Genomic DNA, 48,104 nt, shown 5'->3' on the forward strand with positions numbered 1-48,104 from the left:
CCGCCACGATTGAAGCCCGGCTCCAGGCCTGAAAGCCACAGGATGCGCGTAAGGATCCAGTCTCGCTCGGGGTGCTCGGCACCAAGCGCCTCGTCATAGACCTCACCGGTCGGGCGACGTCCACGAAACACTGCCCCTCTCGGCTGATCACCGCCAATCGCGGCACGGATGACATGCCAGCCAAGGGGAGTCTGGCCACTACCTTCACGCTGACCAGTCCCCGCCTCGCCCGTGGAAACCGAGCAGTGCCAGTGCTGCTGTTCACCCTGCCAGAGTGTCAGCCGCTGGGCCGAGGTATCAACCTCAACCCAGATGCCATCATTCGGTGGCAGCGCATCAAGCCCTGGAGTACACATCAACCGGTCGCTCCTGCCCTGACGTTCAACTGATCCTCGCCGCCATCACATGGCCCTGCTTCCGGCAAGGGAGCCTTCATGGCTGCCACCACTACCGGGCTCATGCGCCGCACAAGGTCCCGAACCGACACGTGCTCACCATAATCCTGCTCAGAGATGTCGCGCAGCGCATCAAGACCGGAGAAGGTGAAGATCACCGTACCCAGCACAAAATGCAGGCGCCAGAACCGTTCCGCGTCCGGAAGCTCCGGAGTGGCCTTGCGCACCAGCGCCACGAAACGCGTAAACACGGTGCCGTACTCCTCCTGGATATAACGTCGCAGGTGGCCCTGAGCCTGGCTGTAGGCCAACCCCAACAGGCGCATGAACACCTTGAGGCTATGCTTTTCGGCAGGGACTTCCAACACGGTGCGTGCCATGGTCTCCAACAGCACCTCAAGAGGAATGACCTTGTCACCATATTCCGCCTCGAGCTCATCTATCGCGGCATGAAAGCGCTTCGAAAATGGCTCGAGGTAACGCGCAAACACTGCCTGTATCAGTGATTTCTTGGAGCCGAAATGATAGTTGACCGCCGCCAGATTAACCCTGGCCTTGCCGGTGATATTGCGCAGCGAAGTCTCGGCGAAGCCACGTTCAGCAAAGAGCACCTCGGCGGTGTCGAGGATGCGAGTCATGGTATCAGGCTGGGCCATAGGCAGGCTCCGTCACGGAAGAGAGCTGACGGTAGAATGACGGAAGTGACATCTGTTGACGCCGCCGTCCCCTCCTACCGGTTGGAAACAATTGTTTGAATTCTCTCCAAAGTGTATGCGAGCGACTGCGATGCCACAATCCATTCAATTGAGATGATGTTTGAAACGCCCTCCCATGTCGCAGGCTGTACATCAAGCAATGCCTCAAGCGAGGAACATTTTTACTGGATGGGCGTCCATACTGTATACTTACCCACGTATTGCTTTTGACCAGCGATGACAGCCCGGCGATAACTTGCTTGATAGCGTCCGCGGTGTGTGGCTTTCGCCACAGCATCATCTTCATAACCTCGCCGCCTGAGGGAGGCCGAATGACACGTCCCCTGACTCCTCGCCAGCAGAACGTCTATGACTTTATCGTCAAGACCATGAACGAGCTTGGCTACCCGCCGACTCGGGCAGAGATCTCCCGCGCACTTGGCTTTCGCTCGCCCAACGCTGCGGAAGAGCACCTGAGAGCGCTGGAGCGCAAGGGAGCCATCCGCGTGATTCGCGGGACCTCCCGCGGCATTCGCCTGCCCGCCCAGGAAAGCGAGCCGGCCAGTGGAACCGACGCTCAGCCGGAAGCCAGCTCACCACATGGACTCCCGATCATTGGTGAAGTCGCCGCCGGCAGCCCGATCCTCGCCGCCGAGCATATCGATCGCTATTGCCCACTGCCTCCGGAATACTTCACGCCACGCGCCGATTACCTGCTGCGGGTGCGGGGCCTGTCGATGAAGGACATCGGTATCATGGAAGGCGATCTACTGGCAGTGCATCGCACCGAGCGGATTCGCAACGGCCAGGTCGTCGTGGCTCGCCTGGAAGACGAGGTCACCGTCAAGCGCTTCCAGCGCGACGGCTATCGCGTCACCCTGGAGGCCGAGAACGAGGAATTCAAGCCGATCCGCCTGGACCTGCGCCATGACAATCTGACCATCGAGGGTATTGGCGTCGGCGTCATCCGGGGTGGAAATGGGCAGGCGTTGTCGTGAAGCCGTAAGCCGTAAGCCGTAAGCCGTAAGCACCGAGCTTCGAGCCCCGAGAAACGAGCTGTCCAGTGCCGCTCCATGGACCACAGACAAATGCCAAGGTTCGGGGTTACTTTAAGCTTACAGCTTAAAACTTATCGCTTATGGCTTATGGCTTACCGCCCGCCGGGAGACTCAGTCCCATGCCCCCGTCCGTTCGAAAAATCCTCCATGCCGACTGTGACTGCTTCTATGCAGCGGTCGAGATGCGGGACAACCCGGCACTGCGGGACATACCCCTGGCGGTGGGCGGGTCGGCGGAACGGCGCGGGGTTATCACCACCTGCAACTATCCGGCTCGCAAGTTCGGGATCCACTCGGCCATGCCCACCGCAAAAGCGCTGCGCCTGTGTCCCGAGCTGACATTGGTGGCACCTGACTTCGACAAGTACCGTGCAGTATCGGCACGGATCCAGGCGATCTTTCATGAACTGACGCCGCTGGTCGAACCTCTCTCGCTGGATGAGGCCTACCTGGACGTCACTGATGTTGAGCAGTTCCAGGGCAGCGCTACCTGGATGGCGCAGTGGCTGAAAGAGGAGTGCCTGAAACGCACCGGCATCACCCTCTCGGTCGGTGTGGCCCCGGCCCGGTTTCTGGCCAAGATCGCCAGCGACTGGGAAAAGCCCGACGGACTGACCGTCATTCGCCCGGATCAGGTCGATGACTTCGTGCGCAGGCTGCCAGTCAACAAGCTACATGGCGTCGGTCCGGCGACCAGTTCACGACTCGACGCCATGAACATCAAGACCTGCGAGGATCTCCGAGCCCTGCCCATCGACAGGCTGCTGGATGACTTCGGCAAGTTCGGCCGCCGCCTGTACGAGATGTCACGTGGGATTGATGAGCGTCCGATCAGCGTCGAGCGTCAACGCAAGTCGATCAGTGTCGAAACCACCTTCGACCGCGACCTGCCCGACCTGGCAAGTGCCAGAGAAGCACTGACACCACTCTGCGAGAAGCTGCTGGAGCGCATCTCACGCAATGGCGACCCACCTCTCGCAGGCCTGTTCGTCAAGGTGCGATTCGACGACTTCACTACCACCAACCTGGAAACCCGCGGACTCATCCCGGTGCAGGAGAGCTACCAGCAACTGCTTGAGCAGGCCTGGGCCCGCGCTCACCGGCCAGTGCGTCTGTTGGGCGTCGGTGTCCGACTGTTGCCCGACGAAGCTCGCCAACAGCTATCGTTGCCGTTATAGACAATTGCCGCTATAGACAATTGCCGTTATAGACGTAGCCGCTATAGAGGGTTGTTGTACCCACGTTTGCTGCGCTCACGCGTATTGGTCGAGCTCAGGGCTGAACTCAGATTGCCGAGTGGCATGCCCAACAGGTAACGCCGCAGCGCATGATGGTCCGTGTGACTCATGGCATCCGGCCACAACCATTGAGTGCGCCCATTCCAGCGCAACGCGATCAGAGAGCCGCCGACGGCAACACGTTGCAGGTGAACCAGCTGCCAGTCAGCCTGCTCCTCGCCGCGCCACTGCCATATGCCAGGCACCTGCGGAGCTGCCGCCGTTCCCAACCAGCGCCGAAACATGCGCTGCATCCGACGCGAATCCAGTTTCTCGCCAGGGGGCAACTTGCCATCGTCATCGACCAGACAACGCAACTGCCCCACAGGCTGCTGCCGTCGCGCTTGAATCACCGTCGCTGCAGCACATGCGGCCAGCACCGCTCCAACAGGGGATGGAGTAATCCAGGCGGCGAGTACAGAGATACCCGCCGCCAGCCCACCCTGAACGAGGTGCTGGGCCTCAGAGGCCGCGATTGTGACCGTGACCGCTACTTTCGGCATAGTCCACAATCATCTGCACGATTCGACGACGTCTGGGTTCTTCAGGCCATTCGCGGCGCATCAACCAGGCGAACAGATCCTGATCTTCCTCTGTGATCAGTTCTCGGTAGGACGCCTGATCATCCTCGCCCAACTCGTCATAACGATGTTCGAGGAAAGGCAGCAGCAGCAGATCCAGCTCCCACATGCCACGGCGTGAATGCCAGTACAGGCGCTTGCGGTCGGCCTCGGCGGCGGAAGCCGCAGTTGATGATTGCTCCAAGGGAAACCTCTCATTGGCCATGGGGTGATGTGGCGACATTGTACCGTAGAATGCTGCCTTGCCGCCGCCAGAGCCGTCGCAATTTTGCTGAAACGCTGAAACCATCCCCTGGATCATATAGGTGTGTGTAGTGCGTTGTTTTATCAACAGTTGAAAAGTATGCTATCCAATAAGGGATGCGATGACGCTGAACCATGTAAAGATTGCACCAGGTAAAGATTGCACCAGTTGCATAGCCGCCCAGTCTGGCGGCGACAATTGACAACAAGCGGCAACCCCTGCGCTCAGCCCCAGGCGGGACTCACGGAGAAGACCGATGACAAAGTCCGAACTGATAGAGCAGATTGCAATGCGACAGCCCGAGCTGTCGGTCAAGGACGTCGAGGCCGCCGTTCGCCTCATTCTCGACGACATCACCGATACACTTGCAGAAGGCGGCAGAGTCGAGATTCGTGGCTTCGGCAGTTTCTCTCTGCACTACCGTGAACCGCGTGTGGGCCGCAACCCGAAGACCGGGGAAGCAGTCGCACTCGACGGCAAATTCGTGCCACACTTCAAGCCCGGCAAGGAGCTGCGCGAACAGGTTGATGCCAGTCGCGCACTGGGTTACTGAGTCCAGCGGTAATGCCCGCTCGACTTGATGTCTAGACTTACAATGGGAATTCGCTCATGCGTTGGCTCAAAGGCCTGATCACGGCCATCATTCTGCTGGTGGTGCTGATCGTTGGTATTCTCTTCGCGACCAATAACCAGCAGACCGTACCGCTGGACTTGATCTGGGCGGAGCTTCCTGAGGCATCGCTGTCTGTCTGGCTGTTGAGTTCACTTGCTGTCGGTGTGCTGCTGGGCATGCTCGCCATGAGCGGTGTTTACCTGCGCCTGCGTGCGACTCTGACCCGCGCTCAGCGCCACAATCAGCAACAGCGCAAGGAACTTGATCGACTGCGCATCCAGGAGATGAAGGAACTCCCCTGAAATGCCCGATCTCCTGCTGCTGGGTCTGCTGGTTGCCGCCCTGGCCATTGGCTGGGGCCTCGGTCGACGGGAAAGGAGAACCCATCACGATTCTCCCAAACCCAGTCTGTCGCGAGACTATTTCGTTGGCTTGAATTACCTGCTCAATGATCAGCAGGATCGGGCGATAGAAACCTTCATCGCCGCCCTCGAGGTCAACAGCGACACCATCGAGACCCATGTCACCCTCGGCAACCTGTTTCGTCAGCGTGGCGAAGCGGATCGTGCGGTCAAGGTCCACCAGAACCTGCTGGCACGCCCCTTCCTCAATGCCGACCAGGGGGCTCGCGTTCAGCTCGAGCTGTCACGCGACTTTCTTCAGCTCGGCCTGCTGGATCGCGCTGAACGCCTACTGCAGGGTCTGATTCGTGACGATACCAACAGCGATATACGCCACCAGGCCAAGCGACTTCTCGCTGACCTTTTCGAGCGCGAGGGTGAGTGGCAGGAAGCGATCAATGTCGCCGTCCCCCACCTGGTACGTCAACACGACGACCTGCGTCGAGCTGCCGGCCATTGGTTCTGTGAATTAGCCGAGCAGGAACGCAAGAATGCCAGTCTCGGCCTTGCCCGCAAGCATCTCAAGCAGGCGTTGTCGATCGATGACCGCTGTGTGCGCGCCAACCTTCTGTACGCGCAGCTCTACCACGACACCGGCCAGTATCGCCAGGCCATCAAGCACCTCGAACGCATCCCGCTGCAGGATCGGGCCTTCATCCCCACCATGCTGGAGCCGCTGGAGCGCAACTACCGGCTGATGGATGACATCGAGGGCCTGATCAGTCATCTCAAGCGTCTTCTTGATGAAGCTCCCTATACCAGCGTAATCGTCCTGCTGGCCCAGACGCTCTGTCGCCACCATGGCGATGATCGCGAGGCCATCAACCTCGTCACCGAGCAACTCAACCGAGAGCCTAGTCTGGGCGGTGTCGACTTCCTGATGGAGCTCTATCAGCGTGGTGAGCGGAACAACCCGGCCCTCGAAGGCAACGCGTCGAACACTATTCAGCGCCTTGATCTATTGCGTCACCATACACAGACCCTGCTACAGGAGCTGCCTCGCCATCGCTGCAAGCGCTGCGGTTTCTCGGGCGATCACCTGCACTGGCAATGCCCTCGCTGCAGAAGCTGGGGCACCACCAGGCCGATTACCGGGATTGAAGGAGAATAGCGGCGAGCCGGCATAGGGCGTTATAGCATGAGGGGTGTTATAGCGTGAGGGGAGCCATAGCGGGGAAGCCACGGGAGGAAGCGACGCGACCTCGCCCCGCCCCAGAGCTCATGCCACTGCTATCCTATTCCGCCAACTCTCTTTCGATAGCGTCGAGAGCCGCCATGGGATCTTCTGCCTGGGTGACTGGACGCCCCACTACCAGATGCGTACTGCCCGCCTCCATGGCCTCGCGCGGCGTCATGATGCGGCGCTGATCGCCTGCCTGGGCGAAACTCGGACGAATCCCGGGTGTCACCTTGAGGAACTCCTCACCGCAGGCTTGCTTGAGCATGGCGGACTCCCGGGCAGAACAGACGACCCCATCCATACCGCTATCTTTCGCCAGACGCGCCAGACGCTCCACATGCGCCTCAAGGTCATCACTCACACCTGTTGCGGCAAGCTCATCCTGAGTCATGCTGGTGAGCACCGTGACAGCAATCAAGTGAGTGCCAAGTCCGGCCTTGTCCAACCGCTCACGTGCCGTCTGCATCATACGAGCCCCGCCTGAGGCATGTACATTGACCATCCACACGCCAAGTTCGGCGGCGGACAGTACTGCTGCCGCTACGGTATTGGGAATATCGTGGAACTTGAGATCGAGAAATACCTCGAACCCACGCCCGTGGAGTGCCTCGAGCACATTGGGGCCGCTACGAGTGAACAGCTCCTTGCCCACCTTCACCCGGCAGCGTTCCGGGTCCAGACGGTCAGCCATGCACAGGGCTGCGTCCAGTGAAGGGTAATCGAGGGCAATAATCAGCGGGGAAGCTGTGGTCATGGAATAATCAACCTCAGAGTTGTCGTGAAGCCGCCAGCCTCGATATTGCCATGAGGCCTTCAGCATTGGCGCTTGTGCTGTATGTACAGATACTACTATGTGCAGATTTTACATGTATCGATGTTGCATGTGCCGCTGTCGTGGCAGCGAAATGCTCGAGAAAGGACGCTCGACGAAGCCTTCCTTATTGCGCTGGAACAGCACGAGTGTGCAGCTTGAGTGCCTGTTTCTGCGGTATTTTCCCGATTTTCGTCAGTATATCAGCTATGGAAGACGTCAGCTTGGCTGACGTCTTCACCTATAAACACTTATTTTCTTACATTAAATTAAGCGATATTTCATACCGAAAGCCCCCCATAACATCCAGGCTGGAAGGTGAGCGTCGAGCAACCACGCTGTTGCCGACACTCACTCGCTCTGACCAGTGTCTTGCGGAGACCAGTCTCAGGGATAGTTGGCCGAGGCTCGAGGGCAGGAAGCCCTGTCGACTCAGGGATGGGTCGACCAGACCTCAAGGATGGAGGCCAGCAACGGCCAGGCTGGAGCAGTCACTCATGACTTTCAGGAGCGACTGCCATTGGTCAGAGCGCCTCGCAGGATGCGAGCAATAGACAACAGCGGATCGACATTGGAGGTCGACTGACGATGACTACCGTATACGCTTCTCCCGTTCGTTCATTCCTTTCTTCCACCCCATTTTCTGCATCTCCGGCGGTTCGCTGGGCTGGTGTCGCTATCGCGGCTCTGTGGCTGGCGGTAGCGCTCCCCGCCAACGCCCAGGACGGTATGGAAATCGTACCGATCAATATCAACGAGGCCAGTGTAGAGGTTCTGACCGAATTACCCGGCATTGGCCCCAGCAAGGCGCAGACCATCGTGACGGACCGTGAAGCCAACGGCCCCTTTTCCTCGCTTGAAGATCTCACCAGGGTTTCAGGCATCGGTGATACCACCGTCGCGCAACTGGAGGGCGAAGTGAGTTTCTGACCCTGCTCTCTTGCCCCTACCGCCCCACCGGCACCTCCGGTGGGGTCTTACGCACGGCATCAACACCGAAGCCACTCCACTGGAATGACCTCGGAGCCTCTTTCAGTCCCGGCTCTCGACTCTGGTTCTCGACTGCTGCCCAGAGGCTACAACCGCAGACCACCATCCACTTCGATCACTCGGCCAGTAAAGTAATCATTGGCCATGATGAAGGTGACGGTCTCGGCAATTTCGGCCGGCTCGCCCAGACGACGCAACGGCACGCCATTGGTCAGCTTCTCGAGCATATCGTCACGCATGGAAGCGGTCATCTCGGTTTCGATAAAGCCAGGCGCAACAGCCCCGACACGAATACCATAGCGCGCAAGCTCCTTGCCCCAGGTAACCGTCAACGCCGCCACTCCGGCCTTGGCAGCAGCGTAGTTACTCTGCCCCATGTTGCCCGCTCGTGAAATGCTCGAGATGTTGACGATCACGCCATGGCGACCATCTTCCACCATGGCCGCCGCCGCGGCACGGCCGCACAGGAAGACACCAGTCAGATTGACGTCGATCACCGCCTGCCAATCGGCCAGTCCAAGGGTCTTCTCGACCTTGCCGTCACGTGCCTTGACCAGCAATCCATCGCGCAGAATCCCCGCATTATTGACCAGCCCATCGAGCGGCCCCATTGCAGAGCGGATATCTGCAAAAGCCTGACTAACAGATGTCTCATCAGCGACATTGGCGACGAATGCCTGCGCAGATACGCCAGCATCAAGCAACAGATTCACCGCCTTGTCGAGCTGTTCTCCATCGGTATCAAGCAGCGCAATTCGCGCGCCCTGCTCCCCCAGATGGCGAGCCATCGCCAATCCAAGGCCACGTGCCCCACCGGTGATCGCAATCAGCGCATCATCTAGCTTCATGGACGGTCCTCACTGCTGGTTCATTTCGGTTCATTCATTCCGAGCGGTTCATTCCGAGCGGTTCATTCTGGCCTGTTCATTCCGCCCCAGCCCCATTCGTCACCCTGGCGGTTCCTCGCCTGCCGGTGGTGCAGGTGTACAAATGGCAGCAATGCTTGACGACACATGCATCATTGATGCCGCAATGCATCATACAAACTGTATCCTGAAAGCACTCTCCTTCCAATGAGGCAACTGCCAACGCAAGGCATCTTGTTGCGACGCAGCACAGAGGGGCGTCATAACGTGACAACGCGCACCAGGCGCTGGCCACGCAACGAACCATGCTCTCCTGCAGTACGCTCCTTCCGGCTCCGGCCCCGACGTCGGCATACTCCACATGGCACAATGGGGCTCCCTTGAACTATCCCGACAACATCCCCACATAATCGAAAAGCCTTTTGCGGAGTGACCATGCCGTTTCTCTTGATTTTCACTATTTTCGCCCTGCTGGACTTTGCCGTTCTGTTTTCGGTAGGCAGCGAAATCGGCCTTCTACCCACGGTAGCGCTGGTGCTGGCGACCGGCTTCATCGGCCTCCATTTGATCCGCCGCGAAGGCGTCGCCACCTTTGCCCGTGCCCAGCAACGCATGGCCAACGGTGAAATCCCGTCTTCCGAACTGCTGACCGCCGCGGCACTGATCTTCGGCGGTGCATTGTTGATGGCTCCCGGCTTTCTATCGGACGCCCTCGGCTTCATGTGCTTGATCCCCAGCGCTCGCCGTCTGATGGGCAAGGTACTGGGCAAGGCAGGTGTACGCATGAAGGGATTCTCGATGGGAGGCTCCTTTGAGCAGCCCGGCAGCCGGAACACGGATGACTGGGGGCAGACACGCACTGGTCACGAGTCCGAGGAAGCACCTCACCAGTCCAGCACCGCCGGTAGCGAGGATGAGCCATTGGAAGGCGAGTTCATCAGCCGCGACGAGCGTCGCCGCTGATTCTATCGCCTTGCTTCTCGGAAAACCTGATCCCGGATAACCTAGTGTCGGATAACCTTGCCTGAAACAGCCTTGGCTCCGATACCGCGCAAGCCCTGTGATCATCCTTGCCCCCTGCTCTTTTCGCCAACGAGTCAAGAAAAATGCGAAGGGTCAAAAAAAATTCCACTGATGCCCTTGAAAGCCCGTTGACGGACCCCACTTACCTGACAGCACCAAGCTCCGGCACCGGCCATACGGGCGGTGCCATCAACAGGAGGGTCCTGTCCAACAGGCCAGGATCTCCACCCTTCGCTGATTGGCGGATCTGCTATCGGCGAGAGTTGACAACGAACCGCTGCGGGCGGATTGCCCCCAGCACAGCAAAACCATCAGGAGAACGTGAGCAATGAACATCCGTCCCTTGCACGATCGCGTCGTCATCCGTCGCGTTGAGGAAGAGCAGAAGACCGCAGGCGGCATCGTGCTTCCGGGCAGCGCCCAGGAAAAACCGACTCGTGGTGAAGTCCTCGCCGTCGGTAACGGCCGGATTCTCGAGAGCGGTGACGTTCGTCCGCTGGACGTCAAGGTCGGCGACACCGTGATCTTCAAGGATGGCTTCGGCGTCGAGAAGCAGAAGATCGACGGCGAGGAAGTGCTGATCATGAGCGAGGCCGACATCCTGGCGGTCGTCGAAGGCTAAGCGCCACTCTCGGAGGGATGCGCTTCACCATCATTCCCGACGTTCACTTTTGACGCATAGATTCTTCAAAGGAATTCAAGAAAATGGCAGCGAAACAAGTCAAGTTCTCTGATGATGCCCGCAAGCGTATGGCTCGCGGTGTCGACGTTCTGGCCAACGCCGTAAAAGCGACTCTGGGCCCGAAAGGCCGTAACGTAGTGCTCGAGAAGTCCTTCGGCGCCCCCACCGTCACCAAGGACGGTGTCAGCGTCGCCAAGGAAATCGAACTCAAGGACCGGTTCGAGAACATGGGCGCTCAGATGGTCAAGGAAGTGGCTTCCAAGACCTCTGACGTTGCTGGCGACGGTACTACCACAGCCACCGTGCTGGCTCAGGCGATTGTCAACGAAGGCCTGAAGGGCGTGACCGCCGGCATGAACCCGATGGACCTGAAGCGCGGTATCGACCAGGCCGTCATCGCCGCCGTCAAGGAAATCCAGGCTCTGTCCGTGCCGTGCACTGACTCCAAGGCCATCGCCCAGGTCGGAACCATCTCCGCCAATGGCGACAGCCGCATCGGTGAGATCATCGCCGAAGCCATGGAGAAGGTCGGCAAGGAAGGCGTCATCACTGTCGATGAAGGCCGTGGCTTTGAAGACGAGCTGGACGTCGTCGAAGGCATGCAGTTCGACCGTGGTTACCTGTCTCCGTACTTCGTGACCAACCAGGACACCATGGCAGTGGAACTGGAAGATCCGTTCATCCTGATGGTGGACAAGAAGATCTCCAACATCCGCGAACTGCTGCCTACGCTGGAAGCCGTGGCCAAGGCAGGCAAGCCGCTGGTGATCATCGCTGAAGATATCGAAGGCGAAGCTCTGGCGACACTGGTGGTCAACACCATGCGCGGTATCGTCAAGGTCGCTGCGGCCAAGGCACCGGGCTTCGGTGACCGTCGCAAGGCCATGCTGCAGGATATCGCTATCCTGACCAATGGCACCGTGATCTCCGAGGAAGTGGGTCTGAGCCTCGAGCAGGCGACTCTGGACCACCTGGGCACCGCCAAGCGCGTGACCATGTCCAAGGAAAACACCACCATCATCGATGGTGCCGGCAACGATGGCGACATCGAGGCTCGCGTCAACCAGATCCGCGCTCAGATCGAGGAGACTTCCTCTGATTACGACCGTGAGAAGCTGCAGGAGCGTGTTGCCAAGCTGGCTGGCGGTGTCGCCGTCATCCGCGTCGGTGCTGCTACCGAAGTGGAGATGAAGGAGAAGAAGGCTCGCGTAGAGGACGCCCTCCACTCCACTCGCGCCGCTGTCGAAGAAGGTGTCGTGCCTGGTGGCGGTACTGCTCTGGTTCGCGTCCTCGGCACGATCGCCAACCTCAAGGGTGAGAACGAAGACCAGACTCATGGTATCGCCATCGCCCTGCGCGCCATGGAAGCTCCGCTGCGTCAGATCGCCACCAACGCTGGTCAGGAAGGCTCTGTCATCGTCAACGCCGTCAAGGCTGGCGAAGGCAACTACGGCTACAACGCCCAGACTGGTGAGTACGGCGACATGTTCGAGATGGGTGTTCTGGACCCGGCCAAGGTGACTCGTTCTGCTCTGCAGTCCGCTGGCTCCGTTGCTGGTCTGATGATCACTACCGAAGCCATGATCGCCGACGATCCGGAAGAGAAGGATGCTGGTGGTGACATGGGTGGTATGGGCGGCATGGGTGGTATGGGCGGCATGATGTAAATCAGCCCCCTGCTCTCCGAGCTGCATAGCCCCGCCGGGATTTTCCCGGCGGGGTTTTTGTTTGTGGGTGATTTAGCTTCGAGACACGAGCTTCGAGTACGCTACGCTCGAGCTTGAACCCCGAAGAGAGGCACGTAGCCATCAGGTTGGCACCGAGCAGCTCGCCGCTCGTAGCTCGTACCTCGCGGCTGGTGAGGTTACAATGCCGCCCCACGACCATTTCACCCACTACGATATCTTCATGCTCTCCAACATTCGTGTCGTCCTTGTCCAGACCTTCCATCCCGGGAACATCGGCTCCACCGCCAGAGCGATGAAGACCATGGGGCTTTCCGATCTGGTGCTGGTCAATCCCCGCGCCTTTCCGGATGCTGAAGCAACACGACTGGCCGCAGGTGCCAGCGATGTCATCGAGTCGGCACGTGTAGTGACAACGCTGGAGGATGCCGTCAGCGACTGTGTTCGTGTGGTCGGTGCCAGCGCCCGCCTGCGCAGCCTTCCCCTGCCCCATTACGACGAACCGGACACCATGGCGACCGCGCTGGTGGAGGACAGCCATCACGACAAGGTTGCCATTGTCTTTGGCCGTGAGCGTTACGGGCTCACCAATGATGAGATTGCCTGCTGCAGCCATCAGGTCAGTATTCCGACCAATCCGGATTACGGTATTCTCAATCTGGCCCAGGCCGTCCAGGTGCTCGCCTGGGAAGTGCGTCGCGCCTGGCGATGCCAGTCCCGCGGCAACAGCAGTCGACCGACCGAGGAGCGCTCGCCAACACGCGAACAGATGATTCACTTCCAGCAGCATCTGAGCCGCGTTATGCACATGAGCGGCTTCATTACCCAGCCCCATGCCCGTACCGAAGCACAGTTACAGGCGTTGTTCGCCCGTGCCGAGCCTTCGCGCAAGGAGCTGTCGCTGCTGCGGGGGTTACTGGCTTCACTGGAAGGACAGATCGACCAGCAGCCATGACCCGTCATCAGCCATCTTGAATAGAGCTGTGCCGAGCTGAGCTGGCCGTATCTGGCTATTAACATGGCAATCAAATAGCTCATCCTGATCGATTTGATTGTCGTCCGCACCACACTGGCGCAGATGCGTGGATCTGCTGGTGTGGTGCGGTCTCGCGTCGGCCTGATGGCCGACGGCGGCACGTCCATGTGCCGCCATTAACCCAACATGAAAGCATGCCGGGTTAATAACCGAGGATGATATGCGGCAGGTAGCGTGACAGGTCCTGGGTGATCACGGAGCGATCCTCACGCAACGAAATCCCCGCGGGCTGATCGTCGATCAACCAGGAGCCGATCAGAGTATGGTTGCCGGCGAATTTCGGTAACGGGCAGTAAGCCTGATAGATGAACCCCTCATCGCCATAGGGCCCCTCCGACGCCAGCACCTCCTCACCATCGATATGAATGCTGACATTGGCGCCCTCTCGGGCAAAGATCGGCTTCTTGACGAAGCAGGTCAGAGCACTCGAGGCCAGCTCTTCCTCGAAGTATGAAGGCAGCAGGTTGGGATGGTCGGGGAACATCTTCCACAGCATCGGCAACAATGCCTTGTTGGACAGCAGTGCCTTCCAGGGCGGTTCGAGCCAGCGAGTGCCTGAACGCTCCAGCAGAGCGGAATACGACTCGCGGAGCATGAACTCCCAGGGATAGAGCTTGAAGATCCAGCGGATCACCTGGTCATCCAGGTCGGTGAACAGGTCCCCTTCACCGTGGCCGATATCCTCGATGTAGACGAAGCGTGTGGTAATACCTGCCTCGTTGGCACAGTCTTCAAGGTACTGCACCGTGCCACGATCCTCTTCGGTATCCTTGCAGCAGGCCAGGTGCAGTGTCTCGCCCGGATGATGCTGCTTCAACTCGGCAAAGCGATTGACCAGCTTCTCCTGTACTGAAGTGAACTGATCCGCCGAACGAGGGATATCGCCGCTGTTGACCTTGTCCTCGAGCCACAGCCACTGCCAGAAACCTGTCTCATAGAGACTGGTGGGAGTATCGGCGTTATTCTCGTAGAGCTTCGCCGGCCCCTGTCCGGAGTAGGCCAGGTCGAGACGCGAATACAGACTACGCTCACCGGCCTGCCAGGAATCCGCGACCAGATCCCAGTGATCCCGAGGAATCCGGAAGCGGCGCATCAGTTCCTCGTCCCTGACCGCACGCTCCACCACCGCCAGGCACATCTGGTGCAACTCCGCGGTAGGCGCCTCCAGATCGTCCTCGACCTGTTTCAGGGTGAACTGGTAATAGGCGCTTTCGTCCCAGTAGGGCTCGCCGTGCATGGTGTGGAAGTGAAAGCCGAACTCACGGGCCCGGTCGCGCCAACCGGGCCTCTCGCGACTGATGAGACGAATCACGTCAGAACCACCTCAACCACCCCAGCTACGGCTGCCGGAGCTCGAACGAGAGCTACCGCCGAAGTTGGACTTCGCCGCTACCACGGAGCCGAAGCCACCGCGAGACATGGTACGAGTGGCCGCCGGCTTGGGCTTGAAGGCGTCATTATCAACAGTGACACGTCCCTGACGTCCGTTGCCGAACACCCGACCATCCGCGGTCGACCATTTGCCATAGATCGGCGAGCGATAATAGCTGGAGGTGTAGAGTGCCGATGACTGGTAGCGGTTGCCGTCCAGTGCCCGGGCAAACAGGAATCCGGCCATGGCCGGTACAAACCAGGAGCCACTGGCATTCTGCGGCTGATACACCTGGCAACTGTCGTCACCAAAATCCGACTCACAGGCCAGCTCCGAATCGTAGCGCGGCCCACTGGTGGCGGCCTCGGCCAGCGCACTCTCGTAGGCAGTCCGGCATTGCTGCGCGAGCTCGGGATTATCCTCGATGCAGTCTTCCAGATCGCTGTAGGCCGTGGCTTCACGGCTGTCACTGCAACCCGATACGGCCACGGCGATGGCCGCTACCAGCGCCAGACGGCAGGGCTCAACGGGAGCCTTGCGCATACGCGCCAGGTTGATCGATGCTGTGCGTTTCATCGCTCTCTCCTCAATACGTCATGCAGGCAGCGTTGAGCAGACCCACAGCGATCGATACACCACACAGCACGACGCCTGCCGGAATCTCGTTATCGTTGATGCGCTGCACGATACGCGGCATCAGCAGGAAACGGACCAGTGCGAAGGCCAGTACCTGAGCGATCAGCGCCACAACCCCCCAGATGACGAAATCCACCAGCCCCACGGAGTTGGCAGCCGCACTGGCCAGCGCCAGCGCGAAACCGACCACGGCACCGACGAGCCCCAGGGCAGCCGCTGTATTGTTGCCGTCCTTGACCAGCTTCCACTCATCATGCGGAGTGATGAAGGTATAGACGTACTTGAACACCACCAGCATCACCAGTGAAATGGCGAAGTAGATGACAAAGCTCAGCAGGCCTGCCAACGATGAAGAGAGATCAACCATGATTATTGCTTCCCTGTGCTTGAAGAGGTGTTTACAAAATGCCTGCCCTTGTTCGGCGGTTTTGTATCCCCCTATGATTTCAGATGGAAAAATACCGACCGACTAGCACTTGCACCTTGGATATCGACGCTTGCCTGGTTAACTCTCTTGAAGAGAGAACGACGACATTGCCCATCAAATAAAGGTGAGGTCGGCGGGTTCAATATCGAACCCGGTACTGATCACCAGACAGCGGTCCAACCGACTACCCTCGAGCTTTTCCTCGCCTACCTTCATCAGATACTCGAATCGCTGCGGCGCAATTTCGCGCTCGTACAGCATGGCGAACTGATCCGTGGACGACACGCCTCCATTGGCCTGCCAGGTCGTTTCCGTCATGGCCACCGGCGGTGACGAGTCTCCCGTACCTTCCCAGACTCGCAGCCATTCCCGATCCTCGAAGGTGAAATTCGCCTGGCTGATGCCATTCTTCAGCAGGCTGTTCCAGTCAGCCTCAGACCCCACGCCCCGGGTTTCGTAGAAATACCAGAGCTTGACGTCACGAATGTCACTTTCACTACCGCCACCATCCAGCAGTACCTGCAGAAAGGCATCGTCATCGGTGTAGAAGCGCAGCACTCGGCTGTTGGCATCGAGCTTGATCTCCCCCACGGCCTGGATGATCTGATGGCTGGCCATACCCTCCGGCACGATGTCCGGCTCGAGTAGACGCAGCTTCAGCTCATCCAGCGAGAAGCTTCCGCCCAGGTGAAGCCCCATGACTTCAGGCGCCCTTGGCTCGGTCTGCGCCGGGCGTTTGCCGAACAGGCGTTCAAACATCCCCCAGCTCCCAATCAAAATCGTTGATGCGTTCATCGGCGATGTAATAGATCACCGCTCCCGGCTTCACCTCCCGGGAAAGTGCCGGATTGATCTCCGCAGGCAGACGGCGACCGGCAGACACACCAATGATGGTCGCTTCGTAACGCTCCTTGAAGGCCAGGAACAGCTGCCTGAGCGGCACGTCTCGGCTTCCCGCATACTCGATGGAGTATTGGGTCATGCCCTTGTCGACATTGAGCAGCTCATGCAGCACCGCACTGGAGCCGGGGTCCATGGCCGACTTGGCAAGCATCTCGGTGGCCACCGATGGCATCGCTTCGATATTGGGGAGGTGGCGCTTGAGCAACTGCCCCATGCTCTCGTTATTGAAATAGGTGATGACATGGGCATCGGGGTTGGCATTGCAGACGTACAAGGCCGCCGAAGAAGTGGCGTCATCGTCCTGGCAGTCGATGATGATACGCGAGGCCGTGCTGACGCAGGCGCGCTGCATCTCCTCGTCATTGGTGAAGCTCGATACCCGCACGAAGCCGATGCGTTCGGGCATGGGGTTTTCCATCTCCGCCCGCACACAGAGTGCCACCTGGCACTTCTCGGCGTGGTAATCGAGCTCGCGCAGCAACAGCTTGAGCAATTGCAGTGTATGTTCCTCGTGCCAACCAATCACGAGAATATGCTGGTTGTAATCGAGTGACTTGAAACCCTGCACACCCTTTCTCCACTGGAAGGAAAGAGACGCCGCCAGGCGCCCAAGAGTCAGGCCAAACAGGCCCAACCCCAACGGAATGACGAAGAACGAAGCGGCCAGACGGCCTGCTGGGCTGACGGGCGACAGATCGCCGTACCCGACGGTCGAAGCCGTGACAACGATCCAGTAGACAAAGTTATCGAGCCTGACAATGTCCTGCTCGCCACAGAGCCACATCAACAGCCAGCTGGCGACTAGATAGAACAGTAGCGCCAGCAGGAGGTTATGCCACCTGAACTCAATGAAGTGACGAGCGAATACCCGCTTCAGCCTCAGCAGAATGTGCATATCGGCAGTTATTTCCCGAGGATTCTGGACAGCTCATCATCGGCGTTGGCTTTGCCGCCCTTGATTCCTGCCTGAGCCAGGCGCTGCTCAAGTGCATCACCGGACTCCTCGGATGCCAGCTCCGAGGCGGCTTCCAGCTCGGCCTGACGCTGTGTCTGGCGCTTCTGAATACGATCCAGCGATTCTGTCGCCGTCTTCATACGACTGTTGGCGCCGAGATGGCGCGACGACACGGAAGTCTGTGCTTTCTGCACCGACTCGGTGGCCTTGACGATATCGACCTGCTGCTCCATGCGGCGCAGGTTGTCCTTGGCCTGACGGATGTTGTTACGCAGCGCCTTCTCGGACTGAGCAAACTGCTCGGAGAACTTCTGCTCGGCTTCCAGTTGACCACGCAGCTCAACAACCCTGGAAGCACACTCCAACGCCAGCTCATTGTCGCCCTTGGCACTGGCGGCACGTGCATGCTGCTCATACTCGGCAATCGAACTGTTGAAGCTGGCAACCTTCTGGTCCGCCAACTTGCGCTTGGCGATAATCTGGGTCAAGGAGTGATCCGAGCGACGCAACTCGTCCTTCGCTTCACGGATCTCCTGGTCGAGGATACGCAGTGCCTGACTGTCAGCAGCCGTTTCCGCTGCTTCATTGACGCCACCCTTGACTGCGGTGAAAAGCTTCTTCCATACGCTCATGTCTGCTGTATCTCCGATCAGTTGAGGTATTCGGCGTAGGCCTGCAGGAACACCGGCACATTGGCAAACAGGGTCTCGACCTCGAAGATCACACTCTCCTCACTGGAACGAGCCGATAGAGCGCCGAAGGCCATGTAATAGTCCTGCCCGTCGATGGTGGTGACAGCGACGGTGGTCAAGGGCACAAACTGGTGGGTGCGCAGCACCTGCTCGTTGAGAGCCGCTACGTCCTTGACTGCGTCGGTGGCAAACAACAGCGTCTCGACCACGATCTGGTCGCCACTGACGGCCAGATAGGCATCCAGGCCATCCTCGTTGGTAATACTCAGGCATTCGCCGTCGGCGTTGACGGTCCAGCTGTCGTGACTGGACAGACACTTGCTCAGGGATTCCAGCTCCCAGGCCATATTCATCGCTCCTTCAGGTAATCCTACCAGGGCTTTCCGGGATCAAACCAACGCCTTGCCAACAGGCACCGGTCCACCAGCATCGTGCCATCTTGCCACGTATTGGCGGGCAGACCAGCCCCTTTGGGCAAACTCAGCCTCTTTGGGTGAACACAGTGTGCTCGTTACTGGAATATATTCAACCAGTGCCTGTAAAGCTCATGACCACGCTCTGCCGAAATGCGCACAAACAGGTTGGATCCCGAGATACACGGACTGAATACTACGCTGACGATATGCTATGTCGGCTGGATAACGGATGAATGACACCAGCACTCCCATACAACAACGCCTCCGCCTTCAGGTGATATCGACCTTGAAGGCGGAGGCGTTGTAGAAAATGAATCCGTATATTCCTACAGCATCATGGCTGCCAGCCAACCAAAGCCGATCAGAGGAATGTTGTAGTGCAGAAAGGTTGGTACCACGCTATCCCAGATATGGTCATGCTGGCGATCGACATTGAGGCCTGATGTTGGCCCGAGCGTTGAGTCCGACGCAGGAGAACCCGCATCCCCCAGAGCCGCTGCAGTCCCCACCAGCGCGACGGTCGCCAACGGAGAGAAGCCGAATTCGATGGCCAGCGGTACAAATAGCGCCGCAATGATCGGAATCGTCGAGAACGATGAACCGATGCCCAGAGTGATGAACAAGCCCACCAACAGCATCAGTAGAGCAGCCAGCCCGCGATTGTCGCCAATCACCTCGACACTGGCGGCCACCAGTGTGGTCACGTCACCAGTGGCGGTCATCACCGCGGCAAATCCCGACGCCGAAATCATGATGAACCCGATCAGCGCCATCATCCGCATGCCGCTGGTAAACAGGTCATCGGCCTCACGCCATTTGAAGATCCCGCCTACTGACAACAGCGAGAAGCCAACCAGGCCACCGAGAATCATCGAGCCGGTATAGAGCTGGATCGCCAGAGCCGCGGCAATCGCCACCAGCGACATGACCAGACCCAGGGTATGTGGCTGTGGCGGTGCCTGATCATCCTGCTCGGCATGGGCGTGGCCTTCCGCCAGCTCCGCCATTTCGTAATCACGTGGACGTCGATAACTGATGAATACGGCGACCAACAGACCCAGGAACATACCGCCGACCGGAACCCCCATTGCCACCGGCACAATGCTGCGGTCGATCTCGAGCCCCAGGGCAGCGCCAGCCGTGTTGATGTTGGCCAGCAGGATGTCGTTGAGGAAGATCGCCCCAAACCCCACCGGCAACAGCATATAGGGTGCCGTCAGCCCGAAGGTCAGCACACAGGCCACCGCACGACGGTCCATGCGCAACTCGTTCATGACCTTGAGCAGTGGCGGGATCAGGATCGGGATAAAGGCAATATGTACCGGAATCAGGTTCTGGGAGGAAATGGCCACCAGCAGCACGCTACCCATCAGCAGGTACTTGACGGTGGCCTGGCGCGTCGCTGACGCTTCTCCGCCCAACATGCGAATCAGCCGGCCAGCCAGCAGATCCGGCAGTCCCGAGCGAGAGATGGCGACAGCAAAGGCGCCAAGAGTCGCATAGGCCAACGCCACCTTGGCACCGTTGCCGACACCATCGTTGAAGGCCGCCAGAGTGTCCTCGATCGACAGACCGCCGACCAGTCCCCCCACCAGAGCGCCGACCACCAGCGCCAATACCACAGAAACTCTTGCCAGCGATAGGCCAACCATCACCAGCACAGCAATTATGACAGCATTCATGGAGTGTCCAGTTTTCACCTGCGCCAATGCCGATCAGGGTCGCCGAAAGTCTTCGCCCCTAGTGCACCGCGCTTCATTGTCTTTGAGACTGTCCTCAAGGGCTGTCCTCAAGAACTGTCCTTGAAAACAGCTCTTGAGATTGTTCTTGAGATAGCTCTTGAGACCAGTCCTCGAGCGATGAATGCTTCGAATCCCGCCATCCCGCCATCCCGACACGCCTGTGCGCAAGGAAGCTCAGAAACAAAGCGGCACAGATGATACCAGAATCGTCCTGCGGAGATGCCGTCACACCATCGTCATATCGTTGAGACGTCACTGTCATGTCAGTCGGCGATAGTGTGCTTGTGCCTTCAGGAGGCGCAGGCAAAGGACACTGCCCACGTACGTCACGGACGCGCTGACGCAAGGAGCGTCACAGGGAGTAAAGGGCGTCGGATGACGCCTCAGGGAGGAAACCTGCCCATTTCACGCCACGGCAACCGCCGTGGCGTTTTTCATGCCGCTTTTTCATATCACTTTTTCACCGTGCTGCGTGTTCATCGTGTTGCGTGGCCCCGGCTCACCGTGACGACGCAACGCCGCTTTCTGGCACCACGCTTTCCCATACCTCAATGGCTGCGGCCAGATCCTCCAGCGACGCCCCCACCGACTTGAACAGGGTGATCGCTTCAGGCGACGACCGACCAGGCTTCTGCCCTCTCAGCAGTTCCGCCAGCTCTGCCCGCACATCCTGTCGGGTGAACTCCCCCTCATCCATGGCCTGCAGAATATCGCCGGCCTCACCAAAGGCACCGGCATAGGTATCAACGAATACTTCACTGCGCGTCAGACAGCGCGCATCCGTCTCACGCATCGAGTGACGAAAGGCACCGACCAGATCAAGGTGGGTGCCTTCACGCAACCAGTCTCCATGCACCAGCGGCTGCGTCGATAGCGTGACGCAACTGATGATGTCGGCTTCGCTACAGGCAGACCGCAGGTCCATTACCGCATCACAGTCGAATCGCTGACGGTATTCTTCAGCCAACGTCTGCGCCTTGTCCGGGTTGCGTCCCCAGATACGCACCCGACGAATCGGGCGCACGGCGGCATGTGCTTCGATCACCATGGGAGCCAACCTGCCGGTTCCTACCACCAGCAGGCTCTCGGCATCCTCCCGCGCCAGCTCGCGTGCTGCCAGCGCCGATGCGGCTGCGGTACGACGCCGAGTCAGCTCTGCGCCATCGATGGCCGCCAGCGGTTGCCCGTGACGCCCTTCGCTGAGCAGATAGACCCCGGAGATGGCAGGAAGGCCATGATCGGCGTTCTGTGGAAAGACATTGACCATCTTGACGCCAATGTAACCACGATCCGCATCATCGCCCTTTTCCCAGGCCGGCATCAGTAGCATTGTCGCTTCGCCATCGGGCCGCTGCATCGCATGGTGATGCCTCGGCGGCGACTCGATTCCCTGACGAAATGTCGCCGCGAGGCGCTCAACGAGCGCCTGCCAGCCCAGTCCACGGGCGACCTCCTGTGCGGCAATGAATCGCATCTCAGCCCTCCGGCAACGCCGCCACCACCATGATTTCCACCTTCCACTCAGGTTTGGCCAGGCGGGCTTCTGTCGCCGCCCGTACCGGAGGCCTCCCCGGCGCTACCCAGGCATCCCAGGCGGCATTCATCTCATCGAATTCCGCCATATCCGTCACCCACACCAGAGCAGAAATCAGGTGCTGCTTCGAGGAGCCGGCCCGCGCCAGCAGGTCATCAATGCGTGCCAGCACCTGCTCGGTCTGACCACGCATGTCCTGACTGGCATCTGTCGGCACCTGACCTGCGAGATACACGGTGCCGTTGTGCACGGCGATCTGACTCATGCGCTGGTTGCTGTCATGAAGTGTCGGTAACATCATTTTCTCCTTGATGAAGATAGGTCGGACAAGGCTGACTCAGGAATGGCTGAAGCCACGCAGGAATGCCGCAAGGTTATGCGCCAGCGCGGGAGAGGGATAGCCCCCTTCCTGCACCAGCACCGTTGGTAGTTTCAGTGCACCGATCTGGCGGCCAATGGCAACGAAGTCCTGTGTCTCCAGCTGCAGCCCGGCCAATGGATCTTCCCGGTGAGCATCCAGCCCCAGCGCCACGACCAGAGCGTCCGGGCTGAAGCTGGCCGTGGCATCGAGCAGTTGATCGACACCAGCCTGGAAAGCGTCAATGCCACTGCCCAGCGCCAGTGGCACATTCATGTTGGCCCCCTCCCCGGGCCCCGCGCCGAGCTCGTCCGCCCCACCCCAGTAGAACGGATAGAACTCCGTGGTATCAGCGTGCAATGAACCGGTCCAGACATCGCCGCGCTCATAGAAGATGTCCTGAGTACCGTTACCGTGATGCAGGTCGACGTCGAGGATCGCTATCTGCGAGAACTGCTCGCGCAAAACGGTTGCCGCCAGCGCAGAATTGTTGATGAAGCAGAAGCCACCGGCGCGGTCCGGGCCGGCATGGTGCCCCGGGGGACGGCACAGCGCATAGGCAGCGCCACCATCAGCGACAACACTTTCAGCGGCCGCTTGAGCCGTTGCCGCACTGGCGAGAATGCCGCGAAAGCTATCCTCGGTCATCGGGCAGGCCATGTCATGCAAGTGCCACCCTGCCTGCCCCACCGGGTGGTTTGGGTACTGTCGGCCACCGCCACAGGGATGAACATTGGGCGCCACGATATCCGACGCATTGGGCATGGCGCTCCAGCGCGCATGAATGGTTTCCAGGAACGTCAGGTAACGTTGGGTATGAATCTGTGCCAACCGCTCCCGCAGTCTGACGCTGTCGACCTCTGGAGGCGTACTCAGCGCCAAACCGGCCTCGGCCACGCCCTCCATCAATCTCTCTGCACGTCCAGGCCCTTCAGGAGACTCGACAACAGCGCCGCGGCTGATGAACTGCGGAGGTGCATGGCAGCGTTGGTCGGGGTGATAGAACAGTTTCATCCAGGCAGATCTCCGATCTTGATGTTTTCACGCTATCGATCAGTCCAGCAGCGAGGGTATCCAGGTGGAAAGGGCCGGAACGCCCGCCAGCAGTACCACGACCGAGATGAAGGCCGCGTAGAACGGCAACGATGCCACAATCGCCCTTTCATAGGGTACCTGGGCAATGCGCGCCGCCGTCATCAACGTCATGCCAACCGGTGGCGTGACATTGGCAATGTTGAGCGTCACGATCATGACGATAGCAAAATGCAGTGGATCGAAGCCCAGGCTGACCATGGCCGGTACGACCACCGGACCGATCACCACCAGTGCGGGCAGCACATCCATGACCGTACCGATGACGATCAACAGCAGACATACCAGTAGTATCTGCACAAAGGCAATATCACTCATGGTGGTAATCAATGCCGCCGCATCGCGGGCGATGCCCGAACGTGTCACGAACCAGCCCAGTACTGCCGACGTCGCGAGCAGAAAGAACACCACACCGGAAAACTTGACCGTAGTGACCAGCGCATCCATCACCTTGGCCAGAGTCAGATTGCGGTAGAACACCATGCCAATAACAATGGCATACACGGCTGCAAAACCGGAGGCTTCTGTAATGGTGGTCATGCCCGACAGGATGCCGCCGAGAATGATCAATGGCACCAGCATGGCCGGCAAGGCCGACAGAAAGGCCAGCAGTGCCACGCGCAATGGCGTCGGTGCCTGTTTCGGGTAGCCCCGCCGCCAGGCCAGCACCATGCTGGTAATCAGCAGCGCCAGAGTCATCAGCACGCCGGGGATGATGCCTCCAGCGAACAGGTCAATCACTGACACATCACGCAGCAGGGTGGCATAGACCACCATCACTACGCTGGGAGGGATGATCGGGCCAATGATCGACGAACAGGCTGTGATCGCTGCGGCATATTCTGCGTCATAGCCCTGGCGCTTCATCTCGGGAATCATGATCTTGCCGATCGCCACGGTGTCGGTTATCGCCGCACCGGTCAGCCCGGCAAAGAACAGCGATACCGTCACATTGACATGGGATAGCGCCCCTCTGATCCGGCCGAACAACGCATTGTTGAACGCAATCAGCTTCTGCGTCAGCCCGCCCTGATTCATCAACTCCGCCGTGAAGATGAAATATGGCACCGCAATCAGCATATAACCTGACACCCCGGAAAACATGCGATCCGCCAGGATGCCTACCAGGCGTTCACCACCCAGCTCGTACACGCCAGCGACACCGGATATGGCCATCACTACGGCGACAGGTGCGCCAATCGCCAGTACAACAATGAAAGCTACAATGGCGGCAGTCATCAGCGGCCCTCCTCGGCGATGGCACCGGTATCCGCGTCATGCAGCACCTTTTCGATGATCTCATCGTCGTCGAGAAAGTGCTCCAGCAGTCGGAATCCCTGACTCAGATGAAGCAGGATAATGGCGCCGGACAATGGCACGGCAAAGGTCGTCCACTTGTAGGAAATCTGAATGTTGTCGGACACCATGTAGCTCTGCCGGGAATGGATGAAGAAATCCCAACCGTAAACCATCATCAAGACGGCAAAACCTGCCATTACCACCATGGTCGCCACTGCAGCCACCACCACAAGGGAGCGAGGCAAACACTTGACCAGCAGCGTCATCGCCACATGTTCGCCTGAATGCAGCGCGATGGTTGAAGAGATCAATCCGATCCAGGGCAGAAACAAGCGCGCCAGTGAGTAGGTCCAACTGAGCGCCCCGCCGGTCACCAGGGTATACAGGAAGCCACTGAAGGAAATCCCGAGCATGGCCAGCACACAGGCAATGCAGAACAGCGTGGCGAGATAATTGACGCCATCACTCAGGCGTTGAAGCGAGCGAACTAGAGGCATGATGAATTCGACTCAGGCAACAGGCATGGAGAAGGCTCGGACGCCACCAACAGCGTGGCATCCGAGCTCGGCCATCACTGACCGTAACGCTGGTAGGCTTCCTGTGGCAGCGACTCAGCCAGTGACTCGACTTCGGCCAGCAGATCGTCGACCAGTTGAGCATCCAGCCCGAAGTCATCAACGATCCAGGCTCTCCATGCTGGGCGCGCGGCTTCGGACATACGCTGACGCTCGGCGACCGGCATGATGTAGCACTCGCTGAACTGTTCACAGGATGCCTGCCAACTGGCCGTCGCCAGCATGGCCGACGCCCCATGACTCAAGGCCACTGCCTCACGCGCGGCATCGGTGATCACGCTTTGATATTCCTCGGACAATTCCTGAAACCAGCTGTCGCTGACGACCCAACTGGCACTGTTGTACACATGTCCGGTCAGCGTGGTGTAGTCGGTGACTTCGTCGAGGCCAAAGGTGGTGTTGATCACCGGTGCATTGAACTGACCATCGGCCAGTCCGGTCTCCAGTGCCGTAATCAGCTCCCCCCATGGCAGCGGCGTGGCCGATGCCCCCAGCGCCTCCATGGTGGCCACGTGGGCAGGGTTCTCTTCGGTGCGGATATTGAGGCCTTCAAGGTCTTCCACGGTCTTGATCAGACGCTCATTGTTGGTGAAGGCCACAAAGCCACCACCATCATCGAAGGTGCCCAGATAACGCATATCGGCCTGTTCGATGGCCCCGTGCATGAAATCGGCGAACCATTCACCATCAAAGAACGCCCATGCCTGACGCCAGTTGTCGAACAGGAAAGGAGCCGTCACCGCCTGGTACTCGGGGTAGAAGGATGACATGGCCCCGGAGGTCAGCACCGTCGATTGCAATGCGCGGCCACCGGCCTGCACCTGAGACCCGGTCTCGACTTCGGAGCCCATCTGGCCGCCGGGAAAGATCGTCACCACCACATCGCCATCTGTGCGACTCTCGACCAGCTCCTTGAAGTGCACCAGCGCCGGATAGATGCTGTTGTTGGTCAGGCTTTCCGGGATCAGCGTGGCAATTGCCATCTCGTGGCTTTGCGCCTGGGCTTGCCCGGCTCCAGCCAGTACCAGTGGCAACGTCACCGCTACCAGCCAACGATGCGTGAATCCGGCATGACTCGTACCTTGCGTGAAAGTCGGCATGACTGCCTCCTGTTGTCATTATTGTGGAGCCGTCGGGAGTGCGCGAGCCGGGGGCACACAGCCCGCCTGCATTGTTTCAGCCTGGTCGCTGACTGCAGCCGGCGCTTGCCCGAGACTGCGCAGAATTTGCCCAGGACCAGGGTGTCAGTACAGCGACTTCCCAATGGGCTGTTCCAGCAGAGGCTCTTTCTAAAGAGGCTCTTTCTGAAGTGACTCTTGCCTGGCGTGGCTCCTGGTTACAGGGACAAGGCGGTGAAGGAGGCAAAGGGAGCGAAGGAGACAGGCGCTGGACCGGCCTTGCGGCCAGATATTATTAACATGGCAATCAAATAGCTCGTCCTGATCGATTTGATTTTCGTCCACACCACACTGGCGCAGATCCGCGCATCTGCGCCAGTGTGGTGCGGTCTCGCGTCGGCCTGATGGCCGACGGCGGCACGTCCCTGTGCCGCCATTAACCCAACATGAAAGCATGCCGGGTTAATATCGTGAAATGTGGCGGGAGGACAGCCGGAACGCGCGCTCAGCCCTTGCTGCCGAGAGCCCGTCGCTGACATGAAGGGGGGGCGCCGAATTGCCGCCGGTAGGCCCTGGAGAAACTCCCCTGATCCCGAAAGCCCACCTGGACACCGATCTGTCCCAGGGACAGGTCACCGCGCTCGACAAGTACCTGCGCATGCGCCAATCGGCGGCTCTGCACATAAGACTGGGGGGTCGTCCCGGTGGCAAGGCGGAAACAGTGATGGAAGTGGCCCGGACTCAGGGCACACTGTCGAGCGAGATCATCGACTCGAATCTCATCGGCCAGATGACGATCAATCCAGCTGTCGATACGCTCGAGGTCAAGGCGTTCACTGACCGTTGTCGGAGCCTTCAAGGTATGTAGCGCGGTATCATCGTCGCGTAGCTGCAGAGACAGTGCACGCAGCAACAGTACGGCGATCTCATTGCGCAATACGGGGAATTGCTCGAGCTGCGGCATGAGGCTATCCGCCATACGCTGCAGACCATTCGGGACGACAAAGAAACGCGGCTGATCGAATAGACGATCGATCAACTCACGTTCCCCTCCAAGGCCAGTAACCGGCACATCGAGGACGAAGGTACGATTCTGGCCGTCCCCCTGATACTCATGGTGACGGCCGCAGGGAATCAGGCATCCACGCGCCCCGGTAATTCGGTCGCCACGACCTTCTATCGCCAACTCGGTACTGCCGCAGGTGGCAAGAATCAGTTGATGATGGCGGTGAACGTGGGCCACGTGTTCCCGGGTCAGGGTACAAGCCCGAAGATCGATGACGGACATGGCATCGCTCTCCATGAGGCCAGGGGTGTCTCAATGATAGGTGCTTCAATACCAGTTATTTCAATACCAGCTATCGCGATAGCAAGGTGTCTCAACAGCAAGTGTATCTCAACACCCTGCACCTCAAACCATGCCCCTATTCACCAGTACTGGCAAGACAGCAAGGTGGTCAGTAATCACGGGGGATCAACGCAGTCATGTCGGTGACGAACGACAGGATCGCCACCGTCGCGATCGGGTTGGCGCGGCATCAACCCGGCAGAGGCCTGTGCTGTACCGCGCACGCTTCGTGTCATCCGCATCAAACGTCGGTAAAGCCTCGCAGGAAAGCCGCCAGATTGTGACTCAGCGCCGGCGTCGGATAACCACCCTCCTGAACCAGCACCGTTGGCAAGCCCAGCTCACCGATCTGGCGGCCAATGGCGACAAAATCCTGGGTCTCCAACCCCATACCCGCCAGGGGATCATCCTTGTGAGCATTGAAGCCCAGCGAGACCACCAGAGCATCCGGGCTGAAGCTCGCCATGGCATCGATCAAGTGGTCGATACCCGACTGGAATACCTCTCCGCCACTGCCGACCGGCAGTGGGATATTGACGTTGGCGCGATCCCCCGGCCCCATGCCTTGCTCTTCTGCCGTACCCCAATAGAACGGATAGAAGTCGCTGGGGTCAGCATGCAATGAGCCGGTCCAGACATCACCGCGATCATAGAAGATTTCCTGGGTGCCATTACCGTGGTGCAGATCGATATCGAGAATCGCTACCTGGGAGAATTTCTCGCGCAGTACCACGGCGGCCAGCGCCGCATTGTTGATGAAGCAGTAACCGCCTGCACGATCCGGGCCGGCATGATGACCTGGCGGACGGCACAAGGCATAGGCGGAACCACCACCATCGACAATACTCTCGGCGGCGGCCTGAGCGGTGGCCGCACTGGCCAGAATTCCGTGAAAGCTGTCAGCGACCATCGGGCAGGCCATATCATGCAGGTGCCACCCTACCTGCCCGGCCGGATGCCTTGGATAGTGCTTGCCAGAGGCTGTGGGGTGAACGCTGGGAGCAACGACATCACTGCCATCCGACAGGTCATGCCAACGACGATAGATGGTCTCGAGAAACTCCAGATACCGCTCGGTATGGATTTCCTTGAGCCGCTCACGAAGCCTGGGGCTATCGACTTCTGTCGGCTCGGTCAGGGTGAACCCGCCCTCTGCCACTCCCTGCTTCAGCAATTCCGTCCGCTGGGGCCCGTCTGGGGACTCGGACAGTGCACCGCGCCTGAAGAAATACGGCGGCGCATGACGCTCCTGGTCAGGGTGATAGAAAAGTTTCATCGGCATGGGTCTCCTGTCAAAACAGCCCCCGTGAGCTGTCAGTCCGGCATAACCGGATACCTCTCGTCGAGAGGTCAGCTACACGGGGATCCCTGTGATATTGCAGGAAAACCGGCCTGAAATACCAGCATTCAGTTCAACTCAATGCGAGCATTTCTCGGCTTCTATGGCCTGCTCAACTCCGCCGTACCACGCTATCGACGCCATCGAACATCAACCACACAGCATTTGAAAAGTTGCTGTCACGCAACAGATCTTGATCCTGGTCAGCAGCGTCCCTTCTTCGCCTGCCCCGGCGGACAGAAGCCTCCACGGCCACGATCGTAGTAACGATCATCATGGCGATGATCGTCATCGAGGATGATCAACGGCTCAGGGCTGATACGTGCGGGATGGTAACTGCACCCCGCCAGCAGCGTTGCGCCCAGCAGTACCGCAACAGGCAACAGGATTCGCATGGTATTCTCCTCATCATTGATGCACATAGAATACCAGGTTTTTGCCCGCCCCCCATGTCGACCCATGGAGACACTCGATGTCTCCATAAAGAGACACTCCAGAGGTCGCGGGTACAGACTCAGGACATGCAGACCTTGCCTCGTCTCTCACGGGATGAGGATGCGATCGTGCAGACAAAAAAATGCGCGAACCCAAACAGACCGATTCGCGCAGGGCCAGCTTCCTGCCGGCACGGGACAACGGCCGCAGGCAAGGGGGCACCCAACCCACGACCGAAGTTCCGGCATAATTGTTCCCGACAAGTACACGCACGCCCCACGTCCATGTGGGTCGGCTACATTCATTCCCGACGAACCCACGCACTTCCCACGTCCATGTGGGTCGGCTACATTCGTTCCCGACGAATCCACGCACTTCCCACGTCCATGTGGGTCGGCTGCATTCGCTCCCGACGAATCCACGCACTTCCCACGTCCATGTGGGTCGTATGTTGTCGGGTTAGATCAAGCTGCCTGAATCATCAGCCTGTACTCCCTGCAGGCCTACATCATCGCTGATCGGCAGATCATCCACCGCGGGTGTCGCGGCTGCTGCATCATCCTGTGCCAGCAATACATTCAGCGACTGAGTATTGGCCTGAGCACCGCCATCCCGTGACAACTCGAACGAAGCCAGGTCCTGGGAACCCCCGCCGAAGCTCAGACGCAACACCTGGACACCGGCTTCCAGCTCCAGACTGACCGATGCATTGTCGGTGTAGGTACCCCAGGCACCAGAGTTCGGAGTGACGGTCGTAGCCTGGTCATAGACCGCTTCATTCTTCTCCACCGAGGCGGTGATACTGCGTCCGTTGTTCGGATTCGAAGTCACGAAGTTCAGCGTATGACTACCAGCCTGTTCAACGTTGATGGTGTATTCCACCCACTCACCATCCTCGATCCAGCCAATCGCTTCACCCTGCCCGACGATGTCCACGGGGGTATCCCGGAAACTGGAGCCCAGCTGCGAACTGGATAGCTCGTTGTAGGACTCGCCCTGCTCTCCTTCGTCAAACAACACCGCATCCAGTTCCAATCCAGCATCGGCATCCACTTGCCAGGGCATTCCACCGGCATTGAAGGCCTGTTGACCATCACGGGACAGGCTGAATGACGCCAGGTCCTGAGATCCGCCATTGAAGGTCAGGCGCAATACCTGTTCACCCGCCTCCAGCGCAACCTGAGTCGGCGATGAGGACTGGAAGTTGCTCCAGTTCCCGGTTGGCTCTACCTGAACCGACTCACTGGTCACATAGGGAGAATTACCGGGTTTGCTGAAACTGGCGGTGATGGTGCGCTGCGCCCCAGAGCTATCCCCCAGTGCCGAGAGGAAACTCAGGTCATAGACGCCAGCCTGGGCAATATCAAGGGTGTACTCGACCCACTCACCATCATCAACCCAGCCGATGGCATCACCATCGCCAACGATATCCACACCATCTCCCGGGCGTACCGGAGTACCAATCTGAGCGGCATCGGCATCGTTGTACGCCACATCCTGCCCGCCTTCGTCATAGTTGACGGCCTCCAGGTTGAAGTCGCTGCCCACCTGCCAGGCCTCACCGTCGGGCGTGAATGCCTGCTGTGCATCATCTACCGGCGGTACCTGGTCGAGACTGAACGAGGCCAGGTCCATGGCGCCGACGTTGAATGTCAGCCGCAGTACCTGCTCACCCTCCTCCAGTTCGAAGGTCAGCGGAGTCGTATCGCTATAGGTGGTGTAGGCACCGGTATTGCTGATATCCACGGTCTGGCTGGCATAGAAGCTGCCACCCTGCTCAAAGGCGGCTGTCACCGAGCGTCCGTCAAGCGGTGTAGAGGCTGACAACGACAGGGTGTAGGTGCCGGCTGTCTCGACATTCAGCGTGTATTCGACCCACTCGCCCCCCGTCACATAACCGATAGCCTCGGTACCGAAGGAAATATCCACGGCTTCATCGCCGCGCAGCGCTGCTCCCTGGTGAGCCGCAGTGGAGTCGTTGTAGGCCACTCCCTGACCACCGTTGTCGTAGAACTTCGCCTCCAGTGTCAGGCCATCAGCTCCCACCGCCCAGGGCGTCTCATCGGTATTGAAGGCCGTCTGCTCATCCGTGGTCGGATTGTCGATGAAGTTGGGTATTCCGTCTCCATCGTCATCATCGTAGAGGTCGACGCGGCCATTGGCGTCAGCATCCTCGGCGCCAGTGGGGTCATAGGTCGTGACATTCTCGACCAGGAAGATATTGTCGTTGTAGTCGTAATTCACCCCGGCATAGTCCTGGATGACGATATAGGTATCCGGGATGACATTGCCCTGAGCATCCTTCGCCACGTAGACACGTATCAGATGTCCATCATTCTCGTCCCAGTTGAGGTTGGTACCGGGATTGCCGATGGCATCGATGCTGTCCTCGTAGAGGTTGGCATCCGGGTCGGACCATGAAATGTAGCCCTGGCGACCGGAAATCTCGGCGAAGAAGCCAAACGGGTCATCCCGATCCAGGCTGATGCTGGCCAGTTGATTGCCGTTGTCCAGTGTGCGTGGCAGCAACGTCTGGCCATCATCTTCATCATGGGCAATGATCTCATCGAGATTTCGGCTATCGACATCATGGATGAACAGTCGCGCGATATCGCCCTGGGTATGATAGGCCGCCAACTGAGTGATCTTGATCGGAGAGGCGCCATCGGCACGCTGGAAGTACGGCGCAAGGATCTCGTCGCCATTGGCCTCCACCAGCCCTCCCTGATTCATCTGCCCCTGGGCGACATCGGTGGAGTAGCCGAAGGCGTTGACAATCTCCTGCACCGTCGGCTCCTGGCCATTCTCTGATTGCCCCTGGGCGATACCTGCCAGCTCAATGATCTTTTCGCCTTCATCCGGGTCACTGGAGTTGATGATCAGATTTGCCTCATACAGGCTGCCGTCATCCGAGTCGGTTGCGATGAATCGCACCTCGACGCTGATCTCCTGCCCAGGCTCCAGCACCAACGGATCGAACGCCGACACCAGTTCGAACAATGCCGGGTCACTGACCTCGACACTGTTGATGCTCAGGTCCTCGAAGCCATCATTGCGCAGCGTCACCGTGGCCACATCATGCACCTGCTGAGCGGCATTGGCGGGATTCTCGATCCGAGACATCACCAACCGGTCATCGGCTGGCACACCGTCATTGTTGATGACAGTCAGGTCACCACCGGTGACCGGTGACACGCCCTCGATGAGGAACATATTGTCGTTGTAGTCATAATTGATGCCGGTGTAATCCATGATCCCGACATAGGTATTCGGAATCACGTTGCCATCCGCATCCAGGGCGCGGAACATGCGTACGGTATAGCCCCGTTCGATGCCATCGGCATCCGCCGGAGGTGTGCCACCGCCAGTCGGGTTGAGTGACGGGTCAGTGGACAGATTGGCCACCTCGAAGCCGAACACACCATTTCCCTGCCAGTCGGACGGGATATCGGAGAACTCGAAGTTCGTGGTCGCAAACTCACCATTGCTCAACAGCGGAAGAATGGACTGGTTGTTATCGCCAGCATGGTTGCTGAAGATAATGTCCTGTCCCTTGTTGCCGGGATTGTGAATGCCCAGTGTCGCACCGCCACCGCCGTGAAACGCCGCCAGTTGGGTGATCTTCGCCTCTCCCACTCCATCGGCAAGCGTCCAGTAACGTGACAGCACCTCGTCGTCATTGACGGGCCGGTAGAGATCAAAATCATTGAGTACGGAGTTACCGCCTCCGTCCACGGTCGGGAGACCGTCGATTCGGTTACCGAAACCGAACACCTCCCAGACTTCATTGACATTGGGTTCCCAGCCGCCTTCATCGCGTGCCTGCCAGAAGCCGGCCATATGAACTTCTGCAACCGGCGAGTCAGCATCGTTGGTGGTCAGGCGGATACTACCCTCGAACACGCCGTCGCCGGCATCCGTGGTCGGTGCTACATAGGCATCTCGATCAAACAGTACCTCGACCTCGATAGACGCCCCTGCGGCCAGGCTCAGCCCATCGAAGATGGTCGGATCTGCCAGTACGAAGGGCCCTTCGATCACAGCGTCAAGAATATCCAGCGTCTCACTGCCACTGTTGCTGATGGTGACAGTGGCACTTTCCTTGAAGTCACGGTCGGGGTTGGAGGCACTGTTGTTCTCCAGGTAATTGAAGTGCAATCGATTGGCAAAATAGGCGGGATCACCGCTCTGCACCTCGATATCGGCGTTGTCGTTACCGGCAATCGGTGTGACATCCAGATAGTCGATATCGTCGGCGCCATCTGCCGCGGACACCGCGCGCAGGTTGTATTGCTGCCCCGCTTGCAGCTCGACCCAGAGGCCTTCCTCGCCAGTGTCTCCCGCTCCCGGGTAAGCCACCGTGCTCAACGTTTGACCGTTGAGAGTCAACGCAAGACTGCCGCCATCGTCAGCCCCCACATTAGCGGCCAGATCGAGGCGATACAGCCCATCTGCATCAACGCTGAAATAGAAGTCCGCCGTCACCTCGTTGATCGAACGGGCACTATCCCCACTTTCCAGTTCAATGCGTGAGCCATCTGTCACATCGGCGTAGACCGGCACGAAGTTGTCAGCAGCCCCCGTGGGTACGCGCAGCAGATCGATATTCGGGCCCACTCCATCCGGTGCGGTTACCGTAATGGTGTTACTGCCAGGCTGCAGATTGACCAGTACATCCTGATAGAACCAGTCATCCTCCGCCGCATTGCTCTGGCCAACAAAATTGACCTGGCCGATATCAACGCCGTTGATCGTCAGCCCCAGAGGTCGATCTGCCTTGGTCGCGGCCAGCGCATAACGGATGCCAATCTCGTAGCTACCGGCCTCATCCACATCAACCGTCCAGGTGATGGTCTGGTCACCACTGCCGTCGAAATCGACAAAGCCATCGCCGGAGGCATTACGGTTATCATCACTGGCCAGAACCACCACGGGGCCATCCAGTTGGGCGCCTTCGGCTTCGTATTCCGCGAAGCCTGACGCCGAGTCGGGATCCTGTAGTACTTCCAACTGATCGATGTTGGGGCCGGTATTGTCAGTAGCCTGCAGGCGTATCGTGTTCTGCCCGCTGACCAATGCTGCCGGGATATCTACCGTCAACCAGTCCGCCCATCGCTCGTCAGCAGTCGCCAACGAGCTGGGAGGGAAGCTCACTACGCCGACACTGACATTGTTGACGAATACCTCCAGCGGACGGTCGGCATCACCGCCATTGGCATAGCGAATCCGCAGTACCGAATCTCCGGCCTGATCCGCCTCGAGATCAAAGGTAAAGGTCAGGAAGTCGACGTTGGTGGCACCAAAGTCCGCATAGCCGCCCGGGACACCGTCATTGCCGTTGGTGTTGCCATCCACTCCATAGGCACCGGGCCGTAACCCATTGGGAAGATCCTGATTGGTCTCCGGGTTATCGACATCACGAATCTCGATTTCCGCGCCCGCCTCGGTGGCAATGCTCACGGCAGTACCATCATCCGGTGTCACATCCTCCGCCTGAATGGCCAGTATCGACACCAGATCATCGGTGCCGGGATCTGGATCCACCGTGCCACCCGGCACCGGGTCGAGACGAATGATCTGACTCTGGCCATTACCGCGGTTGAGGGTCAGCAGATATAACTGGCCAGTGGCCGGATTCTCGATGATATCCAGTGGATCGATGTAGCTGATGACATTGCCGTCGACGTCACGCAACACATCATCGCCAATCACATTGCCATTGGCGTCAAGGGTGATCGAGCGAATGTCATCACCACCGGAATACTCAGTGAACAGCACATTGCCCTGCAGATTGCCGCCGAATATGCCACTGGTGTATTCCACTGCACCGTTGGGGGAACGGTTCTCGCCCAGTGAATAGACTCCGGCAAGGTCGTAGGTGCCCTCCGGGCTGGTGCCACTGGGATACTTGTCTACCTGGTTGGGATCGGTGCCCGAGGTCGGGTTGCCACCATTGAGGATGTACTCATCGCGCAACGGGTTGGGATGACCGTAATAGCCATCTTCCGAAATGCGGAACAGGTAATCATCCTGTTTCTCGACGTTGGTGTAACGCTCGTCCTCTGGGGTATTCGGATTGTCCGGTACATTACCGCCAGCCGCCGAGCCATTGGTCGGCACGTACAGGAACCCGTTGGAGTGCCAGACCAGGTCATAGGCATTGCGTGCACCGGTGGCAAAGATTGTCAGTACTGCGCCATCGGCATAGGGGTCGTAGAAGTCCTCGAGTACATTACCGTCGGCATCCTGAACGGTGGCCACCCCCTGAGCATTGAAGACCAGGAATTCCCCGTTGCCCATCGGAATCGGATCGTCCTTCACATTGGTATCGTCGTCGGCGAAGCGGCGGTTGAGCCCATCGTCCGGCAGCGGTTCGGTGGTCACATCGAAGCCACCAGGAGGCGCGTCACGCGTCGGATCTATCTCCAGCACCGCCGCGTTGAGCAGCCGCTCGGGGCGATCACCCCAGGCACTGTCGGGTTCCCCCATGGCCGAGTTGGAGCCCTGAATCAGGTACAGCAGATGCGTAGGGGCATCCGGATTGGTGAGCGGGTCGTAATCGGGGTTTTCACGGAACTCGAGACTGTTGGTCACGTGGTCGCCGTTGGAGCGCGGCAGACCTGTGATGTAGGGCTCTGCCACACCCGAGAAACCAGGACCATCATCCAGCGTGATCTTCGTCACCCGACCACTGAAGTCCGGCACGCCGTTGTCACGCCCGGACAGCGGAATCGGATAGTTGTCGGTGATCCACAGCACATTGGGATCCGTGGGATCGACGGTCAGTCCGATGATACCGCGACGGTCGTTGCTGCTGTCGGCACCCGGTTCGAAGAAGTAGTCACTGGGCAGGCTCAGCTCAACACGATTGTCGAGCGAACCATCCACCGGGTCGACGTCATAACGCAGTAACTGGCCGCCGATGGTCGCCACATACATGTGTGTGCCATCGGCACTGATCTCCAGTGACGTAAAGCCGAAAGCCCCATCCGCAGCACCATCCAGCTCAACCACATCATCGAAGGCCACGTCACGCGGCACGACCTCGGGTTCCTCACCGGTGACAAAGGTATTGGTGTACTTCTGGAACTCGCGCGTCGGCGCATCCGGATCATCATTGGGACCACGATCCTGGAAGCCTTCGATCACCAGGGTATAACTGGTGAACGGCTTGAGTGCCTGACTCGGTGAGATAGTCAGCGAGTCGAAGCCCCCAGTAGTGTTGGCATTGAAGGTGACTTCCTCTCCCGACACCGTTTCGAACAGCCGGATCGAGCCATCGGCCAGACTCTCCAGCAATGCCCCTCCACGGCCATCGACCACCGAGATACCAACGAAGATGTCTGAGGTCGGATCGACGCCGGAGGGTACTCCGCCATCGGTCGAATCGAGGTCGACTTCCACCTCGTTCTGACCGACACCGGCAATCGCCCGAGCATCAGTGAAGAAGGCATAGTCCTGTGGCGCCTCCCGATCATCGTTAGGCGTCAGGTCCGGCAGTGACTGGATCTCGATGTACTGGATTTCCGTATTCTCGTTGTCCAGTCCCATGGAATCCAGCGTCAGGCGGCCATCGGTGACCTGCACGATGCGTGTCACCAGATCCGAACGCGCCCCTTCGGTATCGTCGGCCGGAGCGGCATCCGCCGGGAAATCATCCGGACGGAACGGGGTGAAGGGATCATTGAACAGCTCACCCTCGGCATTGAGTACATTGTGGCTATCGTAGGGTCCCGAGGTATCACCGATCGAGATGGTGACCTCGTAGTAACCATCCTCGAGTTCAATCTCCCAGCCTGCCCTTACATAGTCGGCAGACGGCTGATCGAAGTGCGCATAGGTCCCCTGGCGAGGGTCCAGCCCGGCAATATCATCAGTACGATCATTCACCGCCACGCTGGTCAAGGCGCTGATATCCAACGGGATGGTGCCGTTGGCGGTACCATCGGCAATGGACGCTTCTGTCACCCAACCGTACTGGTAGCTCTGACCATCGACCGTCAGCGACTGCGTGCCGAAGGCCTTGCCGGTGTCAGCCACATAGCCATCCGGTACCGCCACGCCCTCCGGCTGGAAGTTGATCTTCACCGAGAAGCGGTCCCCCGGCTCGACGTCACGGGGAGGCACGTCACCATCTCGAGAGACCTGGATATTGTCGATATTGGGACCGGCGGTCCCGAGGTTCTCGAGGCGAATGGTAGTGGTCCCTGCCGCGAGCTCAACCTCGATGGTTTCTTCCTGCCAGTTCTCCCAGCCGGGATTGCCGACACCAGTGGAACCGAACGCCAGGCTACCCTGACTGGCGCCATCGACCAGAATATTCATGGGGCGATCAGCGCCAGCACCGTCACCATTGGTATAGCGTACTGTCAGTTGATACGTACCCGCTTCATCGACACTTACCTCGAAGGACCCGGCATCGCCGACATCTCCTCCCATGTCCAGATAGCCGGTACCGGTAAAGCCATCCCACAGACCATCGGCACCTGTCGCATCGTTGGTTTCAGGGTTGGAGGGGTCACGTACCTGCGTATCCAGGCTGTCACCGACATTGTCGGGATCATCGATGATCAGTTCCTCTCCCTCGATGACAAAGTCGAAGGGGGCGACGCCCTCGATGGTCACGCTATCGGTCACACTGGCTTCGTTGCCGACGGCGTCGGTGACAATCAGCATGACGTCGATGCTGCCACTCTGGCCGGTCAGGTCCAGCGTGACATCGCCATCGGCATCCGGTGTGACTTCGCTACGAGTGGTGCCACCGTCCAGCGAGATGGCATAACTGACAATGTCGTCATCAGCACCGCTGATGTTGAACACTGCGCTTGCCAGTTGATCATCGCTCAGACTGTCATCTGCGGCGGTGAGGGCCAGGTTGCCATCGACATCCGCACTGGCATCGACCGGTATCGGGCCGCTACCGGCCTCGGTGATCTCGATGCGATCAATATTGGGCCCCGTGCTCGCGCCCGGCGGTATGGCCAGTGCGATGGTGTTACTGCCAGCCTCGAGGCTGACGGTTACCGTCTCGAAGACCCAGTGATCAAAGCCCTCTTCTGGCCCGCTGCCATCCGGATCGGTACTGGCAAACGCAAGGCTCTGCCCCCCATTCCCATTGACGGCCAGATCAAGCGGCCGAGGCGTATTGCTGGCATAGCGAATGTTGAGATCATAGGTGCCAGCCACAGACACATCGACCTCGAAACTCAGGGCGTCACCTGCCGTATCACCGAAATCCACGTAGCCAGTGCCGGAATAGTCCGGGCGCAGGCCACTGAAGCCCGAACCGGTCTCTGGGTTGTCGGCGTCGCGAACCGTAGTCACGGTGGCATTGCTGCCATCATCCTGCAGCGTGATGGTGCCGCCCTCGGCCTGCAGGGAAATTGGCGTAAAGCCTGTCTCATCGACGTCAGTTACCGTAACGGCAAGCGTCTCGGTGGCACTGAGATCACCGTCGACAACGCTGACCTCCACCTCGTAGACGCCATCCTCATCGGCATCCACCGCCAGCTCATAATCTCGCGGTGAAATGAAGCTCAGAACCCCCGTGTCACTGTCGATCTCGAACAGCGGAGCATCGACGCCACCAGTAATGGCGTACACCGGCGCATTCAGGCCTATGGCCTCACCGTCCTCGTCAACCACCGGAATGGTACCGATCTCGGTCACATTCTCGGCCACATTCAAGGCGTTCGGAGCAACAGCGATGCTTTCGTTGAGATCGGTCACACTGATCAACGTCTGCTGCGAGACACTGGTGGTGCCATCACTGACCACTACAGTCAGCTCATAGATACCATCGGCATCCGCGTCGGAGGGTAGCTCCGCATCCGGTGCAGCCAGGAAGTTCAAGGCGCCCGTGTCGGCGTCATAGCTGAACAAGGCAGCATCCGCCCCCTCGAGGCTGACAGCCAGGTCATCACCATCGGTATCATCCAGCATCAGGCTGGCAACAGCGGTGGTGTTCTCATCAACACTGACTGCGGACTCGAGCCCTTCCAGCGTTGGCGCGCTGTTATTCGGCGCGGTGGTGGGCTCCAGCACCAGCGAATCAATACGCATCAGCTCGCCGCCTTCCGCCTGGAGGGCCAGGCTCGCCAGCATACCAGCAGTGACCAATACCGGCGTCTCGAAGACGATCTCCTTGCGGTTGCCGCTCTGTCCGGCGTTACCACGCGCCCCATCACCGACAAGGGTGCCGAAGTCATCATTGAGTACGACTGTCGACTCGAGTTCGCCACTGGTCGTATTGCGTGCTTCCAGTACCGTGTCACCGATGGTCAATGTCAGGCTACCGGCACCATCGGTCTCGTCGTAGACGAACAAGCGCAACGTGTACCAGCCGGGAGTAACACCGGCAGCATCCAGTTCAGTGGATATCGTGGCCGGCTCGCTACTGATCATGCGAACCAGTTGCTCATTGGAGGCCGACACATTGCCGGTGGCGACAATATTTGCCGCACTCAGGTCAGTGAAATCCTCGGCCTCGATGATCACCGACGGTATCGGCGCCTGCTCATCAATCTCGAAGTTGAGTGTCTGGGTGGCAGACAGTCCCCCGGCATCAGTGGCACGCACGACGATGTCGAAACTACCGGCAACTTCCGGGGTCCCCTGGATGACTCCGTCGACCACCTCGAGCCCAGCCGGAAGATCTTCTGCACTCAGTGTTAGATCATCGCCGTCCGGATCAGAGAATAACGGCGCGAACTGGGCCAGCTCGATGTGGATGAAAGCTTCCCCCACCTGGCCGAAGTACGGCTCCAGTGCGGCCGGTTCTGCCACTGGCGCGTCATTGACGTTCTCGACTGTCAACGCAAAATCGGTTGTTGCTGTCGCCTGCCCATCATCAGCAGTGATGGCCACGGTATAGCCGCCCGGCGCAAGGTCACCGAGACTGCCGGACAGGACTAGACCATCAAACTCAAGACCGTCGACGGAAACAGCATTGCCGGAAGTCTCTGTAACAACGACACTGAATGTCAGATCATCGCCGTCATCGTCGACAAACGGCAGGTCGATTTCCAGCGTCGAGCCCTCCGCCACTGCCAGATCTGCGATGCCGTTGCCAACCACTCGCGGAGCCTGGTTGGTATCAACATCTGAGCCGCTGCTCAGTTGCACATTACTGAAGCGTGCCGTTCCTCGGACTCCGATATCGTCGTCATTGACGAATACCAGTGAACCGATGGTCTGCCCCGCATGGGCAGAAAGATCAATGGTGAAACGTGTGGTGCCATCACCATTGTCGACGCCCTCACCACGCAGATCGACGAAGCCCCCTTGGGTCTGGGTTCCACCCAGTTGATAGACGGAGTTGCCACCATTGAAGGGGCTATCGTCAGGGTCAAAGCCGACGGCGATGATCTCCGATGCTGGCGAGGATGAGGCCGCCAGATCCAGTGTCAGCACGGTATCGTCTGTGATCACGAAATCCTCGGCCAGACCGACACGCTTCCATACATTGCTGACAAGCGCCAACGTCGCGCCATCGTCTTCGATCTCGACTCCCGTTCCTGCTTCGGGATTGTCCTGAAACGCATCCCACTCGGTAATGGCGTCTGCGCTGAAGGTCACATCAACTACATCCAGTACGGGACCCGTACCATCATCCTGCAACACCACACTGGTGGAAGCGCTGGCTTCATTACCGGCAGCGTCGACAACATACAGGGTGACATCGGCATCACCGGTCGGTTGAGCGGACAGATCCAGCAACAGGCTGTTGCCATCCACCCCCACCGCCGACCGGGTCACTCCACCATCGAAACTCACTGCGGCGCTCTCGATATCCGCATCCAGACCGGCCAGATTGAAAGTCACGGCTTGGCTGTCAGCCGGCAATATCGGGTCAACAGGGCCGGTGATGGCCAGGTCTCCACCCTCATCGGCGGTGGTATCCAGGCTGAGAGCCATCCCTTGCTCAGCGCGATTGCCGAAGGCGTCGAGCACAATGAAGGTCGCGTTCAGGTCACCATCCATCTGGCCGCTGAGATCCACACTGAAGTCACCAGCGGCATCAGGCTGAACTTCTGTCACCGTGATGCCACCGTCGAAGCTGACCCCGATGTAGACCACATCGTCGTCCAGGCCTGTGACATTGAAGTCAGCCGCCGCGGTATTGGCGCCATTGATCAGGGTACTGCCTGCGGAAAACACGAGGTCTCCCTCGACGTCTGCCAGTACATCGCCAACAGGCCCGCTACCCAGAGTGGTGACTTCGAGGCGATCGATATTGGGGCCGCTGCCGGCGCCCACAGGAATCGCCAGGCGGATGACGTTGTCACCGACCTGCAGATCGGTACTCAGCGTCTGGTAACTCCATTGATCAAAGCCTTCGGTATCCGGATCGCCATCCACATCAGTGCCATCGAAGGCAAGCGTCAGCGCTGTGCCATCATTGACACTCAGCTCCATCGGACGCGCGCCATTGCTGGCGTAGCGAAAGTTGAGGTCGTAACTTCCTGCCTCGGCCACATTCACGGTGAAGCTGATGCTGTCGCCTGGCACGCTGCCGAAGTCGAGGTACCCATCACCGGAATAATTCGGGCGCAGGCCCTGAAAGCCGCTCCCTGTCTCAGGGTTGGCCGCATCACGCACCAGTGTGCCGGAATCATTGTCGACGCCCGGTAGAGCATCTTCAGCCTGAATGACAATGGGATCGATCAGCGGTCCTGTCGGGTCAACCGGATCCGCAGCCAACAGCGCCACTTCAACCTTGTCGATATTCGGCCCATTATCCCCCCCGCCCAAGCGCAAGGTGTGACTGCCGGCAGGCAGGCTGACTTCAATGGTTTCCGTGCTCCAGCCTTCCCACTCAGATGCTTCACCATCGATAGGTAGATTTCCTGCGGGCACCTCTCCGGTAACGTCATCCGGGTAGTAGAGCGCTGCCGCAGTAGCAGCAAAATTGAAACTGCCCAGGGTCGTGAGTTGCCCCCCTCCATCAACAAGCGAAAGGGTCAAAGGCCGGGCACTGGACGAGGCATAGGTTGAGGTAACGGTATAAGTTCCAGCAACCGCGACATCAAGGGTGAACTCGGACCAGGCCGCGGCATTACCGAATGCCCAGTCAACATAGCTCGTCCCCTCAGCACCGACTCGAAAGGTCTCACTACCGTCAGTGAGGTCGGCAATGGTATCGGGCGTAACCACGCGGTTGGTGGCGCCATCATCGTCGTTCGGCGTCGGCGACAGGACCATGTCCTCGGCCTGAATCACGTGTACGTTCGGGTCTGGTGCTCGCACCTCCAGATAGTCGATATTGGGGCCACTGGCTCCATTGGAAGTGAAGCTGACAGTATTCTCACCGGCCTGTAGCTGAACACGAATGGTCTGCTCGCCAAACTCACTGAAGTCCGAAGCATCGGCCGTCAACGTCGTGCTGTGCAGATCGAACATGCGATCGACCAACTCGTTGTTGACCTCAAGCCGTAGCGGTCGATTGCGCCCACTGCCATCATCGTTCTGGCTCAACGCATAACCCAGCGCCAGATCATACTCCCCTGCCTCCGTCACGTTGAAGGTGAAGGTCAGCGACTCGCCAGACGCTTCCACATAGTCGATGTAGGCTCCGCCATCGGCGTTGTCAGTGTTGGAGTCTGAGGGATCATCGACGACACCAATGCCCGGGCCAATCACCGTCGCATATGCGCCATCGCCAGCATCATTGTCCTCAGCCTGGATTCGAATCGGCGAGAAGGTATCTGCCGTCACCTGTGCTGCGGCAGCCAGAGGCAGGCTGTCGGCATCCCGCACCAGGGGAGCGGCCATCGGGGACGCAGACTGCACGTTGCCCGGGACATGATCTACGGCCCTGCTACCGGCAGCCTCAGCCTTGACCATACCAGGGTGGGACTCACCGCCATCAGGAGTTCGATCATGCTGCTTTATGTTAGCGCTAACACTCCCATCGACCAATACACCCACCGATGCACCATCTTCGACAGTCTCCTCGCTTTCGGACACCACTTCGAACACCAATGCACTGCTCAATTCCCCTAGCACTACACCGTGCTCGTCGAACGCCTTGACGACCGCCTTGAGCGCCCCCAAGGGTGGCGCAGGCAACTCTTCGAAAACAAAGGGATACTGGGCCGCTTCGAAGCTCGAAATACTGCCCATTGCATCCGGCCATTGCAATTCAATGGCCGCAATGGACTGCGCCCATTCGCCTGGATGTGGAACGACAGAAAGGTCGTACTTCTCCAGCATTCCCCGATAAACTGAGTCGCCCGCCTGGAGCAACTTGTGTAGTGTTTTACTCTGGTCGCGACCCACTAATGCAATCGAATACATTGCTGACCCCCAATCATTTTATCCTACTGACCTTTTAATACGCCCTGAAAAAAGCGCATTCGCATCATCCAAACTGCAACAACATACTCAGCACAGCCTTCCTGACCTCAGAAAAACAAAGCGAAATCAAACTTCACTTCCTTCTAAACCATGTCCTTAATCAAGCTACGAAGTGCCTGGCGACGTGCCATTCAACATCGCAACAAGACAAGAACATCCTTTGGTGAGTCTAGTCCTGAGCAGGAAATCATCAAGCACAACAAACACAATATCTCATTCCTGATAAGCACCATTTCAGGACGTGGAAGATCAAAAATTAACAATTTATTTTCAACAAGTTAAGAGAAGACAGGTCATCATTTTCCTAACGCGTAAGCATAATTCATTACTAATCATTCATATATAAAACCAAGCCTTTGAGATTAGAAAACTAGTACTATTAATTTTAATTTCTCACGCCTCCGATCAATAGATATAATCAAAAAACTAATTATCAAAAAATCAGCAAAACAAGTTCCTATCCACCTGAGACTCGATGACCAAGGAATACCTGGCTTTTTCACTACTGACCGTTTGAAATACGGGAATTAGTTTCCGACATCGACCAGACTGACAAGAAAATGGGGACACTGATTTCTGTCGCCAGGACCAGTGATTCATCGAAAGACGACAACTCGTCAGCCCCCTTACAAGAGCAAGGGAACTCGCCGTATCCAATGGGTTCTCTACTGGGAACTGTTATATGAATGACCTGAGAAAGGTACTGAACTACTGCCGAGGTAGTTTCCTGCATGTAGGAATATTCAGCCTGTTCATCAATCTACTGATGCTGGTTCCCCCGCTGTATATGTTGCAGGTGTACGACCGTGTCATTACCACACGCAGCGCAGAGACGCTGCTGATGCTGACGCTGGTGGTTGTGTTTCTGTTCATGGTGATGGGCGGGCTCGAACTGATGCGCTCGAGAATACTGGTTCGGGTCGGCAACAAGCTCGATGTACTGATCAGCCCCCGTTTGTACCATGCCATGTTCCAGCGCACTCTGATGATGCCGGGCAAACCTTCGGCGCAGCCCTTGAGCGACCTTACCGCCTTGCGGCAATTCCTCTCCGGCAACGGCTTGTTCGCCTTCTTCGACACTCCCTGGGTGCCGATCTATATCGCGGTGTTGGCTCTTTTTCATCCCTGGTTCGGGCTTTTTGCCATCGCTGCCGCCGCCGTTCTCATTATCGTCGCATTGATCAATGAATGGTCAACACGTGCATTGCTCAGCGAAGCCAACGGGCAGCACGTTGCCGCTCAGGATCTAGCCAACAGCAACCTCCGCAACGCCGAAGTGCTCCATGCCATGGGGATGCTACAGGGCATTCAGGGACGCTGGACGGCTCGTCATCGTGAGTATCTGGTGCTGCAATCCAAGGCCAGCGACCGCGCCGGACTACTGACCAACACCTCCAAGGTGCTGCGTCTGATGTTCCAGTCGCTGATCCTCGGCCTGGGGGCCTGGCTGGTACTGGCCGGAGATATCACCCCCGGCATGATGATTGCCGGCTCCATTCTGATGGGCCGCGCGCTGGCTCCCATTGATCAGATGATCAATGGCTGGAAAGGTTATTCCGGTGCTCGCACGGCTCGGGGGCGGCTGGAGGAACTACTGGATGCCGTGCCGGCCCCTACCCCGGGCATGCCCCTGCCTCAGCCGAAAGGCACCCTGACACTCGAGGGTGTCAATGCTGCGCCGCCGGGCGAACGTCTGCCGACGCTTCACAATATCGATCTGCAGATGGCAAAGGGCGAACATATTGCGATAGTGGGACCCAGTGCGTCGGGAAAGTCGACACTGGCCCGTATAGTGCTCGGAATCTGGCCAGTGCAACTCGGCAATGTGCGTCTCGATGGTGCTGACATCACCCAATGGGATCGTATGGCGCTGGGCCCGTGTCTGGGGTACCTTCCACAGGACATCGAGCTGTTCGATGGAACAGTGGCCGAGAACATCGCGCGCTTCCAGGACGTTGACGCAGCAGCAGTCGTCGAGGCCGCCAATCTCGCAGGTGTACATGGCATGATATTGAGCCTCCCCGACGGCTACGACACCATGCTCAACCATGGCGGCGCTTCGCTGTCGGCTGGCCAGCGTCAGCGCATTGGCCTGGCTCGGGCGCTGTATGACAACCCGGTGCTGGTGGTGCTCGACGAACCGGATGCGAATCTTGATGAAAGTGGCGAGGTGGCACTCTCCAATTGCCTGAAGCAACTACAACGGCGCGGCACCACTGCACTGATCATCAGCCACCGCCAGCGCCTGCTGCAGCAAGTCGACCGGGTACTGGTCATGCGTGATGGTCGAATTTCTTCTCTTGCGCCACCCAGGCATTCATCTACAGCCGCTCCGACAGTCACCGCACTGCGACCCAGTGCGCGTGGCCATAACAGGTCAAGCGAGGAGTCCAGATCATGAGTGTTGCTCTCGACAATACCGAGCAAGGAAATGAACTGCCGCTGCATGATCGCAGGTACCGTCGACTTGGGATCGCCATCCTCGTTATCGCCTTTGGTGGATTCGGGAGCTGGTCAGTGCTGGCCAACCTCTCGGTGGCCGTGGTTGCCCCAGGCTCGGTCTCGGTTGAGAGCTTTACCAAGACCATTCAGCATCTCGAGGGTGGCATTGTCGAATCGATCCTCGTCGAGGACGGCACCCGGGTGGAGGTCGGTGACGTACTACTCAAGCTTGATGATACGCAGACCCGCTCTCGTAAACAGATCGTGGAAGCGAACTACCTGATCGCCCGCGCCACTGAAATCCGCCTGCTGGCGGAGCAGGCCGGGGCCGAAGCCCTCGTCTTTCCGGACGAGTTGATCGCCTCCAGCAACCAGAGGGTGCAGGAAGTCCTCGAAGTTCAAAGACGCCTGTTCGAATCACGCCGCGAGTCCCTTTCAGGCACCCTGGCCTCACTTGATGAGCAAATGGTGCAGCTGGAGGAGCAGATAGCGGGCCTGGAGGACACTCAGTCGATCACCAGCCAGCGTATTGCCTCGCTCAACGCGGAAGTTACCAACCATCGACGACTGTTTCGAGATGGTCTGATCAGTAGCCAACGCATGCATGAAATGGAGCGCGAAAGCCTCGAATATCAGAGCGATAACGCCGGGCATGCCGCCGAAGTGGCCAGACTACGCTCACAGATCAGCGAGAACGCGCTGCAGAAGCGGATCCAGATTCAGGAGTTTCATCAGGAGGTCGGTGAAGCCTTGCGCCAGATCCAATCCGAAGTCACCGATGCAGAGGAGAGCTTGATTGCTCTTACCGAGCAATTACGACGCACCGAGGTCATCGCCCCCGTCTCGGGCACTGTAGTAGGACTTCAGGTCCATACCCTGGGAGGAGTGGTTCGCGGCGGCGACCCTCTACTGGATATTGTGCCAACCGGCGATGGATTTATTGTCGAAGCCCGCGTCGCCAACCACGACATCGACAATATCTACATGGGACAACCCGCTGAGATCCGCTTCAGCGCCTTCAATCAGCGTCTGACCAATGTGATCGAAGGCGAAGTCGTACATGTCAGCGCCAACAGCTTCGAGGATGAGGCCACCCGCACTCGCTACTACAAAGTGCGTATTCGCGTCACCGAAACAGGTGAAGGCAACATGACTGAAGAGATGCGGCTATTGGCAGGCATGCCGGCCGAAGTCATGCTGCGCACCGGAGAGCGCAGCTTCGCGAGCTACGTCGCCAAACCGATAACCGACATGCTGGCCAGAGCAATGAGGGAGGAATAGAGCTGTGAGGCGCGAGTTGCCAGCTTCGAGAGGCGAGAGGCGAGTTGCCAGCTTCGAGAGGCGAGCGGCGAGCTACGAGCAGCTCATCGCCAAACCAACAGTTCCGTGCATTTCCCCCGGGGTTCGGGGTTCGGGGTTCGGGGTTCGGGGTTCGGGGTTCGGGGTTCGGGGTTCGGGGTTCGGGGTTCAAGCTCGAGCGTAGCGTGCTCGTAGCTCGCCAGTCGTAGCTGAGGTCCATGCTCGAG

Annotated in this window: 38 protein-coding genes (1 of these 38 only partly in view); 12 read left to right on the forward strand and 26 right to left on the reverse strand. The window is 58.7% G+C overall.

All coding sequences use genetic code 11. From position 1 onward, the window contains the following. Both BUE38_RS19715 and BUE38_RS19720 read right to left on the reverse strand, forming a co-directional pair. Window positions 1-356, reverse strand: partial view of a L,D-transpeptidase gene (locus BUE38_RS19715; RefSeq protein WP_073436951.1) — the 5' portion only. 163 nt of this gene lie to the left of the window's left edge; only the first 356 of its 519 coding nucleotides appear in the window; it begins with the start codon at window positions 354-356; its stop codon lies off the left edge, out of view. Then, window positions 356-1,051, reverse strand: coding sequence for a TetR/AcrR family transcriptional regulator (locus tag BUE38_RS19720; RefSeq protein WP_073436952.1), 696 nt, complete (start codon window positions 1,049-1,051; stop codon window positions 356-358). The genes BUE38_RS19715 and BUE38_RS19720 overlap by 1 nt, the downstream gene beginning before the upstream one ends. A 371-nt stretch (window positions 1,052-1,422) precedes the next feature. Here BUE38_RS19720 and lexA point away from each other — a divergent pair, with 371 nt between their 5' ends. Both lexA and dinB read left to right on the forward strand, forming a co-directional pair. After that, window positions 1,423-2,088: a transcriptional repressor LexA gene (gene lexA / locus BUE38_RS19725; protein ID WP_073436953.1), complete on the forward strand. Its 666-nt coding sequence runs from the start codon at window positions 1,423-1,425 to the stop codon at window positions 2,086-2,088. A 179-nt stretch (window positions 2,089-2,267) separates the two neighbouring features. Further along, window positions 2,268-3,326 carry a DNA polymerase IV gene (gene dinB, locus BUE38_RS19730; RefSeq protein ID WP_073436954.1) on the forward strand — a complete coding sequence of 353 codons (1,059 nt, stop codon included), beginning with the start codon at window positions 2,268-2,270 and terminating at the stop codon, window positions 3,324-3,326. Between the two features lie 41 nt (window positions 3,327-3,367). Here the strand turns inward: dinB and BUE38_RS19735 are convergent, their stop codons facing one another. Then, on the reverse strand, window positions 3,368-3,928 hold the full coding sequence (locus BUE38_RS19735; protein ID WP_143166410.1) for a YgfX family protein: 561 nt from the start codon (window positions 3,926-3,928) through the stop codon (window positions 3,368-3,370). After that, complete coding sequence (locus BUE38_RS19740; RefSeq protein WP_073436956.1) at window positions 3,888-4,190, reverse strand: FAD assembly factor SdhE; 303 nt, start codon at window positions 4,188-4,190, stop codon at window positions 3,888-3,890. The genes BUE38_RS19735 and BUE38_RS19740 overlap by 41 nt, the downstream gene beginning before the upstream one ends. Before the next feature lie 316 nt (window positions 4,191-4,506). On the opposite strand from BUE38_RS19740, the gene BUE38_RS19745 reads away from it, so the two are divergent. Genes BUE38_RS19745 through lapB form a run of 3 tightly spaced genes read left to right on the forward strand, consistent with a single transcriptional unit; the run spans window position 4,507 to window position 6,375 of the window. After that, entirely contained in the window at window positions 4,507-4,803 is a 297-nt protein-coding gene (locus BUE38_RS19745; RefSeq protein WP_073436957.1) for an integration host factor subunit beta, read from the forward strand. A gap of 56 nt (window positions 4,804-4,859) precedes the next feature. Then, complete coding sequence (locus tag BUE38_RS19750; protein WP_073436958.1) at window positions 4,860-5,165, forward strand: lipopolysaccharide assembly protein LapA domain-containing protein; 306 nt, start codon at window positions 4,860-4,862, stop codon at window positions 5,163-5,165. A 1-nt stretch (window position 5,166) separates the two neighbouring features. Further along, on the forward strand, window positions 5,167-6,375 hold the full coding sequence (gene lapB / locus BUE38_RS19755; protein ID WP_073436959.1) for a lipopolysaccharide assembly protein LapB: 1,209 nt from the start codon (window positions 5,167-5,169) through the stop codon (window positions 6,373-6,375). A 124-nt stretch (window positions 6,376-6,499) separates the two neighbouring features. Here lapB and pyrF read toward each other — a convergent pair whose 3' ends face one another. Then, complete coding sequence (gene pyrF / locus BUE38_RS19760; protein WP_073436988.1) at window positions 6,500-7,198, reverse strand: orotidine-5'-phosphate decarboxylase; 699 nt, start codon at window positions 7,196-7,198, stop codon at window positions 6,500-6,502. 645 nt (window positions 7,199-7,843) lie between these two features. On the opposite strand from pyrF, the gene BUE38_RS19765 reads away from it, so the two are divergent. After that, the gene (locus BUE38_RS19765) at window positions 7,844-8,185 is read left to right on the forward strand and encodes a ComEA family DNA-binding protein (protein WP_084542057.1); all 342 of its coding nucleotides are present in this window, start codon (window positions 7,844-7,846) and stop codon (window positions 8,183-8,185) included. A gap of 146 nt (window positions 8,186-8,331) precedes the next feature. Here BUE38_RS19765 and BUE38_RS19770 read toward each other — a convergent pair whose 3' ends face one another. Beyond that, a complete protein-coding gene (locus BUE38_RS19770; protein ID WP_073436960.1) occupies window positions 8,332-9,093 on the reverse strand; it encodes an SDR family oxidoreductase in 762 nt (253 codons plus the stop codon). A 453-nt stretch (window positions 9,094-9,546) separates the two neighbouring features. Here BUE38_RS19770 and BUE38_RS19775 point away from each other — a divergent pair, with 453 nt between their 5' ends. The 4 genes from BUE38_RS19775 (at window position 9,547) to BUE38_RS19790 (ending at window position 13,456) form a co-directional block, all read left to right on the forward strand. Beyond that, window positions 9,547-10,074, forward strand: a complete 528-nt coding sequence (locus BUE38_RS19775) for an FxsA family protein (RefSeq protein ID WP_073436961.1) — start codon at window positions 9,547-9,549, stop codon at window positions 10,072-10,074. A gap of 388 nt (window positions 10,075-10,462) precedes the next feature. Next, window positions 10,463-10,756, forward strand: a complete 294-nt coding sequence (locus BUE38_RS19780; protein ID WP_073436962.1) for a co-chaperone GroES — start codon at window positions 10,463-10,465, stop codon at window positions 10,754-10,756. Window positions 10,757-10,839: 83 nt separating this feature from the next. Beyond that, a complete protein-coding gene (gene groL, locus BUE38_RS19785) occupies window positions 10,840-12,483 on the forward strand; it encodes a chaperonin GroEL (protein ID WP_073436963.1) in 1,644 nt (547 codons plus the stop codon). 241 nt (window positions 12,484-12,724) lie between these two features. After that, on the forward strand, window positions 12,725-13,456 hold the full coding sequence (locus BUE38_RS19790; protein WP_073436990.1) for an RNA methyltransferase: 732 nt from the start codon (window positions 12,725-12,727) through the stop codon (window positions 13,454-13,456). Here the strand turns inward: BUE38_RS19790 and BUE38_RS19795 are convergent. The 20 genes from BUE38_RS19795 to BUE38_RS19885 form a co-directional block, all read right to left on the reverse strand. Further along, a complete protein-coding gene (locus BUE38_RS19795; RefSeq protein WP_073436964.1) occupies window positions 13,424-13,654 on the reverse strand; it encodes a hypothetical protein in 231 nt (76 codons plus the stop codon). The genes BUE38_RS19790 and BUE38_RS19795 overlap by 33 nt on opposite strands. Before the next feature lie 25 nt (window positions 13,655-13,679). Next, complete coding sequence (locus BUE38_RS19800; protein ID WP_073436965.1) at window positions 13,680-14,849, reverse strand: glutathionylspermidine synthase family protein; 1,170 nt, start codon at window positions 14,847-14,849, stop codon at window positions 13,680-13,682. A gap of 12 nt (window positions 14,850-14,861) precedes the next feature. After that, window positions 14,862-15,485 carry a DUF1190 domain-containing protein gene (locus tag BUE38_RS19805; protein ID WP_073436966.1) on the reverse strand — a complete coding sequence of 208 codons (624 nt, stop codon included), beginning with the start codon at window positions 15,483-15,485 and terminating at the stop codon, window positions 14,862-14,864. Window positions 15,486-15,495: 10 nt separating this feature from the next. Beyond that, the gene (locus BUE38_RS19810; RefSeq protein WP_073436967.1) at window positions 15,496-15,912 is read right to left on the reverse strand and encodes a DUF350 domain-containing protein; all 417 of its coding nucleotides are present in this window, start codon (window positions 15,910-15,912) and stop codon (window positions 15,496-15,498) included. 174 nt (window positions 15,913-16,086) lie between these two features. After that, entirely contained in the window at window positions 16,087-16,731 is a 645-nt protein-coding gene (locus BUE38_RS19815) for a YjfK family protein (protein ID WP_073436968.1), read from the reverse strand. Further along, window positions 16,724-17,770 carry a potassium channel family protein gene (locus BUE38_RS19820; RefSeq protein WP_073436969.1) on the reverse strand — a complete coding sequence of 349 codons (1,047 nt, stop codon included), beginning with the start codon at window positions 17,768-17,770 and terminating at the stop codon, window positions 16,724-16,726. The genes BUE38_RS19815 and BUE38_RS19820 overlap by 8 nt, the downstream gene beginning before the upstream one ends. An 8-nt stretch (window positions 17,771-17,778) precedes the next feature. Next, entirely contained in the window at window positions 17,779-18,462 is a 684-nt protein-coding gene (locus BUE38_RS19825) for a PspA/IM30 family protein (protein WP_073436970.1), read from the reverse strand. Between the two features lie 17 nt (window positions 18,463-18,479). Beyond that, window positions 18,480-18,869, reverse strand: a complete 390-nt coding sequence (locus tag BUE38_RS19830) for a DUF2170 family protein (protein ID WP_073436971.1) — start codon at window positions 18,867-18,869, stop codon at window positions 18,480-18,482. Between the two features lie 395 nt (window positions 18,870-19,264). Continuing rightward, window positions 19,265-20,620, reverse strand: coding sequence for a Na+/H+ antiporter family protein (locus tag BUE38_RS19835; protein ID WP_073436972.1), 1,356 nt, complete (start codon window positions 20,618-20,620; stop codon window positions 19,265-19,267). Window positions 20,621-21,179: 559 nt separating this feature from the next. Beyond that, window positions 21,180-22,154 (reverse strand): bifunctional Delta(1)-pyrroline-2-carboxylate/Delta(1)-piperideine-2-carboxylate reductase, encoded by a 975-nt coding sequence (lhpI, locus tag BUE38_RS19840; RefSeq protein WP_073436973.1) that lies wholly within the window; start codon window positions 22,152-22,154, stop codon window positions 21,180-21,182. Window position 22,155: 1 nt separating this feature from the next. Beyond that, on the reverse strand, window positions 22,156-22,512 hold the full coding sequence (locus tag BUE38_RS19845) for a RidA family protein (RefSeq protein ID WP_073436974.1): 357 nt from the start codon (window positions 22,510-22,512) through the stop codon (window positions 22,156-22,158). 39 nt (window positions 22,513-22,551) lie between these two features. Then, window positions 22,552-23,586 (reverse strand): histone deacetylase family protein, encoded by a 1,035-nt coding sequence (locus BUE38_RS19850; protein WP_073436975.1) that lies wholly within the window; start codon window positions 23,584-23,586, stop codon window positions 22,552-22,554. A gap of 39 nt (window positions 23,587-23,625) precedes the next feature. Further along, entirely contained in the window at window positions 23,626-24,903 is a 1,278-nt protein-coding gene (locus BUE38_RS19855) for a TRAP transporter large permease (protein WP_073436976.1), read from the reverse strand. Then, complete coding sequence (locus BUE38_RS19860; RefSeq protein WP_073436977.1) at window positions 24,903-25,460, reverse strand: TRAP transporter small permease; 558 nt, start codon at window positions 25,458-25,460, stop codon at window positions 24,903-24,905. Before BUE38_RS19860 ends, BUE38_RS19855 begins: the two co-directional genes overlap by 1 nt. 74 nt (window positions 25,461-25,534) lie before the next feature. Then, a complete protein-coding gene (locus tag BUE38_RS19865) occupies window positions 25,535-26,638 on the reverse strand; it encodes a TRAP transporter substrate-binding protein (protein ID WP_084542058.1) in 1,104 nt (367 codons plus the stop codon). Between the two features lie 236 nt (window positions 26,639-26,874). Beyond that, window positions 26,875-27,093, reverse strand: a complete 219-nt coding sequence (locus BUE38_RS22770) for a hypothetical protein (RefSeq protein ID WP_143166411.1) — start codon at window positions 27,091-27,093, stop codon at window positions 26,875-26,877. Window positions 27,094-27,161: 68 nt separating this feature from the next. Continuing rightward, a complete protein-coding gene (locus BUE38_RS19870) occupies window positions 27,162-27,944 on the reverse strand; it encodes an AraC family transcriptional regulator (RefSeq protein ID WP_073436992.1) in 783 nt (260 codons plus the stop codon). Between the two features lie 301 nt (window positions 27,945-28,245). After that, the gene (locus BUE38_RS19875; protein ID WP_073436978.1) at window positions 28,246-29,280 is read right to left on the reverse strand and encodes a histone deacetylase family protein; all 1,035 of its coding nucleotides are present in this window, start codon (window positions 29,278-29,280) and stop codon (window positions 28,246-28,248) included. A gap of 266 nt (window positions 29,281-29,546) precedes the next feature. Continuing rightward, window positions 29,547-29,738 (reverse strand): hypothetical protein, encoded by a 192-nt coding sequence (locus BUE38_RS19880; RefSeq protein ID WP_073436993.1) that lies wholly within the window; start codon window positions 29,736-29,738, stop codon window positions 29,547-29,549. A 499-nt stretch (window positions 29,739-30,237) separates the two neighbouring features. Continuing rightward, on the reverse strand, window positions 30,238-43,902 hold the full coding sequence (locus BUE38_RS19885; protein WP_234987115.1) for a carbohydrate-binding protein: 13,665 nt from the start codon (window positions 43,900-43,902) through the stop codon (window positions 30,238-30,240). Between the two features lie 916 nt (window positions 43,903-44,818). Between BUE38_RS19885 and BUE38_RS19890 the strand changes: the two genes are divergently transcribed. Then, complete coding sequence (locus BUE38_RS19890) at window positions 44,819-46,537, forward strand: type I secretion system permease/ATPase (RefSeq protein ID WP_073436980.1); 1,719 nt, start codon at window positions 44,819-44,821, stop codon at window positions 46,535-46,537. Next, the gene (locus BUE38_RS19895; protein WP_073436981.1) at window positions 46,534-47,859 is read left to right on the forward strand and encodes an HlyD family type I secretion periplasmic adaptor subunit; all 1,326 of its coding nucleotides are present in this window, start codon (window positions 46,534-46,536) and stop codon (window positions 47,857-47,859) included. The genes BUE38_RS19890 and BUE38_RS19895 overlap by 4 nt, the downstream gene beginning before the upstream one ends. Window positions 47,860-48,104 lie beyond the last annotated feature (245 nt).

The organism is Halomonas cupida (assembly GCF_900142755.1).
GTDB lineage: Bacteria > Pseudomonadota > Gammaproteobacteria > Pseudomonadales > Halomonadaceae > Halomonas > Halomonas cupida.

Coding starts and splice junctions, on each gene's coding strand:
- lexA (WP_073436953.1), top strand. CDS start 1,423: ATGACACGTCCCCTGACTCCTCGCCAGCAGAACGTCTATGACTTTATC.
- BUE38_RS19875 (WP_073436978.1), bottom strand. CDS start 29,280: ATGAAACTTTTCTATCACCCTGACCAGGAGCGTCATGCGCCGCCGTAT.
- BUE38_RS19835 (WP_073436972.1), bottom strand. CDS start 20,620: ATGAATGCTGTCATAATTGCTGTGCTGGTGATGGTTGGCCTATCGCTG.
- BUE38_RS19805 (WP_073436966.1), bottom strand. CDS start 15,485: ATGAAACGCACAGCATCGATCAACCTGGCGCGTATGCGCAAGGCTCCC.
- BUE38_RS19880 (WP_073436993.1), bottom strand. CDS start 29,738: ATGCGAATCCTGTTGCCTGTTGCGGTACTGCTGGGCGCAACGCTGCTG.
- BUE38_RS19750 (WP_073436958.1), top strand. CDS start 4,860: ATGCGTTGGCTCAAAGGCCTGATCACGGCCATCATTCTGCTGGTGGTG.
- BUE38_RS19810 (WP_073436967.1), bottom strand. CDS start 15,912: ATGGTTGATCTCTCTTCATCGTTGGCAGGCCTGCTGAGCTTTGTCATC.
- BUE38_RS19895 (WP_073436981.1), top strand. CDS start 46,534: ATGAGTGTTGCTCTCGACAATACCGAGCAAGGAAATGAACTGCCGCTG.
- BUE38_RS19780 (WP_073436962.1), top strand. CDS start 10,463: ATGAACATCCGTCCCTTGCACGATCGCGTCGTCATCCGTCGCGTTGAG.
- BUE38_RS19825 (WP_073436970.1), bottom strand. CDS start 18,462: ATGAGCGTATGGAAGAAGCTTTTCACCGCAGTCAAGGGTGGCGTCAAT.
- lapB (WP_073436959.1), top strand. CDS start 5,167: ATGCCCGATCTCCTGCTGCTGGGTCTGCTGGTTGCCGCCCTGGCCATT.
- pyrF (WP_073436988.1), bottom strand. CDS start 7,198: ATGACCACAGCTTCCCCGCTGATTATTGCCCTCGATTACCCTTCACTG.
- lhpI (WP_073436973.1), bottom strand. CDS start 22,154: ATGCGATTCATTGCCGCACAGGAGGTCGCCCGTGGACTGGGCTGGCAG.
- BUE38_RS19775 (WP_073436961.1), top strand. CDS start 9,547: ATGCCGTTTCTCTTGATTTTCACTATTTTCGCCCTGCTGGACTTTGCC.
- BUE38_RS19765 (WP_084542057.1), top strand. CDS start 7,844: ATGACTACCGTATACGCTTCTCCCGTTCGTTCATTCCTTTCTTCCACC.
- BUE38_RS19720 (WP_073436952.1), bottom strand. CDS start 1,051: ATGGCCCAGCCTGATACCATGACTCGCATCCTCGACACCGCCGAGGTG.
- BUE38_RS19790 (WP_073436990.1), top strand. CDS start 12,725: ATGCTCTCCAACATTCGTGTCGTCCTTGTCCAGACCTTCCATCCCGGG.
- BUE38_RS19885 (WP_234987115.1), bottom strand. CDS start 43,902: ATGGGCAGTATTTCGAGCTTCGAAGCGGCCCAGTATCCCTTTGTTTTC.
- dinB (WP_073436954.1), top strand. CDS start 2,268: ATGCCCCCGTCCGTTCGAAAAATCCTCCATGCCGACTGTGACTGCTTC.
- BUE38_RS19855 (WP_073436976.1), bottom strand. CDS start 24,903: ATGACTGCCGCCATTGTAGCTTTCATTGTTGTACTGGCGATTGGCGCA.
- BUE38_RS19865 (WP_084542058.1), bottom strand. CDS start 26,638: ATGCCGACTTTCACGCAAGGTACGAGTCATGCCGGATTCACGCATCGT.
- BUE38_RS19870 (WP_073436992.1), bottom strand. CDS start 27,944: ATGTCCGTCATCGATCTTCGGGCTTGTACCCTGACCCGGGAACACGTG.
- BUE38_RS19845 (WP_073436974.1), bottom strand. CDS start 22,512: ATGTTACCGACACTTCATGACAGCAACCAGCGCATGAGTCAGATCGCC.
- BUE38_RS19815 (WP_073436968.1), bottom strand. CDS start 16,731: ATGTTTGAACGCCTGTTCGGCAAACGCCCGGCGCAGACCGAGCCAAGG.
- BUE38_RS22770 (WP_143166411.1), bottom strand. CDS start 27,093: ATGGCGGCACAGGGACGTGCCGCCGTCGGCCATCAGGCCGACGCGAGA.
- BUE38_RS19770 (WP_073436960.1), bottom strand. CDS start 9,093: ATGAAGCTAGATGATGCGCTGATTGCGATCACCGGTGGGGCACGTGGC.
- BUE38_RS19820 (WP_073436969.1), bottom strand. CDS start 17,770: ATGCACATTCTGCTGAGGCTGAAGCGGGTATTCGCTCGTCACTTCATT.
- BUE38_RS19795 (WP_073436964.1), bottom strand. CDS start 13,654: ATGGCGGCACATGGACGTGCCGCCGTCGGCCATCAGGCCGACGCGAGA.
- BUE38_RS19890 (WP_073436980.1), top strand. CDS start 44,819: ATGAATGACCTGAGAAAGGTACTGAACTACTGCCGAGGTAGTTTCCTG.
- BUE38_RS19745 (WP_073436957.1), top strand. CDS start 4,507: ATGACAAAGTCCGAACTGATAGAGCAGATTGCAATGCGACAGCCCGAG.
- groL (WP_073436963.1), top strand. CDS start 10,840: ATGGCAGCGAAACAAGTCAAGTTCTCTGATGATGCCCGCAAGCGTATG.
- BUE38_RS19850 (WP_073436975.1), bottom strand. CDS start 23,586: ATGAAACTGTTCTATCACCCCGACCAACGCTGCCATGCACCTCCGCAG.
- BUE38_RS19735 (WP_143166410.1), bottom strand. CDS start 3,928: ATGCCGAAAGTAGCGGTCACGGTCACAATCGCGGCCTCTGAGGCCCAG.
- BUE38_RS19830 (WP_073436971.1), bottom strand. CDS start 18,869: ATGGCCTGGGAGCTGGAATCCCTGAGCAAGTGTCTGTCCAGTCACGAC.
- BUE38_RS19860 (WP_073436977.1), bottom strand. CDS start 25,460: ATGCCTCTAGTTCGCTCGCTTCAACGCCTGAGTGATGGCGTCAATTAT.